General features: G+C 63.4%; 53 protein-coding genes and 2 pseudogenes (2 of these 55 only partly in view). 29 read left to right on the top strand and 26 right to left on the bottom strand.

Annotation, left to right across the window (positions count from 1 at the left end):
• Positions 1-1,300 carry the 5' portion of an amino acid ABC transporter ATP-binding/permease protein gene (locus NP825_RS22495; RefSeq protein ID WP_015460556.1) on the bottom strand. It extends 311 nt beyond the left edge of the window, so 1,300 of the gene's 1,611 nt are visible here — the first part of the coding sequence; its start codon is at positions 1,298-1,300; its stop codon lies off the left edge, out of view.
• A complete protein-coding gene (gene cydD / locus NP825_RS22490; RefSeq protein WP_015460557.1) occupies positions 1,297-2,877 on the bottom strand; it encodes a thiol reductant ABC exporter subunit CydD in 1,581 nt (526 codons plus the stop codon). The genes NP825_RS22495 and cydD overlap by 4 nt, the downstream gene beginning before the upstream one ends.
• 91 nt (positions 2,878-2,968) lie before the next feature.
• On the opposite strand from cydD, the gene NP825_RS22485 reads away from it, so the two are divergent.
• From NP825_RS22485 to NP825_RS22465, 5 genes are read left to right on the top strand one after another with little or no spacing between them, the layout of a single operon-like run.
• Positions 2,969-4,555, top strand: coding sequence for a cytochrome ubiquinol oxidase subunit I (locus tag NP825_RS22485; RefSeq protein WP_015460558.1), 1,587 nt, complete (start codon positions 2,969-2,971; stop codon positions 4,553-4,555).
• A 12-nt stretch (positions 4,556-4,567) separates the two neighbouring features.
• On the top strand, positions 4,568-5,716 hold the full coding sequence (gene cydB, locus NP825_RS22480; RefSeq protein ID WP_015460559.1) for a cytochrome d ubiquinol oxidase subunit II: 1,149 nt from the start codon (positions 4,568-4,570) through the stop codon (positions 5,714-5,716).
• Positions 5,717-5,730: 14 nt separating this feature from the next.
• Positions 5,731-5,841 carry a cytochrome bd-I oxidase subunit CydX gene (gene cydX / locus NP825_RS22475; protein WP_015460560.1) on the top strand — a complete coding sequence of 37 codons (111 nt, stop codon included), beginning with the start codon at positions 5,731-5,733 and terminating at the stop codon, positions 5,839-5,841.
• A 41-nt stretch (positions 5,842-5,882) separates the two neighbouring features.
• Positions 5,883-6,641 carry a prolipoprotein diacylglyceryl transferase family protein gene (locus NP825_RS22470; RefSeq protein ID WP_374046579.1) on the top strand — a complete coding sequence of 253 codons (759 nt, stop codon included), beginning with the start codon at positions 5,883-5,885 and terminating at the stop codon, positions 6,639-6,641.
• A 22-nt stretch (positions 6,642-6,663) separates the two neighbouring features.
• Positions 6,664-7,089, top strand: a complete 426-nt coding sequence (locus NP825_RS22465) for a DUF2202 domain-containing protein (protein WP_015460562.1) — start codon at positions 6,664-6,666, stop codon at positions 7,087-7,089.
• A 45-nt stretch (positions 7,090-7,134) separates the two neighbouring features.
• Here the strand turns inward: NP825_RS22465 and NP825_RS22460 are convergent, their stop codons facing one another.
• Genes NP825_RS22460 through NP825_RS22435 form a run of 6 tightly spaced genes read right to left on the bottom strand, consistent with a single transcriptional unit; the run spans position 7,135 to position 13,478 of the window.
• Entirely contained in the window at positions 7,135-7,899 is a 765-nt protein-coding gene (locus NP825_RS22460; RefSeq protein WP_015460563.1) for a hypothetical protein, read from the bottom strand.
• Positions 7,896-8,510, bottom strand: a complete 615-nt coding sequence (locus NP825_RS22455) for a DUF3365 domain-containing protein (protein WP_257551739.1) — start codon at positions 8,508-8,510, stop codon at positions 7,896-7,898. Before NP825_RS22455 ends, NP825_RS22460 begins: the two co-directional genes overlap by 4 nt.
• Positions 8,511-8,514: 4 nt before the next feature.
• Positions 8,515-8,850 carry a metalloregulator ArsR/SmtB family transcription factor gene (locus NP825_RS22450; RefSeq protein ID WP_015460565.1) on the bottom strand — a complete coding sequence of 112 codons (336 nt, stop codon included), beginning with the start codon at positions 8,848-8,850 and terminating at the stop codon, positions 8,515-8,517.
• A complete protein-coding gene (locus NP825_RS22445) occupies positions 8,847-12,065 on the bottom strand; it encodes an efflux RND transporter permease subunit (protein ID WP_015460566.1) in 3,219 nt (1,072 codons plus the stop codon). The genes NP825_RS22450 and NP825_RS22445 overlap by 4 nt, the downstream gene beginning before the upstream one ends.
• The gene (locus tag NP825_RS22440; protein ID WP_257551738.1) at positions 12,062-13,114 is read right to left on the bottom strand and encodes an efflux RND transporter periplasmic adaptor subunit; all 1,053 of its coding nucleotides are present in this window, start codon (positions 13,112-13,114) and stop codon (positions 12,062-12,064) included. Before NP825_RS22440 ends, NP825_RS22445 begins: the two co-directional genes overlap by 4 nt.
• Before the next feature lie 25 nt (positions 13,115-13,139).
• Positions 13,140-13,478 carry a rhodanese-like domain-containing protein gene (locus tag NP825_RS22435; RefSeq protein ID WP_015460568.1) on the bottom strand — a complete coding sequence of 113 codons (339 nt, stop codon included), beginning with the start codon at positions 13,476-13,478 and terminating at the stop codon, positions 13,140-13,142.
• A gap of 82 nt (positions 13,479-13,560) precedes the next feature.
• Here NP825_RS22435 and NP825_RS22430 point away from each other — a divergent pair, with 82 nt between their 5' ends.
• The 5 genes from NP825_RS22430 to NP825_RS22410 all read left to right on the top strand — a co-directional run bounded on the left by NP825_RS22430 (position 13,561) and on the right by NP825_RS22410 (position 17,257).
• On the top strand, positions 13,561-14,838 hold the full coding sequence (locus tag NP825_RS22430; protein WP_015460569.1) for an NAD(P)/FAD-dependent oxidoreductase: 1,278 nt from the start codon (positions 13,561-13,563) through the stop codon (positions 14,836-14,838).
• Between the two features lie 24 nt (positions 14,839-14,862).
• Complete coding sequence (locus NP825_RS22425) at positions 14,863-15,066, top strand: DUF2892 domain-containing protein (RefSeq protein WP_015460570.1); 204 nt, start codon at positions 14,863-14,865, stop codon at positions 15,064-15,066.
• On the top strand, positions 15,063-16,328 hold the full coding sequence (locus tag NP825_RS22420; protein ID WP_041865633.1) for a TolC family outer membrane protein: 1,266 nt from the start codon (positions 15,063-15,065) through the stop codon (positions 16,326-16,328). The genes NP825_RS22425 and NP825_RS22420 overlap by 4 nt, the downstream gene beginning before the upstream one ends.
• A 21-nt stretch (positions 16,329-16,349) precedes the next feature.
• Entirely contained in the window at positions 16,350-16,691 is a 342-nt protein-coding gene (locus tag NP825_RS22415; protein WP_015460572.1) for a carboxymuconolactone decarboxylase family protein, read from the top strand.
• A gap of 311 nt (positions 16,692-17,002) precedes the next feature.
• Positions 17,003-17,257 carry a hypothetical protein gene (locus NP825_RS22410; RefSeq protein ID WP_015460573.1) on the top strand — a complete coding sequence of 85 codons (255 nt, stop codon included), beginning with the start codon at positions 17,003-17,005 and terminating at the stop codon, positions 17,255-17,257.
• Positions 17,258-17,714: 457 nt separating this feature from the next.
• Here NP825_RS22410 and NP825_RS22405 read toward each other — a convergent pair whose 3' ends face one another.
• From NP825_RS22405 to NP825_RS22390, 4 genes are read right to left on the bottom strand one after another with little or no spacing between them, the layout of a single operon-like run.
• Entirely contained in the window at positions 17,715-18,866 is a 1,152-nt protein-coding gene (locus NP825_RS22405; protein ID WP_015460574.1) for a tyrosine-type recombinase/integrase, read from the bottom strand.
• Positions 18,863-19,324, bottom strand: coding sequence for a GNAT family N-acetyltransferase (locus NP825_RS22400; protein WP_015460575.1), 462 nt, complete (start codon positions 19,322-19,324; stop codon positions 18,863-18,865). The genes NP825_RS22405 and NP825_RS22400 overlap by 4 nt, the downstream gene beginning before the upstream one ends.
• A 53-nt stretch (positions 19,325-19,377) precedes the next feature.
• On the bottom strand, positions 19,378-19,788 hold the full coding sequence (locus NP825_RS22395; RefSeq protein WP_015460576.1) for a type II toxin-antitoxin system VapC family toxin: 411 nt from the start codon (positions 19,786-19,788) through the stop codon (positions 19,378-19,380).
• On the bottom strand, positions 19,785-20,066 hold the full coding sequence (locus tag NP825_RS22390) for a hypothetical protein (protein WP_015460577.1): 282 nt from the start codon (positions 20,064-20,066) through the stop codon (positions 19,785-19,787). The genes NP825_RS22395 and NP825_RS22390 overlap by 4 nt, the downstream gene beginning before the upstream one ends.
• Positions 20,067-20,274: 208 nt before the next feature.
• Here NP825_RS22390 and NP825_RS22385 point away from each other — a divergent pair, with 208 nt between their 5' ends.
• Positions 20,275-21,258, top strand: coding sequence for a hypothetical protein (locus NP825_RS22385; RefSeq protein WP_089221469.1), 984 nt, complete (start codon positions 20,275-20,277; stop codon positions 21,256-21,258).
• Between the two features lie 378 nt (positions 21,259-21,636).
• On the opposite strand, the gene NP825_RS22380 is transcribed toward NP825_RS22385, so the two are convergent.
• From NP825_RS22380 to NP825_RS22360, 5 genes are all read right to left on the bottom strand, one after another.
• Entirely contained in the window at positions 21,637-21,831 is a 195-nt protein-coding gene (locus NP825_RS22380) for a hypothetical protein (RefSeq protein ID WP_218821486.1), read from the bottom strand.
• A 1,421-nt stretch (positions 21,832-23,252) separates the two neighbouring features.
• Positions 23,253-24,383, bottom strand: a complete 1,131-nt coding sequence (locus tag NP825_RS22375) for a replication initiator protein A (protein ID WP_257551737.1) — start codon at positions 24,381-24,383, stop codon at positions 23,253-23,255.
• Between the two features lie 80 nt (positions 24,384-24,463).
• A complete protein-coding gene (locus NP825_RS22370; protein ID WP_257551736.1) occupies positions 24,464-25,534 on the bottom strand; it encodes a ParB/RepB/Spo0J family partition protein in 1,071 nt (356 codons plus the stop codon).
• The gene (locus NP825_RS22365; RefSeq protein WP_015460581.1) at positions 25,531-26,727 is read right to left on the bottom strand and encodes an AAA family ATPase; all 1,197 of its coding nucleotides are present in this window, start codon (positions 26,725-26,727) and stop codon (positions 25,531-25,533) included. Before NP825_RS22365 ends, NP825_RS22370 begins: the two co-directional genes overlap by 4 nt.
• Positions 26,728-26,934: 207 nt before the next feature.
• Entirely contained in the window at positions 26,935-27,117 is a 183-nt protein-coding gene (locus NP825_RS22360; RefSeq protein WP_020819384.1) for a hypothetical protein, read from the bottom strand.
• Positions 27,118-27,288: 171 nt separating this feature from the next.
• Between NP825_RS22360 and NP825_RS22355 the strand changes: the two genes are divergently transcribed.
• Entirely contained in the window at positions 27,289-28,137 is an 849-nt protein-coding gene (locus NP825_RS22355) for a toprim domain-containing protein (protein ID WP_257551734.1), read from the top strand.
• Positions 28,134-28,745, top strand: a complete 612-nt coding sequence (locus tag NP825_RS22350) for a DarT ssDNA thymidine ADP-ribosyltransferase family protein (RefSeq protein WP_089220676.1) — start codon at positions 28,134-28,136, stop codon at positions 28,743-28,745. The genes NP825_RS22355 and NP825_RS22350 overlap by 4 nt, the downstream gene beginning before the upstream one ends.
• Positions 28,746-28,784: 39 nt before the next feature.
• Here the strand turns inward: NP825_RS22350 and NP825_RS22345 are convergent, their stop codons facing one another.
• From NP825_RS22345 to NP825_RS22330, 4 genes are all read right to left on the bottom strand, one after another.
• Positions 28,785-29,078 carry a type II toxin-antitoxin system RelE/ParE family toxin gene (locus NP825_RS22345; RefSeq protein WP_089220675.1) on the bottom strand — a complete coding sequence of 98 codons (294 nt, stop codon included), beginning with the start codon at positions 29,076-29,078 and terminating at the stop codon, positions 28,785-28,787.
• The gene (locus NP825_RS22340; protein WP_020819389.1) at positions 29,075-29,344 is read right to left on the bottom strand and encodes a CopG family ribbon-helix-helix protein; all 270 of its coding nucleotides are present in this window, start codon (positions 29,342-29,344) and stop codon (positions 29,075-29,077) included. Before NP825_RS22340 ends, NP825_RS22345 begins: the two co-directional genes overlap by 4 nt.
• Positions 29,345-29,708: 364 nt before the next feature.
• Positions 29,709-33,158 (bottom strand): YhaN family protein, encoded by a 3,450-nt coding sequence (locus NP825_RS22335; RefSeq protein WP_089220674.1) that lies wholly within the window; start codon positions 33,156-33,158, stop codon positions 29,709-29,711.
• Between the two features lie 3 nt (positions 33,159-33,161).
• Positions 33,162-34,415 carry a DNA repair exonuclease gene (locus NP825_RS22330; protein WP_257551733.1) on the bottom strand — a complete coding sequence of 418 codons (1,254 nt, stop codon included), beginning with the start codon at positions 34,413-34,415 and terminating at the stop codon, positions 33,162-33,164.
• Between the two features lie 297 nt (positions 34,416-34,712).
• On the opposite strand from NP825_RS22330, the gene NP825_RS22325 reads away from it, so the two are divergent.
• A complete protein-coding gene (locus tag NP825_RS22325; protein WP_257551732.1) occupies positions 34,713-35,291 on the top strand; it encodes an NAD(P)H-dependent oxidoreductase in 579 nt (192 codons plus the stop codon).
• 22 nt (positions 35,292-35,313) lie between these two features.
• Here NP825_RS22325 and NP825_RS22320 read toward each other — a convergent pair whose 3' ends face one another.
• Positions 35,314-36,132, bottom strand: coding sequence for a universal stress protein (locus tag NP825_RS22320; protein WP_257551731.1), 819 nt, complete (start codon positions 36,130-36,132; stop codon positions 35,314-35,316).
• Positions 36,133-36,356: 224 nt separating this feature from the next.
• Here NP825_RS22320 and NP825_RS22315 point away from each other — a divergent pair, with 224 nt between their 5' ends.
• Positions 36,357-40,577 carry a strawberry notch family protein gene (locus NP825_RS22315; RefSeq protein WP_257551730.1) on the top strand — a complete coding sequence of 1,407 codons (4,221 nt, stop codon included), beginning with the start codon at positions 36,357-36,359 and terminating at the stop codon, positions 40,575-40,577.
• A gap of 363 nt (positions 40,578-40,940) precedes the next feature.
• Here NP825_RS22315 and NP825_RS22310 read toward each other — a convergent pair.
• Positions 40,941-41,270 (bottom strand): annotated as a pseudogene (locus tag NP825_RS22310) (restriction endonuclease); the annotation flags it as partial.
• Positions 41,271-41,458: 188 nt separating this feature from the next.
• Between NP825_RS22310 and NP825_RS22305 the strand changes: the two are divergent.
• The 5 genes and pseudogenes from NP825_RS22305 to NP825_RS22285 all read left to right on the top strand — a co-directional run bounded on the left by NP825_RS22305 (position 41,459) and on the right by NP825_RS22285 (position 44,674).
• Positions 41,459-41,716, top strand: coding sequence for a type II toxin-antitoxin system ParD family antitoxin (locus NP825_RS22305; protein ID WP_257551848.1), 258 nt, complete (start codon positions 41,459-41,461; stop codon positions 41,714-41,716).
• The gene (locus NP825_RS22300) at positions 41,713-42,009 is read left to right on the top strand and encodes a type II toxin-antitoxin system RelE/ParE family toxin (protein WP_257551729.1); all 297 of its coding nucleotides are present in this window, start codon (positions 41,713-41,715) and stop codon (positions 42,007-42,009) included. Before NP825_RS22305 ends, NP825_RS22300 begins: the two co-directional genes overlap by 4 nt.
• 316 nt (positions 42,010-42,325) lie before the next feature.
• Positions 42,326-43,492, top strand: coding sequence for an SH3 domain-containing protein (locus tag NP825_RS22295; protein WP_257551728.1), 1,167 nt, complete (start codon positions 42,326-42,328; stop codon positions 43,490-43,492).
• A gap of 63 nt (positions 43,493-43,555) precedes the next feature.
• Positions 43,556-43,895: pseudogene (locus NP825_RS22290) on the top strand (DUF4172 domain-containing protein); the annotation flags it as partial.
• Between the two features lie 167 nt (positions 43,896-44,062).
• Positions 44,063-44,674, top strand: a complete 612-nt coding sequence (locus NP825_RS22285; RefSeq protein ID WP_257551727.1) for a PAS domain-containing protein — start codon at positions 44,063-44,065, stop codon at positions 44,672-44,674.
• Positions 44,675-44,878: 204 nt separating this feature from the next.
• On the opposite strand, the gene NP825_RS22280 is transcribed toward NP825_RS22285, so the two are convergent.
• The gene (locus NP825_RS22280) at positions 44,879-45,718 is read right to left on the bottom strand and encodes an arginase family protein (RefSeq protein ID WP_257551847.1); all 840 of its coding nucleotides are present in this window, start codon (positions 45,716-45,718) and stop codon (positions 44,879-44,881) included.
• A 179-nt stretch (positions 45,719-45,897) separates the two neighbouring features.
• Here NP825_RS22280 and NP825_RS22275 point away from each other — a divergent pair, with 179 nt between their 5' ends.
• Together NP825_RS22275 and NP825_RS22270 are read left to right on the top strand one after the other, a co-directional pair.
• Positions 45,898-48,012, top strand: coding sequence for a ParB/RepB/Spo0J family partition protein (locus NP825_RS22275; protein WP_257551726.1), 2,115 nt, complete (start codon positions 45,898-45,900; stop codon positions 48,010-48,012).
• An 82-nt stretch (positions 48,013-48,094) separates the two neighbouring features.
• The gene (locus NP825_RS22270) at positions 48,095-49,156 is read left to right on the top strand and encodes an ArdC family protein (RefSeq protein ID WP_257551846.1); all 1,062 of its coding nucleotides are present in this window, start codon (positions 48,095-48,097) and stop codon (positions 49,154-49,156) included.
• Here the strand turns inward: NP825_RS22270 and NP825_RS22265 are convergent.
• A complete protein-coding gene (locus NP825_RS22265; protein WP_257551725.1) occupies positions 49,045-49,971 on the bottom strand; it encodes a PLP-dependent cysteine synthase family protein in 927 nt (308 codons plus the stop codon). The two genes, NP825_RS22270 and NP825_RS22265, sit on opposite strands and share 112 nt — an antisense overlap.
• Positions 49,972-50,135: 164 nt before the next feature.
• Here NP825_RS22265 and NP825_RS22260 point away from each other — a divergent pair, with 164 nt between their 5' ends.
• The 4 genes from NP825_RS22260 (at position 50,136) to NP825_RS22245 (ending at position 52,144) form a co-directional block, all read left to right on the top strand.
• Complete coding sequence (locus NP825_RS22260) at positions 50,136-50,747, top strand: hypothetical protein (protein WP_257551845.1); 612 nt, start codon at positions 50,136-50,138, stop codon at positions 50,745-50,747.
• Between the two features lie 32 nt (positions 50,748-50,779).
• Positions 50,780-50,986 (top strand): hypothetical protein, encoded by a 207-nt coding sequence (locus NP825_RS22255; RefSeq protein WP_257551724.1) that lies wholly within the window; start codon positions 50,780-50,782, stop codon positions 50,984-50,986.
• A gap of 73 nt (positions 50,987-51,059) precedes the next feature.
• The gene (locus tag NP825_RS22250) at positions 51,060-51,584 is read left to right on the top strand and encodes a hypothetical protein (protein WP_257551723.1); all 525 of its coding nucleotides are present in this window, start codon (positions 51,060-51,062) and stop codon (positions 51,582-51,584) included.
• A gap of 53 nt (positions 51,585-51,637) precedes the next feature.
• The gene (locus NP825_RS22245) at positions 51,638-52,144 is read left to right on the top strand and encodes a thermonuclease family protein (RefSeq protein WP_020819413.1); all 507 of its coding nucleotides are present in this window, start codon (positions 51,638-51,640) and stop codon (positions 52,142-52,144) included.
• A gap of 32 nt (positions 52,145-52,176) precedes the next feature.
• Here the strand turns inward: NP825_RS22245 and NP825_RS22240 are convergent, their stop codons facing one another.
• Complete coding sequence (locus tag NP825_RS22240) at positions 52,177-52,671, bottom strand: hypothetical protein (RefSeq protein ID WP_257551721.1); 495 nt, start codon at positions 52,669-52,671, stop codon at positions 52,177-52,179.
• A gap of 28 nt (positions 52,672-52,699) precedes the next feature.
• Here NP825_RS22240 and NP825_RS22235 point away from each other — a divergent pair, with 28 nt between their 5' ends.
• The 3 genes from NP825_RS22235 to NP825_RS22225 all read left to right on the top strand — a co-directional run.
• Complete coding sequence (locus NP825_RS22235; protein ID WP_257551720.1) at positions 52,700-53,734, top strand: hypothetical protein; 1,035 nt, start codon at positions 52,700-52,702, stop codon at positions 53,732-53,734.
• Between the two features lie 61 nt (positions 53,735-53,795).
• The gene (locus tag NP825_RS22230) at positions 53,796-54,440 is read left to right on the top strand and encodes a hypothetical protein (RefSeq protein WP_257551844.1); all 645 of its coding nucleotides are present in this window, start codon (positions 53,796-53,798) and stop codon (positions 54,438-54,440) included.
• A 262-nt stretch (positions 54,441-54,702) separates the two neighbouring features.
• Positions 54,703-55,035 carry the 5' end (the start) of a hypothetical protein gene (locus NP825_RS22225; RefSeq protein WP_306999285.1) on the top strand. It continues 972 nt past the right edge of the window, so 333 of the gene's 1,305 nt are visible here — the first part of the coding sequence; the start codon lies at positions 54,703-54,705; the stop codon falls past the right edge of the window.

Below are 55,035 nucleotides of genomic sequence, written 5' to 3'. Positions count from 1 at the left end.
CCAACGCCGCCCAAAGCTGATCGTCGCTGAGGCCGGGGCGCGCCACACGCAGATTGTCGCGAACCGTTCCCGACAAGAGCTGGGCATCCTGCGGCGATAGCGCGAACGCCGCCCGCACCGCTTCGGGCGGCAGCGCGCAAAGGGGCTGGCCGTCGAGGCGAATGCCGCAATCGGAATCAGCAGGCCGAATCCCGGCGAGCGTTTCGAGAAGGCTGGTCTTGCCGCTGCCGGATTGCCCCGCAATCCCCAAGCGCTCGCCAGCCTCGAGCCGGACATGCACGCCATCGCGATCCAGAGCGATGGTCCGCCCGACCGGCCCAAACGAGATTCCTGCCAGGGCAGGCATCGGATGTCGGCCCGCCATGTCGTCCAAACGCGCGAAGGCGGCCATGACGAGCGCGCCCCGCGATACACCGCGCACATAGCCGGACATGGCCTCGATCGCACCCGCGGCCGCCAGCACGGCCAGCACCGTCATGGGCAAGGGAGCGTTGGAGATCGCGAGGACAGCACCCATCGCGAGACCCCCGCCAAGGGTTAGCCCCGCGTCGATGATCGCTTCCCCGCGTGCGAAACGGCGACGCGCGCTGTCCAGTTCGGCCGTCTCGATCGCCAGGCTTCGCTCGATCGCGGGGGCCAGATCATAGGCCAGGATTTCAGGCGAAGCCGACGTATAGTCGATCATGCTCGCCTTCAGTCGCGCCAGCGCCACCGCGTTGTCGGTCGCGGCGATCGCGAGCATTCGGGGAGCCGCCAGGTGCGCCCACGCGGCGAGGCCAGCGAGGAGCACCAGCAAGGCAAGGCTGGCCCAAGGGCTTGCGAGCCCTACAAGGGCAAGGCCGATCACCGCACCGGCAAGGGCGGCGGGGAGCGCCGGCTTGCGAACCAGGCTGTCTTCGAGCGCACCGATGTCCTGAACGAGCCGGGTCACGGTATCGCCCGCCGATACGGCCCGCACGTCGCGAACCGACAGGATGCGGTCGAACAGGCGCGCGCGGACTATCGCGAGCGCCATCAAGGCCGCGCGATGACCATAGAGCCGCTCCCCATAGCGCGCCGTCGTCCTTATGATCGCGAGCAGCCGGATCATCGCGCTCGGCAGGAGATAGTTGAAGCCCTGCGCGGCCAGCACACCGCCAAGGCCGGCGAGCGCCGCACCGGTGATGAACCATCCCGACAGGCCCAGCAGAAGGACCGCAGCGATCGTCGCGGCAGCAGCGAGCGCCCCCGCGATACGGAAAGCGCGGCGTTCAGGGCCGATGGCTTCGCGCAGCAGCCGGTCCATGTCTGCGCGGCTCATGCCAGCATCATTTCGTTGTCGGCAATCGCAGCCAGCTCGGTACTGTGCGTCACCATGAAGACTGTGCGCCCCTTCGCGGCCGACGCCAATATCCGGGCGATGTCAGCCGCTGACCTTGCATCGAGATCCGCCGTCGGCTCATCGAGCAGCCAGAGCGGCGCGTCCTTCAGCAGCACGCGCGCAATGCCAACGCGGCGGCGTTCGCCGCCCGACAGGCCCGAACCGCGATGGTCGAGCGGTAGCCCCAAGCCTTCCCCGCGCGCCGCGATCATCGGTCCAAGGCCGGCAGAACGTGCGGCTGCTTCAACCTCGGCGTCACCAGCCTCCGGGCGTGCAAGGCGGATATTGTCGGCGAGCGTTCCGGGGATGAACGCGACCGATTGCCCCGCCCAGCCTATATGGCCGGGAAGCTCGACGTCGGCCGCGTCTCGCTCGTCGATCAGAATCCGTCCCCTGCCGATCGGCGCCAGTCCCAGCAGCGCATGAAGCAGGCTCGATTTTCCGCTTCCGGTGGCCCCGCGCAGCGCGAAACTGGTGCCTGCGGCTACGTCCAGCGTGAACGGACCAATCGCCGTCTCGCCATAGTCGATGACCACGTCGTTGAAGCGTAGCGCGGGCGGACCTTCGAGCGGGTGCCGCGATCGCGATGGAGCAGCGGGCGCGATGGCTTCCAGGCGTTCGACGGCCGCCTCTCCAACCTGCTTGTCGTGATAGGCCGCAGCAAGCCGGCGCATGGGGAGATAGAATTCGGGCGCGAGAATGAGAACGAAAAGGGCTTGGCCCAGGGTCAGCTTCTCAGGGGCCGGGAAAGGCAGGATGCCGAGCAGATTGAAGCCGCAATAGAGCGCGACCAGCGCCACCGACAGCGCCGCGAAGAATTCGATGATCGCGCTCGATACGAACGCGACCTTCAGCACGTCGATCGTTCGCACCGCGACCTCACGGGTAGCGTCGGCAAGGTGCCCCCCAATGCGATCCTGCGCGCCGAAGCCGACGATGACCGGCAAGGCCCGCACCCGGTCGACGAACAGGCCCGACAGGCGGCTGAGCGCGTCAAGCTGGCGCGCGGCGGCACGGGCGGCCGCCGTGCCCGCGAGCGCCATGCCCAAGGCAAAAGGCACGAGCGTCGCCAGCATGATCGCACCGGCGACCCAGCTTGCGAAGGTGGCGGCAACCGCGATGACGAGGGGAGAGAGGACCGCTGCGCGGCGGAGTGGCTGGAAGCGGGCATGGAAACCGCCCAGGTCCTCGATGCGGTCGACGGCATCGGCGACCGTTTCGCCCAGCATCCGGCGATCGCCCGGCGCCGCGACGAGGATGCAGGGATAGACGCGCTTTCGCCAGTTCGCCTTGGCGGCCATGGCCGCGGCTTCGCCGGCGTCGGTCGCACCGATCTGTATCGCGGCGCGAAGCAAGGCAGCGGCAATCAGTCCCCCCACGGCGAGCAGCAGATTTCCAGGAGCGCCCCGCGCGGCTGCCACGACACCAGCAGCGAGCGCGGCAGCCATGAGAATGGCCGCGCCGCTATCCGCGGTCCAGAAAAGCGCCGCGCCCGGTCGATCAATTTGGTTGCTCATATACTCGCTTACGCGTAATGGCTAACCATAATCTTTTCAACCGACTCATGGCGACCATGCAAAGCCGGGCCGGAATGCAAGGAGTCTTGCCATGGACATGGCCGTGATCGAACTCTCCCGGCTGCAATTCGCGCTGACAGCACTCTACCACTTTCTCTTCGTTCCGTTGACCCTTGGCCTCTCCTTCATACTGGTCATCATGGAGAGCATCTATGTGATGACGGGCCGGGAGATATGGCGGACCGTCACGCGCTTCTGGGGCAAGCTGTTCGGCATCAACTTTGTGCTCGGCGTCGCTACCGGGATCACCATGGAATTCCAGTTCGGCACCAACTGGTCCTACTATTCGCACTATGTCGGCGACATCTTCGGGGCGCCGCTCGCCATCGAAGGGTTGATGGCCTTCTTCCTCGAAGCGACCTTCGTGGGTCTCATGTTTTTCGGATGGGACAAATTGTCCAGGGTCGGGCATCTGCTGACCACCTTCATGGTCGCGCTCGGCTCCAACCTCTCGGCGCTGTGGATTCTGGTCGCCAATGGCTGGATGCAGAACCCGGTCGGATCGCGCTTCAATCCCGCGACGATGCGCATGGAAGTCTCCGACTTCATGGCGGTTCTGTTCAACCCGATCGCGCAGGCGAAATTCGTGCATACAGTGAGCGCGGGCTATGTCTGCGCCTCGGTCTTCGTGCTCGGCGTCTCGGCCTGGTATCTGCTCAAGGGCAAGTGGACGGCGGTGGCGAAACGCAGCTTCACCGTGGCGGCCGCTTTCGGCCTTGCTTCCTCGCTGTCGGTCGTCGTGCTGGGTGACGAAAGTGGTTACGCGCTTACCGATAACCAGAAGATGAAACTCGCCTCGCTCGAAGCCATGTGGCACACTGAGCCGGCACCTGCAGGCATCGCCGTCATTGGCTTTCCGAGCGTCGCGGACCGCGAGACCTATTTCGAGGTCAAGATCCCCTATGTGCTCGGCCTCATCTCGACCCGCAGCCTGACGGGCGAAGTTTCCGGTATCTTCGAACTGGTGGCCAAGGCGCAGGACCGTATCGAACATGGCATCAAGGCCTATGATGCGGTGGAACGGCTGAAGCTCAACCAGAACGACCTGGCCGCGCGCGAGCAATTCGAGCGGAGCAAGGCCGATCTCGGTTACGCCCTGCTTCTTAAGCGTTTCGTCGCCGATCCGCGGGCTGCGACACCCGAGCAGATCGAGAAGGCCGCATGGTCGACCGTGCCCAACGTGCCGGTCATGTTCTGGGTTTTCCGCGTGATGGCGGGCCTCGGCTTCTTCTTCATCGCCTTCTTCGGCGCGGCGTTCTGGATGGCATCGGTGCGGCGCTTCGGTTGCGACAACCGCTTTTGCCGCACCTTCCTGCGCGCTGCGGTCTGGATCATTCCCTTGCCGTGGATCGCGATCGAATTTGGCTGGATTCTCGCTGAGGTCGGCCGCCAGCCCTGGGCGATCGAAGGGGTCTTGCCGACATTCCTTGCCGCATCGAGCCTGACCGTCGGGCAACTCTGGACAACGATCATCGGTTTCACATTACTCTACGGCGCTCTTGCGGTCATCGAAGTGCGACTCATGCTGGCGGCGATCCGCAAGGGGCCTGACGAGCATCGCGCGACCGCGCCGACGCCGGCGAGCCCCAACGGCTACGCGCCCATTCCTGCCGAATAAGGAGAACAGGTCATGGCACCTCCCATCGACTATGAAACGCTCCGGCTGATCTGGTGGCTCCTGATGGGTGTCCTCCTGATCGGCTTCACCCTGACCGACGGCTTCGACCTCGGCACCGCCGCGCTGCTGCCCTTCGTCGCGAAGACCGATGCCGAACGCCGCCTCGTCATCAACTCGATCGGCGCGACGTGGGAGGGGAACCAGGTCTGGTTCATCCTCGGCGGCGGCGCGATCTTCGCGGCCTGGCCGTTCGTCTATGCGGTCAGCTTCTCGGGCTTCTACCTCGCGATGTTCCTCGTTCTCGCCGCACTCATCCTGCGGCCCGTGGGCTTCAAATATCGCTCGAAGAAGCCCGACGCGGCATGGCGGAGCCGCTGGGATTGGGCGCTGTTCATCGGCGGCTTCGTGCCAGCGCTGGTATTCGGTGTCGCGGTCGGCAACGTGCTGACCGGCATCCCCTTCCGGCTCGATAGCGACCTGCGCTCCTTCTATGAGGGGAGCCTGCTCGGCCTGTTCCATCCTTTCTCGCTGGTCGCAGGGCTGCTCTCGGTCGCGATGATCGTCCTGCACGGCGCGAGTTGGCTCGCGATCAAGATCGAACGCGGCGCGGTTCACGATCGGGCCCGCACCTTCGGCCAGATCGCGGCGGGTGCGTCGATCCTGCTGTTCGCGCTCGGCGGCGTGATGATTGCGACCATGGGCTATGGCTTCCGCCTGACGCACGGCGCTGATCCGCTCGGCCCCTCCAACCCGCTGCTGTCCGGCACCGTCGCGGCGCCGGGAGCCTGGCTCGACAATTACGGCGCGCATCCGTGGATGCTGGTCGCGCCGATTCTCGGCTTCGCGGGTCCGCTGCTGGCATGGATCGGTATCCGCAAGGGCCGGGAGGCGCTGGCGTTCGGTGGCTCGTCGATCGGGGCGGTGGGCATCATCGCTACCGTGGGCCTGTCGATGTTCCCGTTCATCCTGCCCAGCTCGATCGACCCGGCCTCCAGCCTGACCGTGTGGAACGCCTCGTCCAGCCATGTGACGCTGTTCATCATGCTGGCGGTGACGGCCGTCTTCCTGCCGATCGTGCTCATCTATACCGCCTGGGTCTACAAGGTGCTGTTCGGCCGCATCACGCTGCGGGACGTCGACACCAACCCCGACTTCTACTGAAAGGAACGACTTCGATGTGGTATTTCAGTTGGGTTCTGGGTGTCGGCCTCGCCGTCAGTTTCGGCATCCTCAACGGCATGTGGCATGAGTTCCACTCTGATCCCGATGATGACCCGGCTGCCTGAAGGGCGATCTGGTGATTAGCGTCGGTCCCCTGGCGCTTGCGTTGGAGCGGCTGTTCGCGGTCCTTGGGATCGTCGTCTTCATGGCGACGGCGAACTGGATCGGCCGTCGCCATGGCCCGGACAGCGATAAGGCCGCATGGCGCGCGCTGCTCGTCGGCCTCGTCGCGGCGCGCCTGGGCTTCGTAGCACAGAACTGGCCCGCTTTCGCGGTCGAACCCCTGAGCATCCTCTACGTCTGGCAAGGAGGTTTCTCGCCACTGATCGGCCTTGTGTCCGCCGCGATCGTGCTGGTCATATCGTTACGACGATCGCGGGCGCTGCCGCCTCTGGGACTTGCGTTCATGGGCTGCGCCGGGGCTGCCCTCGCTGCCACCGCATTGTTCCTTGCCTCGGCGCAGCGACCTCTGCCGCAAGGCGTCGTTCTCCAGTCGCTCGATGGCGGAACAAGCTCCCTCGACGATCGCATGGGCAAGCCGTTTGTCATCAATCTCTGGGCGACGTGGTGTCCGCCGTGCCAGCGTGAAATGCCGATGATGGTTACAGAAGCGGCGCGCTCGCCCGTGCCGATCCTGCTTGTCAACCAGGGCGAGGACGCGGCGAAGGTGCGCGCATGGCTGGACGGCAAGCACCTTGGATCGACAGACGTCCATCTGGACCCAAACCAGAACGCGGCGGCGGCGATCGGATCTGCGGGTCTCCCCGCCACGCTGTTCGTTGATAGCAAGGGCGTCATCCGCGTGCTGCATGTCGGCGAGATCTCGCGTGCCGCCCTACTCGCGGGATTACGGGGTCTGGAATAGAATTTTGATCAAGGAGAAGACCATGGCCACGGCAGAGCTGACGAAGATCCTGCTCGATGCGCTCGACGATGAGCGCAAGGCTGAGGCGACCTATGCGGCGGTGATCGACAGGTTCGGCCCGGTCCGGCCCTTCTCCAACATCATCGAGGCCGAACAGCGTCACGCTGCGGCGCTCGAACGCCAGCTCGCACGATTGGGAATTGATGTGCCGCCCAACCCGTGGGCCGGGAAAGTGACGGCGCCAGCCGCGCTCGCACAGGCCTGCGAAAGCGCGGTCCAGGGCGAGATCGAGAACATCGCCCTTTATGACCGGCTGATTCCGATGATCGACGATCCGGCGGCGCGCCAGGTGATGGAAAATCTGCAAGCCGCCTCGCGCGAACGTCACCTACCCGCCTTCAGGCGATGCCTCGAACGCGAGCGCGGCGGTGGTCGTGGGCGCGGGTGAAATAGCTCCTCGCTGACTGCCGGTTGCTGACGCCGGACCGCGCGATCAGGGGATGAGGATGCTGGAGGCGTCGACGCCGGTCGCACCCGTCTTTGTATCGACGGCCGTCACGGTGATGACATGCGCCCCGGCCTTGTCGACCGGCAAAGTGCCGGTGAAATAGCCGGTGCGACCGCCATAGGACAGGCTGACCTCGCCGGCGGGCTGACCATCGCGCTTCGCGCTGGCCCTGACATCGTAGCGCGCCGCATCCCAGATACCGCCGGGCTCGATCGGGCAACCGCACATCAAGGCGACATTGGCCGCAAGCCGAATGGCGGCCCCTGCAGTGCCGCGCTGGTGCGCAGCCGGCTCGACAAGATCAACCACGAGGCCCGGCAGCTCGAGCAACCAGCCATCGCCCTGCGTCGCGCCGCGCCCCGGCAAGACCCATCGCTGCGAGGTGACGCGCACCGCCGCCTGCGGCTGCGCGAGCGGGCCATAGGCTTCGACCTCAACCAGCCTCGGTTCGTCGATGTCGATCGTCGTCCTGAAAGCGGCGGCTGTTTCATCGGCAAGCGGTGTCCCGCGCGGGCCGCCTTTCATGATCCGGGCGGTGTCGCCGGTCGATCCCGCCGTGCGGCCGTGCACCAGCACCTCTCCGCTGCGCACATCCCGCACGATGATCTCGGCTCCGCCCATCGACGTGCCAACGAACTTTCCACCCTCGCTGATGACGCGAATGACAAGATCGGTGGGTTCGGCCGCGGCCGCCACAGGAAGCCCGGCAAGGATAAGCGCCGGCAGGCGGACAAGAGCGCCTGATCTCATTGGGCCGTTTCTCCTTTCCGGATCGCGCGGGACAAGGCCGCCTCATCCCAGCGAATCGAGAAGGCCCCGCGAAGCTGGCCCGGCGCAAAGCCCGTCGCCTGATCCCCGGGATAATTCGCGCGGATCGCCGCCGTCACTTCGGGCGCGATATTCTCGCCATGACAGGCAAGGCACATCGGCATGGTGGGGATGGCGCGCATATAGCGATATTGATCGCCTTCATGCGCCGTCCAGCGCCGAGGCTTGCCGTCCTCGCCCAGCGGTGCGTTCGCCCAGCCTTCCATGACGCGCTGCTCGGTTGCGTCGGCCTTTGCTGCCCGATTGCGGGCGCGCAGCGCCGTGCGCCTGACGCTCGCACCGCTTTCCTCCGAGAGTTGCGCCGCGAGCGCCGGGGCGATGCTCGAACAGACGCCGATCGCCCCCTGCGGCCCTTCAGTCGCCATCGCGGTGGTGAGGGCGCTCAGCAACTCCTTCTGGAAGCGGTCAGCCAGGACCTCGGAACGGGCCTGCGCTTCCCTGACCATCATGCCCTGATCCGGGGCGGCCTTGTCCGACGCGCAGGCTCCGAGCAACAGCACGGCCAGAAACGGTAAGGAAGCGCGGGCGATCATGGGTTCAGGAGCCTTCACCGGATGGCCCGAAACGATCGCACAGCATGTCGATCAACTGGCGAACGCCATCGTCGGCCAGGCTGTAGTAGATGGTCGTGGCCTCGCGCCGGGTCTTGACCAGCCCACCTTCGCGCAGCTTGCCGAGATGTTGCGATACGCTGGACTGCGACTGACCGCACAGTTCCACCATGGCGTTCACCGAGAACTCACCCTGGGTCAGCCGGCAAAGGATCAGCAGGCGCTGTTCATTGGCGAGCAGCTTCAACACGCTCGCTGCATGGGCGGCATGCCTGGCGAGTTCGGCAAAGGGGGCAGCAAGAGGCGTATCGAGGGGCATCATCTGGTCGCAGGCTTCCCGTCATCTCGGAGCACAATGTAAATGGCCGGAATAACCAGCACGGTCAGCAGCGTCGAGGACGCAAGGCCGAACAGCAACGAAATCGCCAGGCCCTGGAAGATCGGATCGGTCAAGATCACCGCCGCGCCGATCATCGCCGCAGCCGCCGTGAGGACAATCGGCTTGAACCGGATCGTGCCGGCTTCCAGCAGCACGTCGCGCAGGGATTTGTCGGGCGAAGCCGCATGCCTGATGAAATCGACCAGCAGGATCGAATTGCGCACGATGATCCCGGCCAGCGCGATGAACCCGATCATCGACGTCGCCGTGAACGGCGCGCGGAACAGCATGTGCCCGATGACGATACCAACGAGGGTCAGCGGCACCGGCGTCAGGATGACCAGCGGCAGGCGGAAGCTCCTGAACTGCGCGACGACGAGAATATAGATCCCCAGCAGGGCCACCATGAAGGCCCCGCCCATGTCGCGGAACGTGACCCAGGTGATCTCCCATTCACCGTCCCACAGCACGGACGACACGCTCTCATCCTCGGGCTGACCGTTGAGGAGGATTTCCGGTTTCGTCAGCCCCTTGGCGGCCCAGTCATAGGCATCGACCGCGCGATTGACTTCGATCATGCCGTAGATCGGCGCCTCATAGGCTCCGGCAAGCTCGGCCGTCACCATGTCGGCATAGCGGCCGTCGCGACGGAAGATTGCCGGGCTGCCCGTCTCGGTGCGGGCTTCCACCACGGCGCCGAGGTCGATGAGCTGGCCACCCGGCGTCTGTCCGATGGGCGTGCTCGACAGGGCCTGCGTCCAGCTCCGGTCCTTCTGCTCAAGTGCGATCGTGATCGGGAGTGGCGTTCGGCCATCGCCGCGAGGCGCATAGCCAACCGTCTGGCTGCCCATCAGCATCCCGATGCCGTCGGCGACTTGCCGCTGTGACAGACCATAATAATCAAGCCGGTCGCGCTGCAGGTCGAGGCGGAGCTTGGGCCGAGCCGCGCCGAAGCTGTTGTCGACGTCGACGATGAAGGGGACGGATCGGAAGATCTTCTCAAGCTCCACAGCCGTCTTCTGCCGGGTTGCGGCATCCGGACCATAGACTTCGGCCAGCAGTGTCGCGAGCACCGGTGGTCCCGGCGGCGTCTCGACAACCTTGAGCGACGCACCGCCCGGCAGCGTGAGCGCCTTCAGCCGCTCACGCAGATCGAGCGCGATTTCGTGGCTGGAACGGTCGCGGTCGCCCTTGGGCAGCAGCGTCACCATCACGTCGCCCTGTTCGGGCTGCGAGCGCAGAAAATAATGGCGGACGAGGCCGTTGAAGTTGAACGGCGCCGATGTGCCGACATAGGCCTCCATCGACGTCGCTTCGGGCAGACCGCGCACGATACCGGCTACATCCTCCAGCACGCGGCCCGTATTTTCGAGGGCAGTCCCTTCGGGCATGTCGACCACGACTTGGACCTCCGACTTGTTGTCGAAGGGCAGCAGCTTCACGGTGACGGCCTTGAAGTAGAACATCGAGCAGGCGACCAGCGTTGCCACGCCGACCCCGATCAGGAAGTTTCGGGCCGACTTGCGCGTGTCGATCACGCGATGCGCGACGCGCGCATAGAGCTGGCCGAGCTTGCCGCCGCTTTCGTCATGGCCATGCCCCGCCGCCAGCGTCTTGCGCGCGAAGCGGATCATCAGCCACGGCGCGATCACGACCGCGACGAAGAAGGAAAAGATCATCGCCGCCGATGCGTTGACCGGGATCGGCGCCATATACGGCCCCATCAGGCCGGAGACGAACAGCATGGGGAGCAGCGCGGCGACCACGGTGAGCGTGGCGACGACGGTCGGATTGCCGACCTCGGCCACAGCCTCGATCGCGGCCTGCGTGCGCGTCCGTTCATCATCCATGGCCCAATGGCGGGCGATGTTCTCGATCATGACGATCGCGTCGTCCACGAGGATGCCGATGGAGAAGATCAGCGCGAACAGGCTGACGCGGTTGATCGTGTAGCCCATGAGGTTCGACGCGAACATGGTCAGCAGGATCGTCGTCGGGATGACCACGGCGGTCACGCCGGCCTCGCGCCAACCGATCGCGAAGCCGATCAGCACGACGATCGAGACGGTCGCCAGCGCGAGGTGGAACAGCAACTCGTTCGCCTTTTCGTTCGCCGTCTCGCCATAGTTGCGCGTCACGGCGACCGTGACGTCATCGGGGATCAGCTTGCCTTTCAGGCTTTCCACGCGCTCAAGAATGGCATCGGAGACGACCACGGCATTGGCCCCGGCACGCTTGGCGAACGCGATGCTGACGGCAGGCGCGCTATCCCACTTGCCGTTCTCCGCCCCATTGTCCGACTTTGCCCAGCGCCATGCGCGGGCCTGTTCCTCGCGCGGCCCCTGTGTGACGGCCGCGACGTCGCGAAGATAGACGGGCGACCCGGTGCCCGACCGGACCGTCAATAGTCCCACTTCCTGTGCCGAAGACAAGGTGCGGCCCGCGGTCACGCCGACGGCCTTTCCATCCTCGCGGATATTGCCCAGCGGGAAGCTGCGGTTGGCCTGGCTTGCGGCCTCGATCACGCTGCCCAGCGGCACGCCATATTGGCGCAGCTTCGCGGGGTCCGGCGCGATACGGATTTCCTCGGGGCGTCCGCCAACGAGGAAGGTGATGCCGACATCATCGACCTTGGCGATCTCGGTGCGCAGCTTTGAGGCCAGCTCGTAGAGGCTGGCATCGTTCCACTGGCCCGCCGCTCCTGGCTTGGGTGTGAGAGTCAGGACGACCGTGGGGACATCGTTGATGCCGCGCACCGTCACCATGGGATCGGGAATGCCGACCGGCTTCCTGTCCCAATTGGCGCGCAGCTTTTCCTCGATACGGATAGCGGCGTCCTCGGGATTCGACCCGACGAGGAAGCGCGCCGTCACCATCACCCCGTTGTCCTGTGCCTGGGTGTAGACGTGCTCCACGCCGTCGACGCTCTTGACGATGGTTTCGAGAGGGATGCCGACCAGCTCGGTCGCGTCGGCGGCGGAAAGGCCGGGCGCCATGACCTGAATATCCACCATCGGCACGCTGATCTGTGGCTCCTCCTCGCGGGGAATCGCGAAGAGGGCCAGCAGGCCGACGGCGATCGCCGCGAGCAGGAACAGCGGCGTCAGGGGCGAGGCAATGGTGGCCTTGGTGAGGCGACCGGAAATGCCGAGGTTCATTGGCCGGTAACCTTGGCGGGCGTGCGGGGCGCGAACAGCGTGTCGCCGGCGGACACACCGCTCAGGATCTCGACCTTGGCGGGATCGGCTGTCGGTGCGATCTGCACCGGCACCATGCTGAGGCGCTTGCCCCCACCTCTTGTTTCAACGCTTACGATCTGAACCTGATCCATGCCGTAGCGTGTGGTGACGAACGAGCGCGGCACGACCAGCGCCATGCGCGTGCCGATCTCGACCGATGTGCTCACGCGACGGCCGACGAATTGGGTAGTGAGGCCAGGCAGCGTCGCGTCAACGCGAACCTGGCCTCCGGTGATCGCGGGATAGATTTGCGTCACCTGCCCCACGCGGGACCCGTTGGAAATATCATCGCTTGTGATTGTCACGCGCGCGCCGGGGTGGACCTGCCCTGCGACCGATTCCGGCAACATCAGGCGCAGGACCGGGGGACCAGCCGTGACGGTCGCGATCGACATGCCCGGCGCAACCGGCGCGCCCGCCGGGATGTCGGCCCGCAGCACGCGCCCGCTTGCCGGTGCGATCACTGCGCCTTGCCCGGCAACGCTTGCGCTCGCGCCCTGCTGGGCACGGGCGGCGGCAACCTGCGCGTCGGCCGCGCGCGCGCCGGCCACGGCCTGATCAAGCCGTGCCTGCGCATAGACGCCGTTATTGTAGAGATCGCGGATACGCGCGAGGTCCGCATTGGCGCGCGCGGCTTCGGCCTCTGCCGCGGCGACCTGCGCGCCATAGGCGCTGGTCTCATAGCCAGTCCGCGAGTCGACGATCATGCCGATCCGCTGACCCTTCTGCACCATGTCGCCCTCGGTAACCGACAGGGAGGTCAGGATGCCGGGAATGCGCGCGAGCACTTCGGCCTGGTCGCGCGTGGCGATTTCCGCGCCGACCGCCTTCATGGCGGGGATTTCGGTCACGGTGAGCCGCAGGCTGTCCCCGGCGGGCAGCGTCGCCGCCGCAGAATCGCGCTCCGGCTGACTTCCGCATCCCGATAACGCCAGCGCAGCGCCCGCCAACCAGAGCCACTTGCTCATCCTGCTCACCCCTTTTGACCTGCTCTCAGCCGCCGACCACCGGCATTCCGGCATCCTTCCATGCGCCGATGCCGCCGGCGAGGTGGGTGTCGATCACGCTCTGCGCCGCCGCGCATTGGTCGAGCGCCTTGCCCGAACGCTTGCCGCCCGCGCATTGCAGCACGACGGTCCGACCCTCGGGATCAGGGATATTACGAGGTGAAAAGCCCGACAGCGGCAGGTTTATTGCGCCGGGAATATGCCCCGACCTGAACTCATCGACTTCGCGCACATCGATCAGCAGCGCCTTGCCGTCCTTCAGCATGGCGTCGAGCTCGGCGGGGCCGATCTCGCGGTGCGCGTCACGTTTCTTGAATCCGAACATGAGAACCCCTTTCAGTTTGTGGGTTGTATATAACGTGTAATGATTATATTAGTCAACGGCGTCGAGACAGGAAGGATCGCAGATGGGCAAGCCGTTGATCGTTGTGTTGGGTGCGGGACTGGGAGGCACCATCGCCTCCTACGAGATCAAGGACGCCGTAAAGGGCCGCGCCGAAGTGATGACTGTATCCGATACTGATACATACAGCTTCATTCCTTCCAATCCGTGGGTCGCCGTGCGTTGGCGCGAGCCGGAAGCGATTCAGGTCCATCTCCCCCCGGTGTTCGCGAAAAAGAAGATCGGCTTCACCTCAGTGGGCGCCAAGCGGGTCCATGCGAGCGAAAAGCGACTCGAACTCAATGACGGAACATCAATCAATTACGATTATCTTGTAATTGCGACTGGACCCGATCTGGCATTCGACGAGATCGAGGGCCTGGGTCCGCAAGGCCATACCGTCTCGGTCTGCCAGACGGCCCATGCCGCCGAGGCGGCCGATGCCTTCGACGCCTTCGTGGAAAATCCCGGTCCCATCATCGTCGGCGCAGTCCAGGGCGCGTCCTGCTACGGCCCGGCTTACGAATTCACGATGATCCTCGACACCGAACTGCGCCGCCGCAAGATCCGCGACAAGGTGCCGATGATCTATGTGACGCCCGAGCCCTATATCGGCCATCTCGGTCTCGACGGCGTTGGCGACACCAAGTCGCTGCTCGAGAGCGAGATGCGCGAGCGCCATATCAAATGGATTACCAATGCGCGCGTGACCAGGGTCGAACCAGGCCTGATGCATGTGGAAGAAGTGGGCGAGGACGGCGCGGTCACGAAAACGCACGATCTACCCTTTGCCTATTCGATGATGCTGCCCGCTTTTCGCGGCGTTCCCGCTGTCCGCGACATCGAAGGCCTCACCAACCCGCGCGGCTTCATCATCGTCGACAAGCACCAGCGCAATCCTGCCTTCCCGGAAATTTTCGCACTCGGTGTGTGTGTCGCGATCCCGCCCACGGGCCCGACCCCGGTACCCGTGGGCGTGCCCAAGACCGGCTTCATGATCGAGAGCATGGTTACAGCGATCGCAGCCAATCTCGCGTCGATCCTTGAAGGCAAGGCGCCGACCGCCGAAGCGACATGGAACGCGGTCTGCCTCGCCGATTTCGGCGATAGCGGCGTAGCCTTCGTCGCCCAACCCCAGCTCCCACCGCGCAACGTCAACTGGGCGTCGGAAGGCAAATGGGTCCATTTGGCCAAGATCGGCTTCGAGAAATATTTCCTGCGCAAGATCCGCAAGGGCGAGAGCGAGCCTTTCTACGAAAAGCTGGCCATGCACGCGATGGGTATCCGCAAGCTGCGTTTCTGATTTTTGACTGAAGGGGTGCACAAGATGACTCTCGATCGTGCCGTGATGGCGTTCGCCGGAAGTGTCGTGCTGCTGAGCGTCGTCCTCTCGCTCACCGTGCATCCTTGGTGGCTCGCGCTCACTGTTTTTGCCGGTCTCAATATGATCCAGGCGAGCTTCACCGGCTTCTGCCCCGCCGCGATGGTGTTCAAAGCGCTGGGCGTTCGTCCGGGGACCGCCTTCAAATGAGGCGATCCGCGCCGATCCCCTTGCCCCTGCTGGCCTGCCTGCTCGCGAGCGCCGCCGTGCCGGCGCAGGCGACGACGCTGGAAGAGGCGATCGCGGCCGCCATGACCCATGCGCCCGAGATCGAAGCGGCGCGCGCCGATGCCGATGCCGCCGATGCCCGGATCAAGGAAGCACGGGGCCAGGGTCTTCCCACCGCGACGCTCAGTGGAACGATCGGCTATGGCCGGCTCGATCCGCAGGGCTATTTCGGGCTTCCGGCGGCGAACGTCACCCCGCGCGCGGCACAGCTCACCATCGAACAGCCGCTATTCATGGGCGGCAGGGTCAGCGCAGGCGTCGCGCAGGCGAAAGCAGGCAGTGCGGCCGCGCACGCGGGCGAACACATGACGCGCAGCCAGATCATCGTCGCAACGGTCCAGGCCTATGGCGATGTGCTGACCACGCAGCGCATGGTCGCGCTCTACGAACAGATGGTCGGGCAGATGGAGGAGATCCAGCGCCAGGCCCGTCTTCGCTACAAAGCCGGGGAAAGTCCCAGCACCGATGTTGCGCAGGCTGCGGCGCGGCTCGCCGAAGCACAGGCTGCCCTTGAAGCGGCGCGGGGCGTTGCCGTCTCGGCCGATGCGCGGTTCACCAATCTGACCGGCCTTGCGCCGCAGGATTTGCAGCCTCTCCCGGCGAACCCGGCCATGCCGGGATCGCTCGATGAAGCGCTCAACATCGCCCGGGCTAACAATCCTGCTCTCGCCCAGGCCGAAGCAGCGTTGGAAGCGGCGCGCGCTGGCGCGAGAGGCGCACGGGCCGAACGACTGCCCACGGTCGGCGCCTTCGCCGAAGGCTCGACGATCCGCGATCAGTTCTTCCCCGATTATCGCGCCGACGGCGCGACAGTCGGCGTGCGCGCGCGCTGGCAGTTGTTCTCGGGCGGACGTGTCTCGGCTAAAATCACCGAATCCGACAGCGCGGTAAGAGCGGCCGACGCCCGCGTGCGCGCGGCGCGCTCCGCAGTCGATGAACAGACGATCAGTGTCTTTCAGGGCGTGCGGTCCGCCATGTTGGTCGAAACCGCCGCTGCCAGCCAAGCCCTTGCCGCCGCCCAGGCCCGCGACAGCGTTCGCCATGAGGTCCGTGTCGGCATGAAACCCCAGCTCGACCTGCTCGACGCGGAGCGGGAGGCAGCTGCGGCCGCCGTCAGCGAGGCCAGGGCGCAAAGTGATCGCATCGTAGCCGCCTACCGGCTGCTCGCCCTCATCGGGCGCTGAGCTTCAACAGGAGAGGGACACATGCACAAGGACTGGCCGAAAATGGCCGACGAATTGAACGTCGCCATCAAGGAAGTGCGGCTCGGCACACCCGAAGTGATGAAGGCCTTTTCCGCGATGGCGGCGGCGGCAACCCAGGCAGGAACGCTCGACGCCAAAACCAAGGAACTGATCGCGCTCGCCATCTCGGTCGCGATCCGCTGCGACGGCTGCGTGGCCTTCCATGCCAAGGCGGCAGTTAAGCAGGGCGCGACGCGCGACGAGGTCATGGAGACGATGGGCATGGCCCTCTACATGGGCGCCGGTCCCAGCCTCATGTATGCCGCGCAGGCTGTCGAAGCCTTCGATCAATTCTCAGATTAGCAATGTCCCATTCGGCACGGCTATCCCAGTAGAGATAGCGCGGCGTTCCTCCGGTCTCTACCTGCTGGCGAAACTGCCCGTCGCCGTGCTGCACAATATCCCCGCCGAAGGTGACGAACACCAGCTTCTTCTCGCCCTGCGTTTCCGCGAGAGACTGCATTTGTCGGGTGAAGATGTCTCCGCCGCAAGCCTGAAGCAAATCGATCGATCCGGAAAGTTACGGATTTCCGATGATCGCCTGAGATGCTTGGTGTGCGCCTCAACAACCGATTGCCTCACATGCGGCAATGGGAAGATTAGGATAAAGGGTCATGACGCCGCCGACGCCATCGAGCAGATCCAGTTCAAAATGGTTCTGGATTCTCGCACTCCTCGCGCTCTTCATCCTGACGATCGTCTGGTTTGCGAACCCTCTCGGCAAGGTCGAGCAGGCCCCGCCACCCGAGACGGCCGCCCAGTCTACCGAATGGGCTCCCGCCCCCGACGGACCCGCTGTCGATGTAAGACTGCCGGAAACGCCCATGAAAAACGTCGTAGTCGATCAGACGGAAGGTGCAGACAACTAAGCGCGCTGCCCCGCGAAGCAGCGCGCTTAGTGGACACACGTCGTCAATTATACCGATGGTCGCCATGACGAGCCGGAAATCATGGTCGATGCCATCGTGGATGCCTGTACTCACCGAGCGAGGAAATGCCGGTCGGAACAAAAGCGCACGCCTCCAACCTGTCACACCACCCCTTCCCCGATCTTACCGAGCGCCTGTCGATGAGCATCGCCGATCGAGGGAGGTCAAGAAGGCCGGCGCGCTGTCCGCTCCCATATTCTGAATTCGAACCCTCATTTCTAATTTCATTTGGACGACGCTATAATTTCAGATGGACGCCAATCTTCTTTCATCGAAGCGTTAGCGCATGTTTCGGTAGACATGCTGCTACCCTGCCATTCCACCCAGCGCCTCCAGCACCGGTGCCGTGCTTTACGACCATGGCCAGACGATCGATTTTGGAGATCATCTCGCCGCTTTACCCTTCTCCTGCCTCTGGGGATGAAACCGCCATCCGAGCTGCCATCCGCGCCCCTGCCCCACTCTTCGTCGCCAGTCTGGCGCCATAGCGCATGACAGTCCTGGGATCGCGCCAACGATAAGCCTGCATGATCGCGGGGAGACTCTCGCCAGCCGCAAAATTGTCCTGCGCCACCCCCACCCGGATCGAATGGCTCGACACCGCCGAAAGCCAGCGTTTGAGCTCAGCGTCGGTCAAAGGACCAAGGAGCTTCTTGTCGAAGGCGGACCTGATCAGTCGCTTGTAGATCAAGGTGATGCTGTTGGGATGCAGGCCGGCGCGCCCCACGCTTCGCACCGAACCGTCAAAATGGGTCTCCACCCTCCGGAACAGGGCACCGCGGTCGACATGGCCCGCGTCACGCCAGCGCGCAATCGCGTTCATTGTCGCGGGCGAAAGATAGGCCCAGGCCCCCTCCCCTTCCTGGTCGGTCTTGCTCGAAGGCACGAACAACGCCCCTGCACCATTTGCGTCCGGTCCGTCGACATGATCGACATGGATCGCGACGAGTTCCGAGCGGCGGCCCGCGCTGTCGTACGCCGTGCGCAGCAGCGCCTCGTCGCGCAGACCCAGCAGATCGCGACGGCAAGCCCGCAGCAGATGGGAAAGACACACGCCGGAAGCCGGACTGTCGAAATCAGAAATCTCACCCTTGAACCGGATCGCCCTCGCCTGCCGCTGGCGTACGCCAAGACTCTTGCGCGCAGCCTTCTTCTCCAGCTTGACCAGCGGAGCCGCGGTGGGATCGTCAAGACCGGCCATGCGGTACGCCCAGCCCACATTGACGAGATAGCGTTCGATCGTCGCCATGGCGCGAACCGCCTCGTCGGAGGCGTCGACGCCGGCCAGCGCGCGTATCCAGGCCGCCGCGAGTTCGGGCGTTGCCTGTGCCGCCGGAACGCGGCGCTTGCGGCACCAGGCGCCCCAGAGTGTCAGGTCCGAGCGGAACGCGCGCCGTGTATTGGCCGACCAACCCCGCAGCGCGGCATCGAGGAGGCTTTCATCGATCGACGCAGTCGTTCCGACCAATGCCCGCACGTCCTCGATCAGATCCGCGGTCTCGCTCGCAAGCGCCGGCAAGCCGCCTTGCAAGGCCGATGCCGGCGTCATGCGTCCAGCACCCGCACCATATGGACCGCGACCATCCCGTCGCCATGATCGACTTCGCGTTCGCGGACATAGCCGAGCCGTTCGTAGAGCGCGATGTTCGCGGTCATGCGTACGTTGGTATAGAGGCGCGTACCCTGAAGCCCGCTGGCCCGCGCGATGTCCTCGGCATGGCGCATCAGGCGCAGCCCCAACCCCTCGCGCTGGCGGCCGGGATCCACCGCGACATTGACGATCAGCAATTCCCTGCCTTCTGCGACCGTTTCGATCAGCGCGACCAGTTCGCCCTTGTGCACGAGCACGTCGAAACGGTGCGCACCGAAGGCCCGATCATAATCGGCAGCGAGCGGCTTGGGCGGCCGGGGCGTGACGCCGAGCCAGCGAGCATAGGCACGCTGGACGAGCGCCCGGATTTCGGGGACATCCTCGACAATGGCGCGGCGGAGGATGGGTTCAGCCATGCTCTCGCCTGCCTCCAAGGTTACCATGGAACACGCACCAGTTGACACGTCGGTCACCACGGCCGGCTCGCGTCATGGAGCGCGATGTCCGTCGCCGCGAAATCCTTGCCCGTGCACAGCAGCGGCTCTCCGCTGTCCTTGGCCACCGCATAGACCATGAGATCAAGCAGGTTGAGCGGACCACCATTGCCGTTGCCCGAGCCGTAACGCGGCTCGGCCTCGATAGCGATCTGTGCGTGGTCCGCAGTGAACGCCAGCGTCGTGCAGCCGCCGCGCTCGAAACTCGCGAGCATCTCCTTGGCTTTCTCCCGCAAGCCAAAGCGCTGATTGCTAGCGACCCGCAAGAACTCAACACAGGCGGGTGCCGGTATTCCACCTCGCTCGGCAATGATCGCATCTAGCAAGGCGTCCCTACCGTCCTCATCGGTGAGCACAGCGATCAATGCCGACGTGTCAATGATCATCGGGGCAAACCGTTCTCATCCCACATCTCCGCATCAATCTCGGCCATCGTCGGATATTTACGCTTGGGCACTCCCGCGAGAATGGCCTCCACTTCCGCACGAAAGGTCGCACCATCGCTCGCGGGTGGAAGCGGCATTCGATCGAGCGCCTCCTCGATGATTTCTACCTGGCTACGCCCGTCGCGCGCGAGCAGTTCCAGCCGCTTCAAGGCATGATCGGAGCGGATAGTGATGGCGCGCTGCTTACGACGCGGCGGTTGATGGGCGGCGGCGGCCACGACGGCACTCCTCTAGCTCGGATTCGGTCAATTCCTCACGTAGCAAATGTGCTGCTACTGTGCAAGCACGCCTTGCCTAGTGTTGATAACGATCCATTATCAACACTAGGCATACGAGCATACTTTACTGAACTTCGCTTTCAGTTCACTATTGGGCATGGCTGACATGCCCTCGCCCGCCTCTTATGGTCCCGATTATACCCCAAAAATGGCGGCAGCCATAGCGTCTTGCACCGCGTCCATTTCTCGCCTCGATGCCCGAATTTCCGTCAGTTCCGTCGCCTCGGCCTGGAACCGGCGGGCAAGTTGGTCGGGCTATGCGCGGGCACTGCAACTGCAATCCGCCGAGGTCGACGAGATCGACGCTTTTTCCTGGGGCTGCGGGCTCCAGATCCCCGGCCGGCCGCTGCGCTCGACCACCCTCGACCTGTTCGACCGCTTCGATGCGTGGGCCGCGGCCCTCGCCGATCCCGACCCGCTCGCCTGGCGCGATGCGCTGCCCACCGCCATCGGCGCGCCGGCGGGTGCCACGCAGCACCCTGCCCTCGTCCGCGCACTCGACCAGGTCCGCCAGCACGCGCTGGCGGATGGCGGCATCCTGCCCTGGCTCGGCCTGCCGTTCGCGCTGCGCGATGGCGGCCTCTCCGCGAGCGCCCTCCCCTGCCTCGCCGGCGGCGCCAAGGCGTTCCGGCTGAAGCGGAAACCCGACACCGATGATTGGCTGGCGGCGTTGCGGGCGCTCGAACGATCGGCGCGCGAGGGTCTGGAACGGCTTCACGAGCTGGAGAAATACCATCGCAACGCCCAGCGCGCGATCGTCGACGCGTTCCGTCCGGGCGCCCTCCCCCGGCTGCTCGCGCTCACGCATCATCGCCCGCTGCTATCGCCCCAGGGGGTTGCCGATGCGCTGGCCCTCAGCGTCGCCGGCGCGAGCAAGCTGCTGGAGCGGGCCGTCGCTGCGGATCTTCTGGTCGAGATTACCCAGCGGCGCAGCTGGCGGCTGTTTCTGCCACCAGACCTTGCGGTCGAATTCGGCTATGCAGCCTCCAAGCGTGGCCGTCCGGCGAAGGAGCCCCCTCCCCTACCCGCGAGCCGGAATCTCGCCGTGGCTTTCGATGCATTTGATGAGGAAATGGCCGCCATCGACAAGCTGCTTACAAGCGCGCGCGGAACAAAGCTTTCGTCGCCATGACAGGTGCTGCGAATCAAACGCGAATTTGCGGTGGGAGCAAGTGGCGTTCAGAATCATGTGCGCCCTGATTTTGATCACAAACTTGTGGCAATTGACCCAAAATGCGCCCCAGCCAGAAGCCCGTACAGAGCGATTTGACGCTATTCATGAGTAAGGGATGTCAGAACGCCCAGAAGCGCCTGGTGAGGCCCTGGCGGCGTTTCAGGGCTATTTCTCGGTTTGTTCCGATTTTGAGGGACATGCTGGATATAAAGCACCCTGACTTCGGCGGTATGTACCCTACATCTCACAAGCTGATCGAACGAGGTGATTTCACGCGAGTGCTGCACCAGCAGAACGTGTGACCATAAGCGCCGCGAGGTTGATCGCTGTGGAAAGCTAGATACCGTTTGGATGCCCGTCCGATGGCAGACGCTCAGCATCAAGGTAGATCCAAGCTTCCAACAGGCCCTCGAGAGTTTGGACTTCGATCTGCGCTCGCCGATATTCGACTCCTTCGAAGGCGTCGAGGGGGACCCAGTGATGAGGCAGGTCAGGCGACAGGAAGAGGTGAACCGGGATCTCGTCCGCCATCGTCCGCGGGGATCAAGCCCGGGTAGCCAAGATGATGGGATCAGCTTCGGGTGCGCATTGTCGAATGTTGTCTCGCTGATTGATCGGGAGGCGAGTGATGCACGGTTCGGCAGCGGATGTTGAATGCCATCCTCTGGATGCTCTATGCTCGTGCGACATCGGGCACTGGGCCTTGCCATTGTGTTCGGTGCTTGCCGATGGCCTTCCCTGCCCCTTCAATCTTTTCATAAAAGGGAGAAGCGCCGCAGGCGCCGTTAATTCCTTTAGAAATAAAGATAGAAAGTTAGGCTGTGGATGCGCCGGCCGCGACTCATGGATTCATCACGAGTCGGGGAATTCAGCGCGTTCCCGTAATACCGTCCGACCGTTCCTGAAATACCCTGTGCGGTGTTCCCATTGGACCGTGATTCGGTTCCCAATGTACCGTGCGCCGTTCCTGAAATACCGTGTGGGCGGGTCATTGGAGATCGGGGCGGAAAGGGCGGTAAAACGCGTTTTACTCGATGCTACATCCCTGATTTCCCGGAGTTTTGAGCTTCCTGACGACACAGGCGGACACAGTTGATAGCCACTCTTGTAGCCGCGATCATGACCCTCGGGCACTTGCTGGCCGGGAAATCGGCAAGGCCTCCCGACTCTCCCACGGTATATTAGGAACGAAGGGGCCGATCGAGACAGGCGGCCAGCCTCTGGAGCGGAGTTTCGCTCTGGTTTGAACTTCAATGACTGGCTGCCGGGCGCTTGAAACGGCGGTCGCGTGGCCATCATCTCCGGGCCTGGCGAGGCGTGAATACACGCCGATGGCGCGGTACTTTGGGAACGGCCGCCTGTTGGGCTCGGCCGTTTGATCTCGTCTGCCATGGCGGACCGAGGCGGCGGAGTTTTCCTCCGCACGGTATTTCAGGAACGCCTGATCGATTGCCGCGGAGCCGATCTCGATGAACGATCGCACCGTTCCCCCCTTCCCTTCCCTCCGGTTCCAGGAATCGCCGGCACGAGATTGACCCGCCATCTGCTTTGTCCGGCTTATATCCTGGTTGATTGGAAACGACGTGCGATGATCGAAAGGGTGTCCGCGTTCCTGATGTACCCGGCGCCGGTCAACTGGTGGGATGATCGATGCCCGAGCGTGGCCCGGAAGGACGTAACGGCTTGGCCAAGGTGGCTGCGACTTCGGTCCGCACAGCGTAATTGGCGAAGATAATGGCGGCAACGCCAAGCCGCTGAGCCCCGCGTCATGGCTGAGATCGCATATTCTATGGGATAGCGTCCCGATAGGACGGGGTGCTCAATGGGGAAGAGGCCGCGCAACTGTCGGCCCTTGTCCGTCGGTACTTCAGGAACGCAAGAACCATGCGCAACTCGGGTAGCGGAAGGTTGTTCCTGAAAGACCGTGCTGTTCGAAGCGGCGCTGTACCGCGCTACAGCGCCGCGCGTTGCTTCGAACAGAATGTTGCGAAGATCTGCGTGATGTTCCTGGCATCGTATGCGATTTCGCGCTGCCTCAGGAATGACCGAAAGTCGTCGGCGACCATGCCGTGGTCACGCTGCGGTTCGGGCAGGTTGGCCCGTGCGATGGCGCCAAAGGCGCTATGGGCGATATGTCCATATTCCGGGAAGGCGATCGGCGGTTCGTCGATCGCCTTGTCTTGTGCGGAAGGAGTAGCCCGGCCAGGCGTGGGTGCAGTCTGGACCGGGGCAGGGGAGGGGGCTCCGGGTTCGCTCGTGAGGTTGCGCCTGACCATGCGCAGGAACGGTTCGGCCTCTGCGCGCAATTCCAGTTCGAGCGCGTAACCCGGCAGCGCATTTTCCCGGACGATCTTGGTCATCTCGAATTTGAAGCGACGATAGTCTCCTTCCGCGCCCGATTTCTCGAACAGCGTCGGCATGGAGATCGCGAAGCCGTCCGTTCCGGCGCCGCCGGCGTGCTTGCGCGCAACCCGGTACAGCCAGCGTTCTCTCCCCCCGGTGAGCGAGAAATAGGCGGGATCGATCGCGAGGACGCCGCCTTCCATCAGCACGCCGTCGTAAAACCATTTGGCGAGGGTGATGCGCATACCTCGCACGTTGCCCGTGCGGTCCTTGAGCTGACTGTAGCTGTCGATCCAGGAGAAAGTGGTCTCGACAGCGTCGCCCGAGCGGATATTGGTCTTCACCGTGGTTGACTGCAGACGGTCAAGCGCATTGCCCAGCAAGTCATAGGCTCGCCCGCCGACCTCGCGTTTGAGTGTCCTGAGCATGTCGTAGGGCACGACGTTCAAGGTTTGCGGAATGTCGTTCGCACCGCGGCGCTTATGTTCGATGAGCACCGAGGCGCAGTAGATCAGAATGTCGAGATCGTAGATCGTGGCGAGGCCATATTCCGAGTTGGCCGAAACATGGACGGTAACTTTTCGGTCCGGACTGACATAGTCGATCGGCTTCAGGCGCTTGCGCTTGGACAGGGAAAAGAATGGACGCTCCATCGTTTCGCGCTGGTCGCGAAGCGGCAGTGCCGTCAGTTGCGGCAGAAAGAGGTCTACTTGACCGTCTTCGCGGTAGTCCTGTGGCATCTCATGTCCTGCAACGCGCGTAAAACGCGTTTTACTCCATCATAAAGATTTGAAAATAAAAGATTTATTGTGGATTCTCATTATCGCGCGAATCTCGCGCTCTCGATGACCGGACGCAGTGCGTCCAGAATCTCATCGACCGATGCGCGGCCTTTTGGATTGATGTTGATCGTGATGCCCTTCGCCTTGGTATCGGCGAGAACTTGTCCGATCTCCTTGCCCGAAGCCGCCGTCAGAGCCGGCTTCGCCTTTGGCGAAGGCGCAGGCCTGGAAGGTGTCACGGCCGCGGCCAGGCGTTCGCAGACTTTGCTGCCCTCGATCTTTTCCGCGCCGGCGGCCAGCAGCTCTTTCTGCTCGGCGGCGATTATGGCCGCCTCACCGAGAATGGCGTCGCGATAGCGCTCATCCTTGATGAGCGGCGACAGGCGCATGCCGTGACGGACCTTCAGGTCGCCTGGTTCCGCAAATGCGCTCACCACCTCGTCGGGGAGTTCGGCGAGTTGCAACAAATTGTGAAGATTCTGCTTGGGGATCGCCAGGCGCTCGGCCATCTGCGCCCTGACGCCATTATAATAGGCTTCCACCGCGTGCCGATAATTTCGGGCCCGCTCGAGATCGGTGACGTCCTCGCGCTCCCGGTTTTCCAGGTCCGCGAGACGGAAGGCGCCTTCGTCATCGAGCGTTTCGATCCGGGCTACGAGTTCGATCTCGCTATGGTTGTTCGCATGGAGCCAGGAGATCGAAAAATGACGACGTGTGCCGACGATCAGCTCATAGGGCCGTTCGGCATTGGGGGTTCGCCTGACGACCACCGGTTCGCGATTGGTTCCTTCCTCCCTGATCGATTCAATCAGGGAGGCGCAGCGGTCATAGCTGAGCGCCGCATAGTCGCGCGCATTGCCTGGCCAGATCGAGCATTCCGATGGCTTCAGGCGAATGGTGAGGCGCTTGACGGTGCGCGTGATCTCATCGAACGCAACCCCGCGCCGTTCGAGGAAGGACGGTGTCGCCGGTTCTTCGGCGGGCTTTTCTCGATCCGCGTGATCCCCGGCGACGGGACCATCGGCCGCGCGTGTCGGGGGCGGTGTCGTGCCGATGCTTTCGATGGCGTTCGCCAAGAGACTCCGCCGTCTGCCCCCCGCGCTGCTCATGCGGCCTCCGTCAACCGATCGGTGCCAAGCTGCGCCATCCGCGATGGCCACTGCTTGCAGATGTCTTTCTCTACCTCGCGGAAGACCATGTTGAGATTGTCGCGGCAGCGAACATAGGTCTGATGCGAGCCGTAGGGTTTGTTGATCTCGTAAATCGAAGACATCGAAAGTCCCGCATTCTTGATCTCTTCCGAGAGCAGAATCGGTGTCGAGAGCATTTGTCCGGCGTAGGTCTTCTCCATGACCTGGAGCATCTGCGCCTCGTTCGTGCGACTGGGCTGGAACATCGTGCAGACGACCCGAATGAAGCCATAGTCGATCGACGTGTCGAACTTGGAGACGAGATCCATCGCCTCGCGGCAGGTCTGCATGAAATGAATGGTCGACAGATAGTCGAGCTGCCGGGCAGGGACGGGGATCAACAGGCCATCGGCCGCAGTCAGCGTGTTCACGCCGAGAAACCCCATGGCCGGGGGAGGGTCGAGAATGACGACGTCATAGTCGTGACGAACTTCCTCCAGTCCGATCCGCAGCATGCGGAACGCGCCCGCGATCGCTGTCGGTCCTTCCTCGATCGTCGCGGTCAGTTCCCATTCGGTGTCCTGCAGGCCGAGGTTCGCCGGGCAGATGTCGATATTGGGCCAGGCCGTCTTCTGGATCGTCTTGCGCAGCGAATCCGCTTCGTCGATGCGCGGCGACAGGAAATTCGACAGCGTATGGGTCTCGTCGACCAAGGCCTCGAGATTGACGTCGAACATCACGCTCATCGAAGCCTGGGGATCGCAGTCCACGACAAGAACCCGGTAACCCCGCAGGGCAAGATAATCGGCAAGGTGCTTGCCCGTGGTCGATTTGCTGACACCGCCCTTGAAATTCTGCACGGCCACGACGACCGCTCGCTCGGACGGCAATTTGCCCATCTTGATACCGAGTGCTTCGCGAATCGCGATCAAATCCTCGACCGTGTAATATCTGCGCCCGTTGGCGGACGTCTTCGGCGCAGGAAGGCGTCCACGCGCTTCCGCCTTGGACAGGGCTTCGGGCGTCCTCCCCAGAAACTCCGCGGCGACCGAGGCCCCCATTGAAATATTGAGGGTTTTCCTGTCGGATGGATCTATCGCCGCTTGCCGCAGAACGGTTTTTGCATTCTCGCACGAGGTGATCATCGCATCGAGAATCTGACCCGACAGCATGGGCGTTGTCCCCCTTCTCAACCCAAATTGGCCTTGGTTCGTGAAAAAGGTCGAAAAAAGACCCCTTATCCCGGACAGCTATGCCAAAAGGATGGTGGTTAGTCAAATTGGTAGCAACTGGCGCCATCATGCAAGGACAACGTTGCTCTCAGATGGAGAGTCCGGGCCCATTCCGGGCGAACGGACAAGCTCCAGTTTCCATGCGAATCAAGTGATCGCCAGAATTGGCGGCAAGCATAGATCGGTCTTGTCGCCGCTTCGAGAATGGAACTCAAATTCCTTCCCGGCGGCATCCGAGTTGGCGGTGGTCCACGAATCGGACAGGGCCAGAACTGCCGCTGACGATGTTCTCCTGGCGCTCGAATAGGCGGCGACAAGGCCCACCGCCATCGAGGCATTCATTCCGCTCGCAGGAAATCCCATCCGCAAACCGGCCGTGCACCCCGGTGGCTATTGGCGCTTCCTCGATCCGCGCACGCAGCCCGGAGCACAGATGGACCGCGATCTGATGGCCGGGAGAAAGAGGGAGAGGGGCAGGGGCATGCAAGCAGGAGGAATGCCATGCCGCTTACAGCCCGACGACCATCCCAGGAACTCATCGATCTCGTAGGTGCTCTCGGTGGCACCTGGCATGGCCGCACCGCCATGTGCCTGTGCCCGGCGCATGCTGATAGCACACCAAGCCTCTCGATCCGGCAGGGCGATCGCGGTATTCTTGTCACGTGCTTTGCCGGTTGTGATCGCGAAGATGTCCTGCGCGAATTGCGCCGGATACCGATCCGGCAACACTACTCCTACCGGGACATGCCCGCGCGCGCTTCGGGCAATGCCGCACGGCTCTGGGAAGAGGGGCTTCCGATCCCCGGCACTCTCGCTGAGCGTTACCTGACGCTGCGGCATCTCGATCCGCCTACCGATGATCTCCGATTTCATCCACGCTGTCCTTATCGTCCCAAGCCCTGGACCACGTTCCATCCCGCCTTGCTCGTGGCCGTGCGCGAAGGGCGGCGACTGACTGCCATCCAGCGCATCTTCCTCGACCGGGAAACCGGCAAGTACCGCATGAAGCTCATGCTGGGGCGGCCAGGGCAGGGGGCATGGCAAGGGGGAGGGCGGGGGGCTTCTTGCCTGGCGCTCGCCGAGGGCTTCGAAACCGCGCGGGCCTTCACCCTCATTCAAGGAGCTCCCTGCTGGGCGAGCTTGGGTGCACGGCGTCTCGATCAGATCCTGCTGCCGCAAGGTCTGACATCCTTGATCCTCGCCGTCGACAATGACGCTGAAGGTGAACTGGCGGCGGCACGCGCGGCGTTGCGATATGCTCGGCCCGGTCTTGAGATAACGCGGATGGCGCCGCGCGGCGTCAAAGACTGGGCGGAGGTATTGGAGGCGTCTATGGGATCATTGCGATGAAGGAGGCCCGCAGGACGCCTATCCGCTCCATCGCCGTGGACCGCGACGTGCGGTTCCTGCTGCATTTCACCCAAGCTGCGAATCTCACTGGGATCGTGAAGCATGGCTTATGGCCGCGCCGCGATCTGGCAGCAGCCGATCATTTGGCATATGCCAGCGATTACGGCCGATTGGATGGAAACGAAGACGCCGTCTCTGTTTCGATTTCGCGTGTGAACGGGCCGATGTTCGCGGCAAAGCGACGCAAAAGTGGTCATGTCGACTGGATCGTGCTTGTCCTTTCCGCAACCATCTTGTGGACGCATGATTGCCGATTCTGCTGGCGCAACGCGGCAAGGAACGAGGTCAAGAACCATAGGGGCTATTGCGGAGGCCCGTGGGCATTTGCGCAGATGTTCGCTGGCGGCGAAGAGGAGAGGCGAGATCTCGCACCTCATTTTTCCACCGACCCTGAAGCCGAAGTGCAAGTCCTTCAGCCGATCGAAGCCGACCACATTCATGGTGCCATCGTCGGTCAACCGGGACTGGCGGAACCCGTGAGAGCTATTCGGAACGGGCTGTCCGGCCGACTGCGGCAGGTTGAATTTCAGGATTTCGGTCTGGTCTGAGGATAGAAGCGACTGCGGCGGTGGTCGATCGCATCCTCGCTACTGCTCCGATTCGAAGTTGCGGTTTTCGCGGCAATGCCAGAGGCGCAGCATGAAGATCGTTCCGGCCGCGATCTCGTAGCGCATCTCGTAATTGCCGACGATGATCCGGCGGATCTCGCGCGGTTCATAGGCTTCCAGCTTCTCGCCGATCCTTGGATAATCGAGCAGCCGATCCGGTGCGTGGGCGAGTTGCTGGACCACGCGCGCCGCCGCTTCGGGTGCGACAGGGCCCAGATGCTCGTGCAGACGCACAAGGTCCGACGACGCCTTGCTGGTCCACTGGATCTTCATTTGACCGGCGAGGGTAGCGGCTTGTCCGTCCCAAGGCTGTCGGCCCATGCCGTGATCGCCTGGTGGTCGATCACCCGTCCGGCATCGACATCCTCCAGGGCTTCGAGCGTCATCCGGTGACGCTCCTCCTCCTGATCGACCCAGGCGGCGAGCGCTTGCTTCACCACCCAGCCGCGCGAGCGTTCGAGTCGCGAGGCCATTGCTTCAACCTTTTCCGCGAGCCCCAGGGGGACATGCGCGGTCAATACCTTCGTCTCGGTCGCCATGTTTATCACCTGTTATCAGTCCGATTAAAATATAATCATACTGACGAGAAAACGCAAGTTGGGGAGCCGCGGAGTCGAGAACCGGGCAAAGGCGCTGGAGGCCGCGCTCCGCTATTTGCCGTCCTTCAAGGCGTCCTTGACCCGCTGCCGCATTTCCGCAGCCTCCGCCACGTCATGCGGCCTTAGATCGAAGCCGTCGGGCAATTGCTAGCCGCGGCGATATTCGCTGGCGCGCATCGAATGGGACGAGGACAGGTGCCGCTGCAGGTTGCGTACACAAAGCGCCGAAAGAGTGTCGGAGCCGCGCGTTCCGCGCTCGAACAGCCAGTCCAGGGCGGCTTGATCTGAAGGTCGCTCGGCTGTCTCAGGCCAGGGAGCATTCCGAGTGAAGGTCCTCGCCGACGACAGATCGGGCGATCGCCGCCAGATGGGGGTGATGGGTGAAGAACAGCACCTGCGTCGATCGCGCGAGTTCCGCCAGCACCCTGAAACCTGCCTCGGAACGCTCATCGTCGAAATTGACGAACAAGTCGTCCGCGAGGAAGGGCAGGCGAACACCGGCCGCGATGGATTGCTCGACAGCTGCGAGGCGAAGCGCGAGAAAGAGCTGGTCCGTGGTTCCCTCGCTCATCGCCCCGACGTCCACCACGGTCCTGCCGTCGTCGCGTAACCCCAGGAGCCGTGAATTGGGTCCGTCGCTGTCGATCCGCAGCGCCGCATATCGCCCGATCGTCAGCCGGCGGAAGATCTCGCTTGCGCGCAGAAGCATGGGATCCTGATGGCGCTCGCGATATTGTTCAATCGCCCAGCGTAGCGTGACGGCTTCGGCTCGCTTCAGGATAAAATCTTCGGCAAGAACAGCGAGCTCGGCCCGGGCCTGCTCGGCATCCGAGGCTGCGTCGGCGGACGAGCCGCTTTGCGCCTCCAGACCGGCAAAGACTCTCCTGGCATCGCCGTGGGCGCTTGCCGCAGTGGCAACCTCATCGTTGAGCTGGGTCAGTTGCCCCGAGAGCGACTGGATTCGGACGGCCAGACCGTCAGCATCGACGTCTTCCAGGGACCCGACAAGCTCATCCAGTCCCTTGCCGTCGCCCGCCGCGACGATCGCGGCTTCTGCTTCGCTGACCGCGTGGCGCAGGGCGCGCGCTGCCCGCGAACACTCGATGGCCGCACCCAGGCCCTGCAGGTCGGTAGCGCCCGTCTCCTCCAGAAGCGTGGTCAGCGACGCCCAGGCCGCAGCATGCCGTGCGTCTTCGGCCGCCATCTCGGCGCTTCGGCCGGCAATGCTTTCCTCGAGTGCCTCCAGGACGCTTGCGGTCGAGCGCGCCGCCGAGAGCCGGGCCCGCATCCCTTCGAGCAGCGTCACTCCGCCGCCCGAGGCGGCTATCCCCAGACTTGCGGTTAAGGCCGCGACGCTTTCGTCATGTTCATGCGCGTCCCTCGCTATGCCGTCGATGCGTGTCTGCAGGTCTCGCTGCGCGGCAATCGCGGCTCTGAGCTCGTCCAGGACATCGAGCGCTGCCGGAGCGCTGGCTATGTCGAGATCGATGTCCGCTTCGACCAGCAGCACGCGCCAGGCCTCCATCCGCGTTGTCATACTCTCATCGACGCGCTTGCGGCGGCGCTGCAGGCCTTCCGCATCTTGCCCGATTTGTGCGAGTGCGGCCTCGTCGAGTCTGTGCTGCTCGGCGGCCGCCTCGCCGGCTTGCCGAATCCGTGTGGCGAAGGCCAGCAGCGGTAGGAGGTCTTCTCCCTTGGGCACGGACTCGTCTGCGAGGGCGGCGACCAGGCCGGCCCGCAATTCATTGCGCCGCGCAACGATCGCGCTGGCATCGTCGTGGGCATCGATTGCCTCCCGATGTGCTGCCTCGGCCGTTTCCCGCTCGGACATCCAACCGAGGAACCGGTTGGGCTCCAACGCCGGATAGCCCGCCTCCGCCAACTTTCGTGCCCAGCCCGTCAGCACGCTTTCGCGACGATCGCTTGCCGCCTGCGCGCGCGTGTCCGCCTGGTCAGCGGCCAGAAGGAGCCTGGTCCGGCGTTGACCCATGACCGTCAGACGGCTCGACTCGTCGGCGGCGGCGTAGCGGGCATCTCCGCGTTCATCTGCTCGAGCGACTGCCGTCTCATAAGCATCGACAGCTTCATCAGGGGAGGGGAGGGCCATGCCTTGCCGCATGTGCGCGCGCAGCGGTCGCCAGAACGCGTCGCGCTCGCTTCGAACGGCGGTGATCTCCTCGTCAGCTACCGCAGCGCCCGACGAGAGCTGCTCCATTTCGAGGGAGAGCGCCTCGGCCTCTTCGCGGGCGCGCGAAGCGGCGTCTCTTGCCCGCTGCAGATCGGTCTCGGCTTCGGAAAGGACGGATCGCACGTCTTCGATTTCGTGCCGTGCCAGTCTGGGAAGCGCGGCCAGGGCCGATGCGTCCCCGCTCCAGGGCGCGAGCCGAGCGAGCGCCACGTCCAGGCTGGCCGCGGCCCGGTCGGCTTTGCGTTGCGCCAGTTCGCAGCGCGCGTCCGCATCGGCCCCGAGGGTCCTGGCAAGGTCGATCGCCGTTACGATCGCGGTCAGATTTCCTGTTTGGGGGCGATCCGCAATCTTCCTCTCGATCGCGACACGCCTTTCAGCCAGGTCCTGCTCACTCTCTTCGATCTGCCGGAGCGCGGCGAGATCCTCGGCATGGCCGAGCGCGATTTCGCGCAGTCTGGAACTTACGATCCGTGTGGGGGGATCGGAGGCGAGCGCGCCGGCTTCGGCGCGGAGCCGGGCGACAAGACCTCCCGATGCGGATCGCTCCTCGCTCAGACGCGCTAAGTCCTGTTGACCCTTTGTCACCGCGCCCGACGAAGCGATCAGCGCGTCGATTTCGGCGTCGTGGGCGAGGACCGACGGATCAGGAGAAAGCGCATCGATCTGTGCCCGGGCTTCGTTCACCAGATTCTGAGCGGCGGCCCTTGCACGCGAAGCGGCCTCCATCTCGGCCATTGCCGCTTCGGCGGCGTGTTCGCGCTGCGGCCCGATATCAATCGTATCCATGTGGGCGGCAAGCGCCGCGAGATGGTCGCTGCGAAGACGGACGGCAGGCGCAATCCGGCGGATGCGCTCGAGGCGGCTGACCTCGGCAAGCACTGCGTCGCGCCGCCGCTGAACCTCTTCGAGCATCTGCTGGGCGTCCGCGACCGCGCCTTTGGCATCGAGCCAAGCCTTCGGCTTGAGGGCCTGGTCTCGGACTGCCCGGGTCTGCGCTTCGAAATCGCGTTGGGCCTGCGTGAAGCTCCGCCTCGCCGCGGCGCGTTGTCCCCAGATCGCATCGGCTTCGCTCTCGAGGCGAGCCAATTCGTCCGCAACACCCGTGAGCCCGGAGCCTGCGGCAAAGAGGGCTCGGCCCAGGTCGTTGCGGGCCTCGACCATGGCCCGCCCGCCCGCTCGCAGGCCATCCTGGTCGAGGCTGAAGGAGAGTGCGAATGTCTCGCGCGTCTGCCCCCGCAGCATGGCGAGCAGCATAGCTTCGTCGAGGAGACGATCCTCGGCATCGATCAGTGTCCCGGCCGTCCCCTTCTTGCGGCGACAAGCGAAGCTGTGCCCCTCGTCCTCGAGCACGGCCCCCACGCGCAGCAGGGCGTAGTCGTAGACGAAGTTGTAGGGAGACCGTGCCGGGAAACCGAACAACAGATCGGAGACCGCCGCAAGCGAGGTGGACTTTCCCGCTTCGTTGGCGCCGTACACCACGTGAAGATCGGGGTCGCCCTGGCGAAAGGAAAGCTCGCAATCCTCGAAACGACCATAACGCTCGAGTGACAGGGTGGCGAACCGCATCGCTCAGTCCCCCTTCGTCAAACGCGAGCGGAGCGCCTGGGCGGCGGTTCCGATGACCGCGTCCCACTTGCCGTCGCCGGCATAGCGGCGAAGGTCCGCTTCATCGGCATCGGGGAGCAGGCTCTGCGCCGCGAGCAGGAAGGGCGAAAGGTCCGCGGCCAGCAGCTCGTGCAGTTGAGGATCGGTAGCGGCTCGGTCGATCAAGGCAGCGAGATCGTCGCCGACAATCACCTCACTGGCGGTGGCGGGCTTCGTCACGAGCAGCTTCACTTTCTCGATGAAGAGATTGGGCGAGATCGAAGCGGCCACGGCGCGCGCGACGTCGCGCAGGTCCGCGGCGCTGTCGATGAGCGCGCCGGCGCTGTCGGTCTCGCCCGTCAGCACAAGCCGTGTGACGAGGGGCAATCCATCGCCGCCGCGCTGCCACGCTTCAAGAAGCGCGGAGCGCATGCGTTCCGCAATGCTGTCGGCCGGCACGTCGCTACAGTCGACATCGACCGCGAGCCAGCGGATCACATCCAGATTCAATCGATCGATGGAGGAAACCTGACCATCCTCCACGGTGACGATCACCGCGCCCTTGGGGCCCGTCTCGCGGATCGTGCGGCCCTGGATGTTGCCCGGGAAGACGACATGGGGCGCCTCGCACACGATCTCGTGTTGATGGACATGGCCGAGCGCCCAGTAATCGTATTGCTTGGCCTTGAGATCATCCAGGCTGCAGGGAGCATAATCGGCGTGGCCCTTCCGGCCTGCCAGCGCGGTGTGCAGCATCCCGATATTGAAGTGATGCTCTGCAGCGGCGGGATAGGACGGAACGAGATTGTCGGTGACAGCCGGTGTCGAGAAGCTCTGTCCGTGGACAGCGACCTGAAGCTCGGCAAGCAGATGGGTTTCCGGCCGCCGCGCGCTGAACAGGCGGACATTGGGCGGCCAGGGAATGCTGCGGGTGATGACGGAGGCGGCATCATGGTTGCCGGCGAGAAGGAAGACCGGGATTTCGGCCCGATCCAGGCGGCCCATGGCGCGGGCGAAATAGAGGCCGGTGCTCATGTCCTTCCACTCACCGTCGAAGAGGTCGCCGGCGATCACGACGAAATCGACATCTTCGTCGATGGCGCGTTGCACCAGATTGTCGAAGGCCGCGCGCGTGGCCCCCCTTATGTCGTCCTCGGGCAGACCTTCATATCTCGACAGGCCATAGAGCGGGCTGTCGAGATGAATGTCGGCGGCATGCAGGAAACGAAAATCGCTCAAAACTCTTCCCCCGTGAAAGCGGCGATATTCTCTGGGTCACCGCGATCCTCCGTTTGTGTAGTGCCCCATGGGAGAACACCCCCAACATGGCCGCAGAGCTATTGGCCATGCGTTCCGCACAGTCGCATGTATTGTAATCAGGGTTCCTCCGCCAGTTTCCCGACTCTTGCGAGGAAGAAACGTTCCCCCTCATAGCTCAAGTGATTTCATCTCGGCTGGCCGGTACCTGTCGCCACCGACACTCCGGGATAATCCCAATTGCACGACGATGCGTGGATGGCGGATTCAGGAGATGTCATGACCCGCATCACGATTATCGATGGGCATCCCGACCCAAACCGGACCCGGTACGTTCATGCGCTTGCGGATGCCTATGCGGCGGGCGGCGAGGCGGCAGGCCATGAAGTGCGCCGGATCGAGATTGCAGAACTTGATTTCCCTATCTTGCGATCGGCCGGGGAGTGGCGGGACAATGCGCCCGCCGCCGCCATTCACAAGGCCCAGACAGACATTCGCTGGGCGAATCATGTGGTCATCCTTTACCCACTATGGCTCGGAGACGTTCCTGCCCTCCTCAAGGGTTTTCTCGAACAGGTCATGCGCCCCGGTTTTGCGATCGAGGAGGGTTCGGTCGGAGCGGCGGCCAAGCTTCTCACCGGTCGATCCGCGCGGATCATCGTGACGATGGGAATGCCCGCACCCATCTATCGGCTCTTCTTCCACGCCCATAGCCTCAAGAGCCTCGATCGCAATCTCCTGCGGTTCGTCGGCCTTCATCCGGTGCGCTACTCGATTATCGGGAGCGTGGAAGGGCGCGCGTCGTCCAGGGAAAAATGGCTCCGAGCCGTCGCCCGGCTTGGGAACGCTGCTCGCTAGCATTGTCGGACGACCAGTGCGGTCAAGATCTGGGTTCGCGTACCATCAGTACATCGGTATTCACCGCCGACAGCAACGCCTCGGCCTGACTGCCGATCGTCGCATGGGCAAAGCCGCTGCGGCCATGGGTGCCGAGGACCAGAAGGTGCGACTTCGTGCGTTCAAGCTGGCGCATGATGACGCTGCCTGTCTCCCCTTCATCGACAATGGCTTCGATGCGGGAAGCCAATGACGCGAGTTCCTTCTGGGCAAGGAACGCCTCCATGCCCTCCTGGGCTTCGGTTCGCACATATTCCTTTACATCATCCGATTTCAGCCAGGCTTCGTACGGGACATGGAAGGCATGGACGACGGTGATGTCAGCTGCGGGAAAGATCTGCGCGGCAGACAGAAGAGCCGAGCGCGAACAGTCTGAAAAATCGGTCGCGACGACGATCTGTTCATAAGGTCCCGTCGCGCGGCGCCGCACGACCAGAACCGGGGCTTGCGCATTGCGGACAATATGGTCGACAGCCGTGCCCAGCAGATAATCGCCGATGCTGTTGTAGCGCGCGACGCCGGTCACGATCAGATCGCTGCCGCGTTCCGCCGCGATTTGCGCCAGCATCTTGGGGGCGGACCCGGACCGCACGATTAGATTGGCGTCCTGCGCCGTGAGCGGCAATTCCGCACGCAGGCGCTCGACCGTCTCGGGCCCAGACTGCGCGCCTTGCCGCTCCAGGACGTGTGCTATCGTCAGTTTGCCGCTATGATCGCGGGCGATCTGCACTGCCCGGTCAAGCGGTCGATCACATCGTGCGGAGAAGTCGCTCGCCAACAACGTTTCGAAAGTCGCGGTCATGGTCTTTCCTTGAAGGCATATGAGAGATCGTGCGCGGATAGCTTCAGGTGAGGCACCCGCCAATACCATAAGATATTCTACCTGCTCGGCGACGGTCTGCGCGATCAGGTACTGGGCCTCATGCTTTTCCCGCGTGACCACGCGCGGCCGCGCATCCGATCCAAAGGGAAGGGGGGTGTGAAAGGCTGAGCTACCAGAAGGGTAGCCGCTCTGGAGACCCCTAAATGACCAACCTTTCTGATGCCGCGACGGCGGCTGAACGCCGCGCGACCACCCTCCTTGTCGAACGGCTCCGGTCCGTTGATCGCATTACCCGTGCGGATCTCAATGCCGCGATGGTCGCTGGATTTGGCGGCACCGATGCCGACGGCCTATGGACGCAGCGCGACAGTTTCGAGATTTTGGAGCATGCGCTCGCCCACCACCTCCAGTTCGGTCCCTATCCGCTGCGCTCACTCGCCGATGTCGGCGCGGCCTGCGACCTGCTCGACCGGCTGCCCACCCAGACGGTGCGCAGCGAGGAGCAGATCGAATGGCAGCAATTTTCGACACCCGTTGATCTCGCCGCGCTTGCTGTCGTCCTGGCGGCTATCGAGCCCGGAGATGTCATTCTGGAGCCGAGTGCCGGTAATGGACTTCTCATCGCCCATTGCCGGGATCATGCCGGCCTCCAGCTCAACGAATATGCCGCGCCGCGCCGCGCGCGCCTGAGACATACGTTTCCCGATGCGGTGATTACCGGCCATGACGGGGCGACGATCAATTCCACGCTCGCAGACGCGCCGCGCCCCAGCATCGTCCTGATGAACCCGCCTTTCTCGCGCTCCATGGGTCTCGGCGCCGACAGTCATGCCGCCGTCCGCCATCTCCAGGCGGCCCTGCGACGCTTGCAACCCGGTGGCAGGCTCGTTGCGGTCATGCCCGATTGGTTCGGCCCCAATGCACGCATGCGCGATCTTTTCGAGACAACGCTGCGTGATGTCAGCGTCCGGACGTCGGTCCGGCTCGAGAAATGCTATCTGAAGCACGGGACGTCAATCGCGGTCCGGCTCTTCGTCATCGACAAGGTCGTGGGCGGCGCCGTCCCGGCGACCATCCAGCGCGGATCGATCCGCGAATTGCTGGGAGCCCTGACCGTTCCCGAACGCAGCGCGATCACGACCGCGTTACCGCCGACGCCAAAGCGCTCCTCCAGCCTGTCCCTGTTCCGCGCGGTCAAGAGCACGCGGGCGGCGCCGAGGCCTTATCATGCGCCGGTTCGCAACAATATCCTGCCTGTCGGCTACACCGCGCTCGATGCGCCCGCGCCCTTGCTCGATCAGGTCGGCGTCTATCTGCCCTACAGGCCCAGTCGGATTGTGTTCGAAGCGGCCGGCGAGCATCCGACCGCGCTCGTGGAATCGGTGGCGATGGGATCGATCGCCGCGCCAATCCCCGACTATGTGCCTCACCTCCCGGAACGCACCGTTTCCGAACGCCTGCTTTCCGCCTCGCAGCTCGAAACAGTTGTCTATGCGGGTCACGCATGGTCCCAGTTTCTGCCCGGCCGGTTCACGCCGAGCAAGGAAGGTGTTGGTCTCGACGAAGCCGAAGGCGGCCGAGTCTATCGCAAGGGTTACTTCCTGGGAGACGGCACCGGTGCGGGAAAGGGGCGTCAGGTCGCGGCCTGCATTCTCGACAATTGGCTGCAGGGCCGGCGCCGCAACATCTGGGTCTCGAAGAACGAAACGCTACTTGAAGATGCCCGGCGCGACTGGACCGCGCTCGGCGGCCTCGCGGCCGACATCCAGCCCCTTTCCAACTGGAAGATCGACCAGCCAGTCGTGCTTGAGCAGGGCGTGCTGTTCGTCACCTATCCCACACTTCGCTCGGCGCGCGGCGATCACAGCCGCCTCAAACAGATCATCGATTGGGCCGGCGACGATTTCGAAGGCGTTATCGGCTTCGATGAAGCGCACGAGATGGGCGGCGTCGCGGGCGGCGAGGGGGCTCTCGGCCCGAAGGAGGGGTCGCAACAAGGCATTTGCGGGGTTCTCCTTCAGAACAATCTCCCCGGAGCCCGTGTGCTCTACGCTTCGGCGACCGGTGCATCGGACGTCAACAACCTGGCCTATGCTGTCAGGCTCGGCCTCTGGGGCCCGGAAACCGCCTTCACCAATCGCGAGCAGTTTATCACCGGTATTCGCAAGGGCGGGATCGCGGCGATGGAGCTTGTGGCGCGCGACCTCAAGGCGCTAGGTCTCTATACTGCCCGTGCGCTGAGCTTCGCGGGTGTCGAGTATGAGATCCTGCGGCACGAACTGACGCCCGACCAGATCGCCATCTATGACAGCTATGCCGATGCCTGGGCGATCATCCATCGCAATATGGAACGCGCCCTCGAGCTGACATCGGTGGTCGACGGGTTGGAGAATGCGACGCTCAACAGTGGGGCCAAGGCCTCGGCGCGCTCGCGCTTCGAGTCCACGAAACAGCGATTCTTCGGTCAGCTGCTCCTTTCGATGAAGCTCCCGACGGTTATCGCTGCCGTTCGCGCGCATGTCTCCGATGGCCAGTCCGTGGTGCTCCAGCTGGTGACGACGGCGGAATCCATTCTCAACCGGCGCCTTGGCGATCTTAATCCCGAGGAGCGCGCGGATCTCGAAATCGATCTCTCGCCGCGGGAATATATCATCGACTATCTCGAGCGTGCGTTCCCGACGCGGCAGATGCAGATCTTCAAGGACGACACCGGCACGCCGCGGTCACTGCCGATGACCGACGAGCACGGCAACCCCGTCTACAATCCGGAGGCCGAAGCGGCGCGGGTCGAGCTGATCGAAAAGCTCTGCGCGATGCCTCCCATCATGTCGGCGCTTGATGCGCTGCTCGAACATTTCGGGCACGAGACCGTCGCCGAAGTCACGGGTCGTACCAAGCGCCTGATCACCGCGAGCGATGGCAGGCAGAAACTGGAGAGCCGGTCGGCGCGCACGAGCCAGGCGGAGGCTGCCGCATTCCAGGCGGGGCGCAAGCGGATCCTCGTCTTTTCCGATGCCGGCGGCACGGGGCGCAGCTATCATGCCTCTCTCGACGCGGCGAACCAGGAGCAGCGCGTCCATCTTCTTCTGGAACCCGGCTGGCGCGCGGATCGTGCGATCCAGGGGCTAGGGCGGACGCACCGCACACATCAGGCGGCGACGCCGCTGTTCCGGCCGGTGACGACCGACTGCAAGGGCGAGTTGCGCTTCACCAGCACGATCGCGCGCCGCCTCGACAGCTTGGGGGCGCTCACGCGCGGCCAGCGCCAGACCGGCGGACAAGGACTGTTCGACCCCGCCGACAATCTCGAGAGCGAATATGCCTGCGCTGCTCTCCTGAGCTGGTTCGACCTGCTGGCGGCAGGCAAGCTTGCCAGCACCAGCCTTGACGAATTCCAGCACCGCACCGGTCTCGAGCTGGTCGACAAGGATGGCGTTCTCAAGGATGAAATGCCGCCTATACAGCGATGGCTCAACCGCATCCTCGCGCTACCGATCGCACTCCAGAACAGCATCTTCGACGAGTTCCTCGCCCTGATCGAGACCCGCGTCTCGGCGGCGCGCGATGCCGGGCGCCTTGATGTCGGGGTCGAAACGATCCTCGTCGATCGGGCGACACTCATCAATGATATCATATTGCGCACCGATCCGCTCACCGGCGCGACGTCGCACCTCCTCACCATCGAAATCGCGCGCCGCCGCAATCCGGTCACACTGGAGCGCATCCTGCGGATCGCCGATGGCGATGCCAGTGCCCGCTTCATGATCAATCGGAAGTCCGGCAAGTCCGCGCTCCGGACCCGGGCGCGGGCCCTGATGGAGGAGAAGGAAGGCACGCCGATCCCGCGTGTCGAGATGATGCGGCCGACGCGCAACGAATATATGCGCGAAGACGATCTTTATGAATCGTCCTGGGAGGAAGTGACACGCGAGACGTTCAGCACAACCTGGGCAGGCGAGGTGGAAGCGGCCCGCCAAACCGTGGACAGCGAGACGATCCGGCTGGCCACCGGCCTGCTCCTGCCCATCTGGTCGGCGCTGCCGAGCGACCATCTTGCGGTCAACCGCATCGTCGATGGGGAAGGACGATCATGGTTGGGCCGCCTCGTCTTCGACGATCATGTTCCCCCACTCTTCGCCAGGCTCGGCATCGACCGCGCTGAGGCCCTACCGGCGGACGCTGTGGTCAAGGCGGTGACGGCAGGGCGGAGCATCGATGTCTCGCAACCGTTCCCCCTCACGATCAAGCGTTCGCTCGTCAACGGCTCGCCTCGCATCGAACTGGTCGGCTGTCCGCATGATCGCCTGCCGTGGCTCAAGTCGATCGGCTGCTTTACCGAAGTAATACAATATCGGACCCGTGTGTTCGTGCCGGTGCCATCGGCCGAGACAGTTTTGTCGGGCCTCTTCGAAGAGCCAAGTTGATGGCTCTTCGACGGTCCGGCGGCACGGCCTGTCAGTCGATCTCGAGCTGTTCGTTATACTGTCTAGACAGCGTTTTGTGGGTTCTTGGGAGAGTGCTTGAAAAGGGCGATTTCGGCATAAAACCGTTTTTTATAAGAACGTATGAGAGCCGCAAATTGCTTTGCAGATCGCGCGAAAATGTAAAGAAAACTGGAAAATTTTGACAGGTTCGCACTGCCGAAATGCACGCAGAGACACCATCCTCAGCGAGCGCCCGTTCGCTGATCAGCGATTAGCTCAATGCTTGAAGCAATGCTCGCGGTGCCGTCCCCGAAAGCGTCAGGCCGTTGCTCACGATATCGGGGCCGTTTATGTCGAGTGGACGGATGTGAACCGCCTCCAAATACGCCCCGCCTCATTGAGAACACCGTGCTCGATCGGGCCTTTCTCATCGGCGAATGGAGCCGGTGAAGCGCAGTCGAGATAGCTGCCTGACTCGATCAACGCGAGGTACATGCCGGGCGTCGATGGATCGGCAATGACGCATCCGACCTTGGCCATTGCGTAGTAACCCTTGGTGCCCGCGATCTTCCGCGGTTCGTAGTAGATGATCCAGTCGCCGACACACGCCCGCGCCCGTTCAAGATTAATACCGCTCGGTCGGTGTGTCGTCGTAGATCGATTAGACCGATGGATGAAAACGCCGAACGCCAGGCGGGTTGATAGTGCGAACGTGAAGCGACTGGTACTGCTTTTGGCGGCCCACCCAACACAGGCCATTCGTGAAGAGCGAGGTCAGGCCATGGTTCTGGATGTCCCCCCATATGACTGGCATGCCCATCAATTTCACTTTATCAACTGTTGATAACCCGCTATCGTCTGACAGGATAGGAGGCCAGACCATGATTAGCGCGGATCTTGGAAAGCAGCTTGAGAATTTCATCACCAGCCTCGTCGCGACGGGGCGCTATAATTCGAAGAGCGAGGTTCTGCGCGAAGGTGTACGGTTGATACAGGACCGGGAAACTCGCCTCGCCGCCCTCGATGCCTCGATAGCACGCGGCCTTGCAGATGTGGACGCAGGGCGCACAACGCCGGCCGATCAGGTGTTCGATCGCCTTGCCGCCAAATATCGCGCCATGAGTGCGGGCGACGAATGATCGTTCATCTGACGGCCGAGGCCGAATATGACCTTGAGACGATCAGCGATTATATCGCACGCGATAATCCGGCACGGGCCTTAAGCTTCTTGCAGGAGCTACGTTCGAAATGCCTGGGCCTAGCCGATATGTCGGAACGTTTTCCTCTCGTTGCGCGCTATGAGGCAACCGGCGTACGGCGGCGTGGTCATGGCGATTATCTGATCTTCTATCGGGTCGAGGCGGAAAAAGTGTTCATCATTCACATTCTGCACGGCGCCCAGAATTATAACGCCATCCTCTTTCCTTCGTGAATCGCCAACTTTACAGACGGAAATTGGGTCAAAAAAGCTCCCAATTGCAGACCATCAAAGTCTTTGAGTTCTTCCGGGTTTGACAGTGAACAACATCCCTCCTTTCTGACTGTCGTGCAGAGAGTTGAAAAGTAGGTTCATGAATGAAACGACCGAAGGTCAGGCCCCGCCGGCGTGAAGGGGTTCGATGTCCATACAGTGCCGCGCGCCCCGTCCCATGTTGTGATCGCTCGGTGCGCTGAAAAAATGTGCGCGGTTCACTGTGGTTGCCCAAAAGTTGGTCGAACCGGGGACTCGATTCTGCGATGGAATCTCCATGAGCAACAAATTCCCATTCGGGCCTGACAGCCCGTTGTATGAAGCCATGAAGCTGCAGCGCGAGCAGTCGGACCTTATCAAGCGGGCGATGGGCCCGAGCTTTGCCCTGCCGAGCGCGATCAAGCCGTTGCCGAGCGTCTTCACGGCGCTGGACGCAGTCGAGAAGTCCGGTATCCTCAAGACCGCGGCGATGCTGAAGGGTACGCGCGTTAGCGACACGATAGCGGCAGCCGAGGCGCTGCGCATGAGTCGCGTCCCCGTGCTGAAGGACTTCGCCTCCACGAGCTGGTTGTTGCAGATCCAGAGGACCGCCATGGGGATTAACCGTGATCCCACCGGCATTCTGGCGGCACAAAAGCTGCTGATTGGCTCGACGATCGCGGACATGGTGGAGCTTGGCAGCATGTTCGAGGCGAACAGGTCGATAATCGGAAAGCTGATGGCTGGCGCGCAGGTCGGCGATCAGATCAAGGCGCTGAGCGAGCGCATGGCGCCCAGCCTTGGCATCCTGAAGGTCGCGGCGGAGCGAGCGCGCACGATCGACATGATGACCTTGCGCGCCACGGCCGAGGCTGTGGTGACGAGCAGCGCGGTCGTCATGGCCGAGCAGGTGATCGAGGCCCACCGCCTGATCGAAGCGATCGGCCACGCTGAAGATCCGGCACAGAGTGTCGACCTGCTGGCGGCATTCATGCAGCTGATAGGCGTGATCTTCTCGACGTTCGGCGATAACACACTGAAGGAGCTCCGCAATGTCGGTGCGATCGCGCTCATCGGCTTCATCATGACCGTCTATGGCATCTACAAGGAGGTCGTCCCTGCAGACCTGACGCCAGCAGAGCAGAAGGTCCATGCCGAGATGAAAGTCCAAGTCGAGACCCTGCAGGAGAAGATCGACAAGATCATCGCCGCCAATCAGAAGGCAGACGAAGCCTATGTCGCGAACCTCCCCCGCGCAGAGCTGAAGCGTGACGCGCCGATCCGTCGCGAGCCGCAGGGCAAGGCGCAGATACTGATGCGCGGCGATGCCGGCACCTTGCTTGCCGTGAAGGATAGCCGCGGTAAGTGGCGGCTCGTGGTCTATCGCGATCCGCTCACCGACCAGCTCTCCGAAGGCTGGGTCTTCGCGCCGGCAGTCGAGCTGCTGAACATACCGGAACAGTAACCCTCAACGACTGAAGGGCCGCGCGCAGGCGCCGCCCGGCGCGCTCAGAAGGAGTCGATATTCTCGGCGATGATTAATCGGCATAAGCAAGGCTTATTACGCCGAGCTGCAACGGGCCAGCCAGAGCAACCGGATCGATGACCGGCTGGGTTGGTTCGCCGGTATCGTGCTGGAGGCGCATGGGCGAACGATCGAGAGTATCCGTTTCTTGATCGAGAAGACGTTGATCCGCATGACGGCCTAATGGCCGGACGGCTTCGCTGGGGGGCTGAGCGCGCGCGACTATCGGCACGATCGCGGATGCCGCCTCGGCGACCGCCACGCGCGATCTGGCAGGGCTGGTCGAACTGAGCGCATTAAAGCGGGTCGGCGAGCGGCGATTGCGCGTTATCATCTGGCGATCGTCACCAGCGCCCGCGAAGCTGTTGGATGGCACCTTAAGGTGCGTGTCGTGTGCTCAGAGGTCATTCAGTGTATTTATTGCGTTGCAGATGCCAGCGAGTCGGGGAAACTTCTCGGGACCGGAGAAGTTCATAGATCCGAGGCACAATTGGAACCTTAGGGGGTAATGTGCAACGCTTCATCCTGCACGAAAACTTGAAGAAATTCAGGGCTTGCCTGGACGCAGACGTTGCCGACACCGAGCGCAGCTATCTGCTGCAGCAGATCCGTTCAATTCAACGCGAGCTTGCATTGCTCAACGCCGCCGCACTAGGCGTGCAGAGATATCCTATTGAATTTGGCGTGTTATCATCATGTGATCGGAGCCTTTTTCAACGCCTGACGGAGACCTCTATCCAGCCTACGATGATCATCGATCCGAGGGCTGGTATGCGAATCCTCGACGTCAACGATGCGCATACTGCCATCACCTATACCGAGCGCAGCAAAGTGGCCGGAGAAAGGCTCTTTGACGTCTTTCCGGATAATCCGGATCTTGAGGATGCAACCGGCGTCGCAGGCTTGTTTGATTCCATCCGCATCGCGGCACAGGGACGGCGCCGGCATGCCATGAAAGCACAGCGCTATGACTTGCGGGGTTCCGATGGCCGGTTTCTCGAGCGCTATTGGCAGACGGTGTCCGTTCCGATCCTGAATGACGAAGCGCAGCTGGTGTGCATTCTGCATCAGGCACGAGATGTCACCGAAACAGTCGGCACTGCGGGTTTCGCTGGTCACTGACACCCTCTAATGACGTCTCGTCGGCGGTCAGCGCCGCTCTCACAGGAGAAGTCCGTCACATTCAGATTGTGAAGCATCGCGTAGCGGTGACGACGTTTACCTCGAGATCGGGGGAGGGCGTGTCCAAAGCGGCGAGGATAGCTTCGCGAGTGGTGCGCCATTGGTATTCCGAAACTCGGGAGCGGTTTCAGCCTACAGCGCGTTTCATGCTTTTATGATGGGTAACTCGGCAAGGCTGTTTCTCAGGCGCAGCATGTCCCATGGCAGATGTTCGGCGATGGCAAGGCCAACCATATCCACTGCCGCGCCGATCTCTTTCAACAGGCGCACCACCTGGTCCAGCTGCATACGGCCTTGCTCTATTCCATCGAAGGCCCTCTCGGGCATGCCGGGCCTGTTGAACAGCAGCGGCGAAAAATGTGCCGGATCGAGGACATCGAGGTCGAAATGTACCGCAAGATGCGTGATTCCCTCGGTTTCGATCCAGTCGAGGATCGGCCGGCTGCTGTCAGCAAGGACGGCTGGCGGGATATGCCGGATGCCCAGTTCCTTCAGGATCAGGTCTTCATCCGCGTTCCACCCCTGCATGCCGGCGATCATCACACGCCGGGCGTCCAGCTTGCGGGGCACTTCCGCCGTGAAAGCCTCGTCGCCCCGGCCAAGCAGCAGGGCAAGCACATGGGCATGGGCGTGCGAAAACTCGGCAGCGCTCATCACGTCGGGATGGGCATCGAGCCAGAGAACGCCCAGCTTTTCACCATATCTGCGGTTTAGATACGCCATCGGCGCAAGATCGACCAGGCAGTCGCCGCCAAGCGTTACGATCCGATCGGGTGCATGCCGCTCGATGGCTTCGCGCGCCGCTCTTGCTTGAGACAAGAGGGCGGCGCACCACTTGATGCCACGGCTAACCGGCGGGGAGCTTCCGTCCGGTTCCGGAACCGCCACGGTTTCCTCGGGGCCGTCATGCGGCGGGGCAAGCCAGCGCAACAATTCGGAACCAAAGCGATAGGCGGGTTCATCGCCACCCTGCCATTGCGGCATGTTCAAACGGAGCGTCGTGGAGGTCACCGCAGATCATATTCTTTCGAGGCCGGAAGAGAAGACAATGTAGGTTGTCCGGCGGAAAAAAGCCACACCCACGGAGCGTCCCGGGGTTCGAGAGGGAAGGGGGAGTGATGCTGGTGTCCGGGCTGATCCGGATGCCAGAAGGAGTTCCTCCGATGACCACGACCGTTAAGCTCTCGAAGCTTACGCTTTCTCCCATCAATGTCCGCAGGCGGCCCGACGACCTGCTGGAAATACCGCAGATGGCCGCCGATCTCGAAGCTCGCGGCGTACTCCAGAACCTGCTCGTCACGCCTGTGAAAAAGCCGCGCGGCACTTTCGAGGTCTTCGATGGAGGTCGCCGTCTGCGCGGTCTGCTCATGCTCGCCGAGCGCGGCACCATCGACCCTGAAACCTACGATGTTCCCGTCAAGGTTCTCGTCGGTGACGAGGCGACACTGTCCGAGACCTCGACCGCGGCCAACTTCCATCAGCTCAAGATGACGCCCGCCGAGGAATGCCGGGCCTTCCAATATTTCATCGGCCTCAACAACGATATCGACGGTGTCGCCAAGCGCTTCGGCCTCACCCGTCGGTTCGTCGAAGGGCGCCTGCGTCTCGCCACACTGGCCGAGCCCATCTTCGAGGCGCTGAGCGAAGGCACAATTACCCTCGACGTCGCGAAAGCCTATGCCTCGACCGAAAACCAGGAGAAGCAGCTTCTCGTCTGGAACAGCTACGGCACCAGCTATGCCAATGCCGACACCATCCGCCGCGTCATCGCCAACGAAACGATGAAGTCGACCGATCCGGTCGCGATCCTGGTCGGCGAGGACCGCTATGCCGAGGCTGGCGGCAAGATCGACCGCGACCTTTTCAGCGACAGCGGCGACAAATGGGTGAACCCCGAGATCGCGCAGCGGCTCGCCGCGGACATCATGGAAGCGGAGGCCAAGCGGATCGGCGAGGAACTCGGTCTCGCCTGGATCCGGCCGATCGCGTCGAACTACACGCATAGCGCGGCGACCGGCCTCTACCGGGTGATCCTGCCGCAGCCTGATTTCACCGAGGCGCAGCTGGCCCGCCTCGATGCGATTGCACAGCGGCAGGAAGCCATCGCCGAGGAGATGGATGACGAGTCCATCAGCGAGGAGGCGTACAAGGCGCTCGACCAGGAATATGATGCCCTGTCCGAGGAAGAACACGCGCTCCACAACATCCCGCCGGTGCTGCCTGACGAGATCAAGCCGCTCGTCGGCGCGTTTCTCAAGCTGACGCCCAGAGGCGAGATGGTCCTCGACACCGAATATTATAGCGAGGAACCGGTCAGCATCGGCGGCGCTGATGAAAACGGCGAGGACGACCACGGCGATGGTGCCGGCGGTGGCGGTTCGACCGGCCCGGGCGGCAGCTACACGCCGCCTGCTCCGCCGCCCGAAGCGATCGCCCCGGGCGGCAAGCCGCTCAGCGCCCGGCTCTACGATGAGCTGGCGATGCAGCGGCGCGACGTGCTCGCAGCGACCCTGCTCAGCCATCCGGCCCTGGCGCTCGATTATGCGCTCTTCGTCATGATTGACGATCGCGTCAGCACGTTCAGCGCCTATGGCTCGACCATTCGCGCTCGCTCGCCGCAGGATCCGGTGAATGGCGACCAGCCGGCGACTCGCGCGCGGGGCTATCTCGCCGAAGCCCATGACGGGCTCGATGCGACCTGGCTGGAGCACAAGTCCGAGGTCGACCGGTTCGAGGCGTTCCGGGCGCTCGACGACGACAGCAAGGCGGCCTGGCTCGCCTATATCGTGGCGATGTCGCTCGAAGCGAAGGTGAGCTACCGTGCCGAGCAGTGCCCGCTCCACAACCGGCTGGCGACGATCATGGACGTCGATGTCGCAAGCTGGTGGCGGCCGACCTCGGAAAACTTCTTCGACCGCATCAGCAAGGGCTCGATCCTGACGCTGCTCGCCGATGTCGGCGGCGCGACGCTGACCGCGCGCCACGCGACGATGAAGAAGTCGGAGATCTCGGAATCGTGCGCGAAGCTCTTCGCGGGCGAAGCGATCGTCGAGCCCGAGGTCCGGGACGCGGCACTCGCCTGGGTGCCCGACGCCATGCGCTTCCTCGACAAGACCGAGGCGGACGATCTCGAACCCGCCGAAGGCGATCCTGAAGAGCAGGCGACCGGCGAGCCCGAGGATGCCGAAGAGGCTGGCGCGGCTGGCGCCGACGAGATGGCGCCCGGCATCGGCGACGTCGAAGCGGAATCGCCCGATCAGGACGCTCTCGCGGCCTGACGCCGCTTTCTCCTGGATGCCTTGCCGCCGGCGCACGGTCCCGCGCCGGCGGCCTTTTCCCCTTCCGCACGGAGAAGCTGCCATGTCCCTTGCGAAACGCACGAGCCGCGATGTTGCCGCCGAAATCACCGACCTCATCATCCGCAAGCTCGAAGAAGGTGTTCCGCCCTGGTCGAGGCCCTGGCGGCTGAACGGGGCGGGCGGACGCCCGCTGCGTCATTGCGGCACACCGTATCAGGGCATCAATACGCTTTATCTCTGGGCGCTCGGCGATGCCCAGGGTTATCGTTCGCGCTACTGGATGACCTGGCGCCAGGCGGAAACGCTAGGCGGGCACGTCCGCAAGGGTCAAACCGGCGCGCTTTCGGTTTATTATTCCTCGTTCAAGAAGCGTGAGGAGCACCCCGAAACCGGCAAGCAAGTGGAGCGGAGCATCCGGTTCCTGCGCCATTACATCGTGTTCAACGCCGATCAGATCGACGGTCTTCCAGCCTATTTCTACCCCTCTGACGAACCGGAGCAGCCTCTGATCCCGTCCGAGCGGCAGGCGGCGATCGACGCCTTCTTCACGGGAATCCCCGCCGACGTTCGCCATGGCGGAAACCAAGCCTATTTCAGTCCCACCTTCGATCACATCCAGCTGCCGAACCGAACGGCCTTCCGCAGCATGGATCACTATGCGTCCACGCGTTGCCACGAGACGGTTCACTGGTCGGGCCATTCCAGCCGACTCGCACGGACCTTCGGTAAGCGCTTCGGCGACAAGGCCTATGCGTTCGAAGAACTGGTCGCGGAGATCGGGGCGGGGCTCTGCTGTGCTGACCTTGGTCTGCCCAACGTCCTCCATGACAGTCATGCGAGCTATGTCGGGCATTGGCTCGGCATCCTGCGCGGCGACACCACCGCGATCATCCATGCCGCGGCCAAGGCTGAACAGGCCTTCGCCTATCTCAGGAGCTTCGGCGCAGAGAGCAAGGCGTCGCCGGCAGCCGGCCGGATGCACGCCGATCGAGGCCGTTCCCCCGCCGGGGTTCAGTATTTCAGGCCGGTATCGCAAAGCACCGTCGCCACGACGGCATCAGCCGTCAACCGCCCCGATGTCAGCAGCTTTGCCGCGGCGCAGACGTTCGCGGCGGCAGAATAGCCGACGTACAGGCCCTCGCGATGAGCCAGAGCACGACGCCACTCCTCAGCTTCGTCATCGCTGACGCCGAGACTCATATCCATCAGCGATGGATCCCAGTGCGGCGGAACCGTGCCATAGCCGATGCCCTGAAGCTTATGCCGGGCGTTGGCCACCGGCTCTCCGGCCAGCGGCCGCGCGTTCAGCGGTTCGACCGCGGCGCAGACCGTGCCGGGATTGGCGCGCTTCAACGCCTTTGCAACGCCCATGAAGGTGCAGCCCGTGCCGACCGCTGCAACCCATCCGTCGACCGGACCACCGAACTGCGCCAGGATCTCCGGGCCTGTCGTGGTCTCGTGCGCCGCGATCCCCTCTGCGGCGTTGAACTGATCGACGTAGAAGCCGTCCCGCTCCCGGGCGATCGCGCAAGCCGCCTGTGCGGCGGCATCGACATCGGAACCCGTCACCTGGCCCGGGCTTCCATCCACCTGGGCGATGAGCACCACTTCGGCGCCCAGTCCTTCGAGCATCTTCGCTCGCGCCGGACTGTTGCCTGCCGACATCGTGACGACGAGGGGATGGCCGAGCGCGGCGCATGCCACCGCCAGTCCGGCGCCCATGTTTCCGCTCGTCATTTCCACGACCGGCATTCCGGGCTTCAGCCGGCCATCCTCTCTTGCGGCAAGCAGGATCGCCTTGGCGGCACGGTCCTTCACGCTTCCCCCGGGCAGCAGGAACTCGGCCTTGGCAATGATGCGCCCAGGACCCGTGTAGATGCGATCCAGTGCGATCAAAGGCGTGCTGCCGATTATCTCAATGGCCGACGCGGCGAGCATGACTGCTCCGACAATGACGGGTGCGGAAGGTCGCATCCGCACGCCATGAAAATACCACGACTTTGATACGCGGGCGTTCGCCTGCTGACCAGCGCTCGCGGCCCGACGATCCTCAAACCGGAAACGGCCAGCGGCCGGTTTCCCTCCTCAAGAAAGGACTCATCATGGGATGGCTCTTCATGCCCTTTACGTCGATGGGCGGCCACAAGACCGCCAAATCCTATCTCGACGCGCAGCTTACCTACGAAAACACACTCGAGGACGGCAGCAAGCGCGGCCTCAGGGTGCTCGCCTCCTCCTGCCCGGGAAATCGGACCTATTACGCCGCCGCCCAGGAAATCGTGGACGGCATTGCCGGCAACGTTTTCGCAGTAGTGTGCCTGGTGCGCTGGAATCCACGCTCGCGCGATGGCCACCAATTCGGGTACAAGGATATGAGCGAAAATATGGGGCCATGCGAGGCCGACTGCCCCGCAGCGATCCTTGATCTGCTGAGCCCGACCGAGCATGAATATGCGCTCGACTGGCGCGCGCGTTGCCGGGCGAACCTTGCGCACCGCGCGCGCAAACTTGCGGACGGGGATCGCATCCGGCTTCCCGATCCGGTGACCTTCACCGACGGTAACGTCGCGCAGGAGTTCGTCGTCTGCAAGCGCGGCCGGAGGCTCGTGCTTCGCGATCCGCAGAATGGCTGCTTCTACCGGATCAGTGGCCTCATGACGCGCGCCTGGGTGATCGTACCGGTCACCAAGATCCACAAGACGCTGTTTGCATGAGCGTCAATCCTCGAGGAGAAAGGGATCAGGTCATGACGACGGCCATCGACAGGCGTTGTCTGTCTCCCAAACGCCAGTTGCTCTGCAGCCGCGAGAATGCCCTGCGCGTCGCCGGCCGGATTTTCGATCATTCGCAGGGTAAGGTAAGCATCCTGCGCACCACCGATCCGCTGCAGCCTTTCCGCATCTCTACCGACCCTGCGTCGTCGGGCCTGATCGTCCTCGAGATGGTCGCCTGAAGCCCTCTCTATTCATGTCTTCCCGAGCAAAGCCCATCCGCATGCTGACCGCCGCTGCAACGCAGCCAGACCCATGATCCCGCCGGTCGCGACCCATGGCAAGAGGGAAGAGGGATGGATGACGGTGTTCTCCAAGCTGGAAGGATCCGCCATGGACACTAACTTTTACATCACCGCGCGGTCTTCGAAATTCCCCCTCGACTACGCACACAGCAGGGACGACGCAGCCGCGCTGCTCGCGCGTCACCGTGATCGCTTTCCCGACGCTGTTGTCGAGTCCACCAACGCCTATTTCGAACGCACGCGCGCCGAAACATTGGCGTCATTTCCCCTCAGCCGGATCACGCAGCGTTTCTACGACGCTATGCTGAGCGTTCTCCCGCCACAACATATCAAGGGCGTTGCGGGCTTCTTTCTCTCCGAAGCGGCGACCCAGAACATCCACGCCCAGTTCATCGCGCATGGCGGCCGCACCTACGGTGGTTACGCGGACCTGGCGCGCGAATCCCGCAAGATCTGGACCATTGCCGACGTCCTTGAACTCGAAAGCCGGGCCGGCGCGCGCACCTTGACGTTCGACTGGTTTCCTGGGGACTGAACTTCGTGTTCGACGCAATGGAAAAGATCAGCGCCCTTTGTCATAGACATCGAATGTATCGTTTTCTGTGTTTCCTATTCCTTGTCTCCGCATGCGACGTCCGGGGTGCTCCCGTCAATGAGCCGGGGTTTACCGCATCTGCTCGCGCGCTCGATGGCGACACGATTGCAGCCGATTTCCGTCTCCTTGGTGTCGATGCGTTCGAGCGCCGTCAGCTCTGTGAACGGGCGCGGTCGTGCTGGGAATGTGGCAAGGCGGCTCAGGATCATGCCGCGCGGATTCTGGGCGAAGCCGATGCCCAAATCCGGCTCACCAACCGTTCGAGCTATGGCCGGCCGGTGGCGACTGTGACCGTGAAAGGCCGCGATCTCGGAGAGACGCTGATCCGCGCGGGCCTCGCCATTCCCCAACCCCAATTCCTGAAAACCGATCCGGCGCGTGCGAAGCAATATACCGAAGCCTTTGCCGCCGCGCAGCGAAACAAGGCTGGCGCGTTCGCCGGCCAGTGGATCGAGCCGGCTCGATGGCGGCGCGGCGACCGCCTCGCTTGTGAGCGGTGATCTCCAAGGCTGGAGCGGCGCGCGCGGTCCCGTCAGGCAGTGAGGCCGGGATCGGCCCACCAGGAACGGCCTTGCCTGAAGTTCTCGGTTGAGGCGACGACAGGGCCATCCGGTTCGTCGGCTACATAAGGCGAAACCAGCGGACGTGCCCTGATTTTCCGGCGGTGGATGCTACCCGCGACGCGGCCGCGCGCTTCGAGCAGCTCTTCGAGCCACATCAGATCGTCGAGCATCTCGACGATGCCGCGGCCAGCGAGGCAGAAATAGATGCAGCGCTGGAAATCGTCGCCTGCCGGATTGCTCAGGATGGACGCGAGCTTGCGCTTGCCGCCCGTCTCACCCTCATGGACCCAGGACACCGCCCCGCGCAGTTCGCGCACCGAATAATAGGCATCCTCGACATGCATACTGATCGCCGCATTGGCCAGCATGCGGCGAGTGGGGCGGTTTTGATCGTCAAGCGCGGCATCACGCAGCGTCACATCGAGATCGAACGGTTCAAAATAGCGGGCGGCCTGCTCGGTCATTGAGAATCTCCCTTGAATGGAACATAACATGAACAAAAGCTCGGTCAAGCCACGCTCGATCGCTGTCATGGTGGGACTGCCGCACCTTGCTGATGGGGCGCTCCTGCGGCGCGCCCGACAGCTTCAGCAGCCCGTCCTGATTTCCGCCAATGCGCTGTCGCGCTGGTCGACGAAGCGAGGTTGGCGCGAATGGACCGGCTGGACGATGCGACCACTCATGAATGCGCATGGTCTTCGCAGCCTCAGCCTCGACAGCGCGGGGTTCAGCGCCATGGTCACTTATGGGCGCTACCCCTGGACGGTCGATGATTATGTCCGCCTGGCCGCGGCCTATCCTTTCCGCTGGTGGGCAAGCCTCGACTATTGCGTCGAGCAGGAAGTGGCCGGCGAGCGCGACGAGGTGCTCGACCGCATGTCCCGTACCATCCGGGCCAACATCGAATGCCGGCGGCGCGCTGAAGATGCCGGGATCGATGCGACCTTCATGCCGGTCATCCAGGGACGTCATCCCGGTGATTATGAATGCTGTGCAGAGGCGCTCGCGCATATGATCGAGCGCGCCAGGCTTGTCGGTGTCGGTAGCATGTGCCGGCGCCCCGTCCATGGCGCGGATGGACTGATCGCCGTCGTTGATCGTCTCGACCAGGTGCTGCCAAGGCAGACCCGTCTGCATCTCTTCGGTGTCAAGGGCGCCGCCATCTCCTATCTCACCGCCTTTGCCCATCGTATCGCCTCGATCGACAGTCAGGCCTATGGGGTCAGCGCGCGCATCGCCGCGCGACGTTGCGGTCAAGCCAAGACCGACTGCCTGGTGGCAGACCATATGACGCAGTGGTTGCACAGACAGCAGGCTCGCCTTGATCGGCCTTCGCGACAGTTGCCGGTGCAACCCGAGGTGCCGCCACCTCCCGAACCGGCAGACCCCTGGGAGCGGGCGATCGCACAGGCGCGCCGCGAGATACGCGATCTCATCGAAACCGGCGATCTCGATCATGACGAGACGACGGCCCTGTGGACCGAGCAATGGGCAGCGGACATCTACAGCGCGGCATCAGCGGACTGAAGGTGAGGAGAGGGGGGACGGAGGTGTGAGCGGCCGAACCGCTCGAGACCCGGAGACTCTCATGAATTATGATCTCGCCTTCCGCTACAGTCAGGCTCTCGATCCCAGCGCGCTGATCACGATCGGCACGGCGCTGCATGCGATCCACGCCGCCATCACCGATTGCCGCAACGCCGGCCTCGATCTCGAACGTGATCCGGCGGTTATTCTGCTTGCGCGCCATCTGGGGACGGTGTGCGAAACGCGTGCAACGGATGCGGATCTGCGGCGCGACTGCATCGCGCGGATCGCCGAGCTGCGAAACCGGCCGGTTCTGAAGACGCTCGCCTATCGCGGCGTCGCCCATGACGAGCCCGCCAAGCGCCTGTTTCATTCGGAGGGGCGTGCCGCCATGCGCCGCCTGGCCGACGCCCTCGCGCTCGACGAGGGCAGTTTCGATATCCGGTCCAACAAGGGTGGTCCCGCCGTGTCAGGTGAAGTGACGCTGCACGGCGAGGATCTCTGGGTGCAACTCTCGCTCGGCCTCTCCGGCCCCGATCGGGAAGTGTGCTTTCGCAAGGTGCAGGGCCGCGACGATCATCTTGGAGACCGTAATCGATGGGCGTCAATCCGCGAACTTGTCGACCCGGGCCGCTTCGCCGCACGAATCCGGCGGGAGCTTCGCTTGTCCACGTCGCAGCCCGTTGTTCCCCGTCTCGTCGCCTGAACGAAGGCCATCATGCACATTCTTTTCGTCCGCGTCGGGATCTGCGTCCAGGAGTCGGGCTATTCCTATCGCCTCTATGTCCCTTTCACTGAAAGTTCGTTCGAACGGCAAGCGTTGATCTCGGTGCATTCCGATTTCAGGCGCGGGCTTGCGCGCGCGTCTGCCAGTTGTGGGTGTGATCGAGAAACTGTCGGAGCGGTACGCTGTCCTCTCCGACCATCGCCGCCACGTCTCCTGGGATTCGCATCGAAGGAGACCGATGATGTCAGAGCCGTTTGACCCCGCTGACACCGACGCATGGATTGCCCATGGTCGAAGCCCGGTACAAGCGGCGGCGCTCGCTGATGCCTGGCGCCGCTTCCCGGACCTTGCGAACGATTCCCCGCTCGATCAGCGCATGGCACGTATGCGCGAGCGTGTCGCGGCACTGCGGCCGGTGATGGAAGCGATGGCGCATATGGCCGAGGCGGAACGACAGGCCCGCAATTTCGCCTTCACCGCAAGACGAGTCGCCGAGGGACAGGGGGATGATCGCGATCGTGCCATTCTGCGCGCGCGCGATCTCCATGGCCATGACTGGGATCGATCGGTCCGC

Origin of the sequence: Sphingopyxis sp. DBS4, from assembly GCF_024628865.1 — a bacterium.
Classification (GTDB): Bacteria; Pseudomonadota; Alphaproteobacteria; order Sphingomonadales; family Sphingomonadaceae; genus Sphingopyxis.
This window is presented reverse-complemented; position numbering and strand designations above follow the sequence as displayed.

What these genes read in the sequence shown, in the direction of transcription:
- NP825_RS22400 (WP_015460575.1), bottom strand. Translation starts at nt 19,324, where the DNA reads ATGGCTGAACCCATCCTCCGCCGCGCCATTGTCGAGGATGTCCCCGAA.
- NP825_RS22270 (WP_257551846.1), top strand. Translation starts at nt 48,095, where the DNA reads ATGTCCCTTGCGAAACGCACGAGCCGCGATGTTGCCGCCGAAATCACC.
- NP825_RS22340 (WP_020819389.1), bottom strand. Translation starts at nt 29,344, where the DNA reads ATGGCGACCGAGACGAAGGTATTGACCGCGCATGTCCCCCTGGGGCTC.
- NP825_RS22255 (WP_257551724.1), top strand. Translation starts at nt 50,780, where the DNA reads ATGACGACGGCCATCGACAGGCGTTGTCTGTCTCCCAAACGCCAGTTG.
- NP825_RS22395 (WP_015460576.1), bottom strand. Translation starts at nt 19,788, where the DNA reads ATGATCATTGACACGTCGGCATTGATCGCTGTGCTCACCGATGAGGAC.
- NP825_RS22230 (WP_257551844.1), top strand. Translation starts at nt 53,796, where the DNA reads ATGAATTATGATCTCGCCTTCCGCTACAGTCAGGCTCTCGATCCCAGC.
- NP825_RS22235 (WP_257551720.1), top strand. Translation starts at nt 52,700, where the DNA reads ATGAACAAAAGCTCGGTCAAGCCACGCTCGATCGCTGTCATGGTGGGA.
- NP825_RS22415 (WP_015460572.1), top strand. Translation starts at nt 16,350, where the DNA reads ATGCACAAGGACTGGCCGAAAATGGCCGACGAATTGAACGTCGCCATC.
- NP825_RS22375 (WP_257551737.1), bottom strand. Translation starts at nt 24,383, where the DNA reads ATGCCACAGGACTACCGCGAAGACGGTCAAGTAGACCTCTTTCTGCCG.
- NP825_RS22315 (WP_257551730.1), top strand. Translation starts at nt 36,357, where the DNA reads ATGACCAACCTTTCTGATGCCGCGACGGCGGCTGAACGCCGCGCGACC.
- NP825_RS22245 (WP_020819413.1), top strand. Translation starts at nt 51,638, where the DNA reads ATGTATCGTTTTCTGTGTTTCCTATTCCTTGTCTCCGCATGCGACGTC.
- NP825_RS22295 (WP_257551728.1), top strand. Translation starts at nt 42,326, where the DNA reads ATGAGCAACAAATTCCCATTCGGGCCTGACAGCCCGTTGTATGAAGCC.
- NP825_RS22385 (WP_089221469.1), top strand. Translation starts at nt 20,275, where the DNA reads ATGGCGGCAGCCATAGCGTCTTGCACCGCGTCCATTTCTCGCCTCGAT.
- NP825_RS22440 (WP_257551738.1), bottom strand. Translation starts at nt 13,114, where the DNA reads ATGAGCAAGTGGCTCTGGTTGGCGGGCGCTGCGCTGGCGTTATCGGGA.
- NP825_RS22370 (WP_257551736.1), bottom strand. Translation starts at nt 25,534, where the DNA reads ATGAGCAGCGCGGGGGGCAGACGGCGGAGTCTCTTGGCGAACGCCATC.
- NP825_RS22450 (WP_015460565.1), bottom strand. Translation starts at nt 8,850, where the DNA reads ATGATGCCCCTCGATACGCCTCTTGCTGCCCCCTTTGCCGAACTCGCC.
- NP825_RS22260 (WP_257551845.1), top strand. Translation starts at nt 50,136, where the DNA reads ATGGGATGGCTCTTCATGCCCTTTACGTCGATGGGCGGCCACAAGACC.
- NP825_RS22345 (WP_089220675.1), bottom strand. Translation starts at nt 29,078, where the DNA reads ATGAAGATCCAGTGGACCAGCAAGGCGTCGTCGGACCTTGTGCGTCTG.
- NP825_RS22240 (WP_257551721.1), bottom strand. Translation starts at nt 52,671, where the DNA reads ATGACCGAGCAGGCCGCCCGCTATTTTGAACCGTTCGATCTCGATGTG.
- NP825_RS22300 (WP_257551729.1), top strand. Translation starts at nt 41,713, where the DNA reads ATGATCGTTCATCTGACGGCCGAGGCCGAATATGACCTTGAGACGATC.
- NP825_RS22405 (WP_015460574.1), bottom strand. Translation starts at nt 18,866, where the DNA reads ATGACGCCGGCATCGGCCTTGCAAGGCGGCTTGCCGGCGCTTGCGAGC.
- NP825_RS22335 (WP_089220674.1), bottom strand. Translation starts at nt 33,158, where the DNA reads ATGCGGTTCGCCACCCTGTCACTCGAGCGTTATGGTCGTTTCGAGGAT.
- NP825_RS22355 (WP_257551734.1), top strand. Translation starts at nt 27,289, where the DNA reads ATGCCGCTTACAGCCCGACGACCATCCCAGGAACTCATCGATCTCGTA.
- NP825_RS22275 (WP_257551726.1), top strand. Translation starts at nt 45,898, where the DNA reads ATGACCACGACCGTTAAGCTCTCGAAGCTTACGCTTTCTCCCATCAAT.
- cydD (WP_015460557.1), bottom strand. Translation starts at nt 2,877, where the DNA reads ATGAGCAACCAAATTGATCGACCGGGCGCGGCGCTTTTCTGGACCGCG.
- NP825_RS22280 (WP_257551847.1), bottom strand. Translation starts at nt 45,718, where the DNA reads ATGCCGCAATGGCAGGGTGGCGATGAACCCGCCTATCGCTTTGGTTCC.
- NP825_RS22455 (WP_257551739.1), bottom strand. Translation starts at nt 8,510, where the DNA reads ATGATCGCCCGCGCTTCCTTACCGTTTCTGGCCGTGCTGTTGCTCGGA.
- NP825_RS22485 (WP_015460558.1), top strand. Translation starts at nt 2,969, where the DNA reads ATGGACATGGCCGTGATCGAACTCTCCCGGCTGCAATTCGCGCTGACA.
- NP825_RS22265 (WP_257551725.1), bottom strand. Translation starts at nt 49,971, where the DNA reads ATGCTCGCCGCGTCGGCCATTGAGATAATCGGCAGCACGCCTTTGATC.
- NP825_RS22445 (WP_015460566.1), bottom strand. Translation starts at nt 12,065, where the DNA reads ATGAACCTCGGCATTTCCGGTCGCCTCACCAAGGCCACCATTGCCTCG.
- NP825_RS22460 (WP_015460563.1), bottom strand. Translation starts at nt 7,899, where the DNA reads ATGAGATCAGGCGCTCTTGTCCGCCTGCCGGCGCTTATCCTTGCCGGG.
- NP825_RS22430 (WP_015460569.1), top strand. Translation starts at nt 13,561, where the DNA reads ATGGGCAAGCCGTTGATCGTTGTGTTGGGTGCGGGACTGGGAGGCACC.
- NP825_RS22465 (WP_015460562.1), top strand. Translation starts at nt 6,664, where the DNA reads ATGGCCACGGCAGAGCTGACGAAGATCCTGCTCGATGCGCTCGACGAT.
- NP825_RS22425 (WP_015460570.1), top strand. Translation starts at nt 14,863, where the DNA reads ATGACTCTCGATCGTGCCGTGATGGCGTTCGCCGGAAGTGTCGTGCTG.
- NP825_RS22250 (WP_257551723.1), top strand. Translation starts at nt 51,060, where the DNA reads ATGATCCCGCCGGTCGCGACCCATGGCAAGAGGGAAGAGGGATGGATG.
- NP825_RS22320 (WP_257551731.1), bottom strand. Translation starts at nt 36,132, where the DNA reads ATGACCGCGACTTTCGAAACGTTGTTGGCGAGCGACTTCTCCGCACGA.
- cydB (WP_015460559.1), top strand. Translation starts at nt 4,568, where the DNA reads ATGGCACCTCCCATCGACTATGAAACGCTCCGGCTGATCTGGTGGCTC.
- NP825_RS22365 (WP_015460581.1), bottom strand. Translation starts at nt 26,727, where the DNA reads ATGCTGTCGGGTCAGATTCTCGATGCGATGATCACCTCGTGCGAGAAT.
- NP825_RS22410 (WP_015460573.1), top strand. Translation starts at nt 17,003, where the DNA reads ATGACGCCGCCGACGCCATCGAGCAGATCCAGTTCAAAATGGTTCTGG.
- NP825_RS22420 (WP_041865633.1), top strand. Translation starts at nt 15,063, where the DNA reads ATGAGGCGATCCGCGCCGATCCCCTTGCCCCTGCTGGCCTGCCTGCTC.
- NP825_RS22325 (WP_257551732.1), top strand. Translation starts at nt 34,713, where the DNA reads ATGACCCGCATCACGATTATCGATGGGCATCCCGACCCAAACCGGACC.
- NP825_RS22360 (WP_020819384.1), bottom strand. Translation starts at nt 27,117, where the DNA reads ATGGCGGTGGGCCTTGTCGCCGCCTATTCGAGCGCCAGGAGAACATCG.
- NP825_RS22435 (WP_015460568.1), bottom strand. Translation starts at nt 13,478, where the DNA reads ATGTTCGGATTCAAGAAACGTGACGCGCACCGCGAGATCGGCCCCGCC.
- NP825_RS22380 (WP_218821486.1), bottom strand. Translation starts at nt 21,831, where the DNA reads ATGGCGGACGAGATCCCGGTTCACCTCTTCCTGTCGCCTGACCTGCCT.
- cydX (WP_015460560.1), top strand. Translation starts at nt 5,731, where the DNA reads ATGTGGTATTTCAGTTGGGTTCTGGGTGTCGGCCTCGCCGTCAGTTTC.
- NP825_RS22350 (WP_089220676.1), top strand. Translation starts at nt 28,134, where the DNA reads ATGAAGGAGGCCCGCAGGACGCCTATCCGCTCCATCGCCGTGGACCGC.
- NP825_RS22305 (WP_257551848.1), top strand. Translation starts at nt 41,459, where the DNA reads ATGATTAGCGCGGATCTTGGAAAGCAGCTTGAGAATTTCATCACCAGC.